46 protein-coding genes and 1 tRNA gene (1 of these 47 running past the window's edge) are annotated in these 46,128 nt (G+C 67.2%); 14 read left to right on the forward strand and 33 right to left on the reverse strand.

Annotated features, from left to right (window positions below; translation table 11 throughout):
* The 4 genes in view from glgB to VNF71_13745 are tightly spaced (each overlapping or abutting the next) and all read right to left on the reverse strand, a layout consistent with a single transcriptional unit that may run on beyond the window.
* Nucleotides 1-2,155, reverse strand: the 5' portion of a protein-coding gene (gene glgB, locus VNF71_13730; protein ID HVA75614.1) for a 1,4-alpha-glucan branching protein GlgB. It extends 50 nt beyond the left edge of the window; 2,155 of the gene's 2,205 nt are visible here — the first part of the coding sequence; its start codon is at nucleotides 2,153-2,155; its stop codon lies beyond the left edge, outside the window.
* A complete protein-coding gene (locus VNF71_13735; GenBank protein ID HVA75615.1) occupies nucleotides 2,148-3,500 on the reverse strand; it encodes a phosphotransferase in 1,353 nt (450 codons plus the stop codon). The genes glgB and VNF71_13735 overlap by 8 nt, the downstream gene beginning before the upstream one ends.
* Nucleotides 3,497-5,203 (reverse strand): maltose alpha-D-glucosyltransferase, encoded by a 1,707-nt coding sequence (gene treS, locus VNF71_13740; GenBank protein HVA75616.1) that lies wholly within the window; start codon nucleotides 5,201-5,203, stop codon nucleotides 3,497-3,499. The genes VNF71_13735 and treS overlap by 4 nt, the downstream gene beginning before the upstream one ends.
* Nucleotides 5,200-6,972 (reverse strand): maltotransferase domain-containing protein, encoded by a 1,773-nt coding sequence (locus VNF71_13745; GenBank protein ID HVA75617.1) that lies wholly within the window; start codon nucleotides 6,970-6,972, stop codon nucleotides 5,200-5,202. The genes treS and VNF71_13745 overlap by 4 nt, the downstream gene beginning before the upstream one ends.
* Before the next feature lie 115 nt (nucleotides 6,973-7,087).
* On the opposite strand from VNF71_13745, the gene glgP reads away from it, so the two are divergent.
* Nucleotides 7,088-9,637 carry an alpha-glucan family phosphorylase gene (gene glgP / locus VNF71_13750; GenBank protein ID HVA75618.1) on the forward strand — a complete coding sequence of 850 codons (2,550 nt, stop codon included), beginning with the start codon at nucleotides 7,088-7,090 and terminating at the stop codon, nucleotides 9,635-9,637.
* 28 nt (nucleotides 9,638-9,665) lie between these two features.
* On the opposite strand, the gene meaB is transcribed toward glgP, so the two are convergent.
* Nucleotides 9,666-10,676: a methylmalonyl Co-A mutase-associated GTPase MeaB gene (meaB, locus tag VNF71_13755; protein HVA75619.1), complete on the reverse strand. Its 1,011-nt coding sequence runs from the start codon at nucleotides 10,674-10,676 to the stop codon at nucleotides 9,666-9,668.
* Between the two features lie 80 nt (nucleotides 10,677-10,756).
* Here meaB and VNF71_13760 point away from each other — a divergent pair, with 80 nt between their 5' ends.
* Entirely contained in the window at nucleotides 10,757-11,926 is a 1,170-nt protein-coding gene (locus tag VNF71_13760) for a M20 family metallopeptidase (GenBank protein ID HVA75620.1), read from the forward strand.
* A 38-nt stretch (nucleotides 11,927-11,964) separates the two neighbouring features.
* Here the strand turns inward: VNF71_13760 and VNF71_13765 are convergent, their stop codons facing one another.
* The 4 genes from VNF71_13765 to VNF71_13780 all read right to left on the reverse strand — a co-directional run bounded on the left by VNF71_13765 (nucleotide 11,965) and on the right by VNF71_13780 (nucleotide 17,073).
* Nucleotides 11,965-12,543, reverse strand: coding sequence for an alpha/beta family hydrolase (locus VNF71_13765; protein HVA75621.1), 579 nt, complete (start codon nucleotides 12,541-12,543; stop codon nucleotides 11,965-11,967).
* Between the two features lie 4 nt (nucleotides 12,544-12,547).
* Nucleotides 12,548-13,777 (reverse strand): hypothetical protein, encoded by a 1,230-nt coding sequence (locus VNF71_13770; protein HVA75622.1) that lies wholly within the window; start codon nucleotides 13,775-13,777, stop codon nucleotides 12,548-12,550.
* Nucleotides 13,778-13,786: 9 nt separating this feature from the next.
* A complete protein-coding gene (locus VNF71_13775) occupies nucleotides 13,787-15,319 on the reverse strand; it encodes an NAD(P)/FAD-dependent oxidoreductase (protein ID HVA75623.1) in 1,533 nt (510 codons plus the stop codon).
* Nucleotides 15,320-15,444: 125 nt separating this feature from the next.
* Nucleotides 15,445-17,073 carry a glycosyltransferase family 39 protein gene (locus VNF71_13780; protein ID HVA75624.1) on the reverse strand — a complete coding sequence of 543 codons (1,629 nt, stop codon included), beginning with the start codon at nucleotides 17,071-17,073 and terminating at the stop codon, nucleotides 15,445-15,447.
* Between the two features lie 141 nt (nucleotides 17,074-17,214).
* On the opposite strand from VNF71_13780, the gene glpX reads away from it, so the two are divergent.
* Nucleotides 17,215-18,222 carry a class II fructose-bisphosphatase gene (gene glpX / locus VNF71_13785; protein HVA75625.1) on the forward strand — a complete coding sequence of 336 codons (1,008 nt, stop codon included), beginning with the start codon at nucleotides 17,215-17,217 and terminating at the stop codon, nucleotides 18,220-18,222.
* Here glpX and VNF71_13790 read toward each other — a convergent pair.
* Nucleotides 18,219-19,229, reverse strand: a complete 1,011-nt coding sequence (locus VNF71_13790; protein HVA75626.1) for a GNAT family N-acetyltransferase — start codon at nucleotides 19,227-19,229, stop codon at nucleotides 18,219-18,221. The two genes, glpX and VNF71_13790, sit on opposite strands and share 4 nt — an antisense overlap.
* 56 nt (nucleotides 19,230-19,285) lie before the next feature.
* On the opposite strand from VNF71_13790, the gene glyA reads away from it, so the two are divergent.
* Complete coding sequence (gene glyA, locus VNF71_13795) at nucleotides 19,286-20,533, forward strand: serine hydroxymethyltransferase (GenBank protein HVA75627.1); 1,248 nt, start codon at nucleotides 19,286-19,288, stop codon at nucleotides 20,531-20,533.
* Between the two features lie 67 nt (nucleotides 20,534-20,600).
* Entirely contained in the window at nucleotides 20,601-21,668 is a 1,068-nt protein-coding gene (locus VNF71_13800; GenBank protein HVA75628.1) for an MraY family glycosyltransferase, read from the forward strand.
* 37 nt (nucleotides 21,669-21,705) lie between these two features.
* On the opposite strand, the gene atpC is transcribed toward VNF71_13800, so the two are convergent.
* The 13 genes from atpC to prfA all read right to left on the reverse strand — a co-directional run bounded on the left by atpC (nucleotide 21,706) and on the right by prfA (nucleotide 32,165).
* Nucleotides 21,706-22,140 carry an ATP synthase F1 subunit epsilon gene (atpC, locus tag VNF71_13805; protein HVA75629.1) on the reverse strand — a complete coding sequence of 145 codons (435 nt, stop codon included), beginning with the start codon at nucleotides 22,138-22,140 and terminating at the stop codon, nucleotides 21,706-21,708.
* A 7-nt stretch (nucleotides 22,141-22,147) separates the two neighbouring features.
* The gene (gene atpD / locus VNF71_13810; GenBank protein ID HVA75630.1) at nucleotides 22,148-23,590 is read right to left on the reverse strand and encodes a F0F1 ATP synthase subunit beta; all 1,443 of its coding nucleotides are present in this window, start codon (nucleotides 23,588-23,590) and stop codon (nucleotides 22,148-22,150) included.
* A 15-nt stretch (nucleotides 23,591-23,605) separates the two neighbouring features.
* Nucleotides 23,606-24,562 (reverse strand): F0F1 ATP synthase subunit gamma, encoded by a 957-nt coding sequence (locus VNF71_13815; protein HVA75631.1) that lies wholly within the window; start codon nucleotides 24,560-24,562, stop codon nucleotides 23,606-23,608.
* Nucleotides 24,563-24,583: 21 nt separating this feature from the next.
* Nucleotides 24,584-26,113 (reverse strand): F0F1 ATP synthase subunit alpha, encoded by a 1,530-nt coding sequence (gene atpA, locus VNF71_13820; protein ID HVA75632.1) that lies wholly within the window; start codon nucleotides 26,111-26,113, stop codon nucleotides 24,584-24,586.
* Complete coding sequence (locus VNF71_13825) at nucleotides 26,113-27,048, reverse strand: F0F1 ATP synthase subunit delta (protein HVA75633.1); 936 nt, start codon at nucleotides 27,046-27,048, stop codon at nucleotides 26,113-26,115. The genes atpA and VNF71_13825 overlap by 1 nt, the downstream gene beginning before the upstream one ends.
* Complete coding sequence (gene atpF, locus VNF71_13830; GenBank protein ID HVA75634.1) at nucleotides 27,049-27,573, reverse strand: F0F1 ATP synthase subunit B; 525 nt, start codon at nucleotides 27,571-27,573, stop codon at nucleotides 27,049-27,051.
* A gap of 5 nt (nucleotides 27,574-27,578) precedes the next feature.
* Nucleotides 27,579-27,839 (reverse strand): ATP synthase F0 subunit C, encoded by a 261-nt coding sequence (gene atpE, locus VNF71_13835; protein ID HVA75635.1) that lies wholly within the window; start codon nucleotides 27,837-27,839, stop codon nucleotides 27,579-27,581.
* Between the two features lie 64 nt (nucleotides 27,840-27,903).
* Nucleotides 27,904-28,653: a F0F1 ATP synthase subunit A gene (gene atpB, locus VNF71_13840; protein HVA75636.1), complete on the reverse strand. Its 750-nt coding sequence runs from the start codon at nucleotides 28,651-28,653 to the stop codon at nucleotides 27,904-27,906.
* Nucleotides 28,646-29,071: a hypothetical protein gene (locus VNF71_13845; GenBank protein ID HVA75637.1), complete on the reverse strand. Its 426-nt coding sequence runs from the start codon at nucleotides 29,069-29,071 to the stop codon at nucleotides 28,646-28,648. The genes atpB and VNF71_13845 overlap by 8 nt, the downstream gene beginning before the upstream one ends.
* A 127-nt stretch (nucleotides 29,072-29,198) precedes the next feature.
* On the reverse strand, nucleotides 29,199-29,399 hold the full coding sequence (locus VNF71_13850; protein HVA75638.1) for a hypothetical protein: 201 nt from the start codon (nucleotides 29,397-29,399) through the stop codon (nucleotides 29,199-29,201).
* A gap of 167 nt (nucleotides 29,400-29,566) precedes the next feature.
* The gene (locus VNF71_13855) at nucleotides 29,567-30,193 is read right to left on the reverse strand and encodes an L-threonylcarbamoyladenylate synthase (protein ID HVA75639.1); all 627 of its coding nucleotides are present in this window, start codon (nucleotides 30,191-30,193) and stop codon (nucleotides 29,567-29,569) included.
* Nucleotides 30,190-31,089, reverse strand: coding sequence for a peptide chain release factor N(5)-glutamine methyltransferase (gene prmC / locus VNF71_13860; GenBank protein HVA75640.1), 900 nt, complete (start codon nucleotides 31,087-31,089; stop codon nucleotides 30,190-30,192). Before prmC ends, VNF71_13855 begins: the two co-directional genes overlap by 4 nt.
* A complete protein-coding gene (prfA, locus tag VNF71_13865) occupies nucleotides 31,086-32,165 on the reverse strand; it encodes a peptide chain release factor 1 (protein ID HVA75641.1) in 1,080 nt (359 codons plus the stop codon). The genes prmC and prfA overlap by 4 nt, the downstream gene beginning before the upstream one ends.
* A 136-nt stretch (nucleotides 32,166-32,301) precedes the next feature.
* Here prfA and VNF71_13870 point away from each other — a divergent pair, with 136 nt between their 5' ends.
* Both VNF71_13870 and VNF71_13875 read left to right on the forward strand, forming a co-directional pair.
* Nucleotides 32,302-32,544: a hypothetical protein gene (locus tag VNF71_13870; GenBank protein HVA75642.1), complete on the forward strand. Its 243-nt coding sequence runs from the start codon at nucleotides 32,302-32,304 to the stop codon at nucleotides 32,542-32,544.
* An 86-nt stretch (nucleotides 32,545-32,630) separates the two neighbouring features.
* Nucleotides 32,631-33,050 carry a lasso peptide biosynthesis B2 protein gene (locus VNF71_13875; GenBank protein ID HVA75643.1) on the forward strand — a complete coding sequence of 140 codons (420 nt, stop codon included), beginning with the start codon at nucleotides 32,631-32,633 and terminating at the stop codon, nucleotides 33,048-33,050.
* 16 nt (nucleotides 33,051-33,066) lie between these two features.
* Here the strand turns inward: VNF71_13875 and VNF71_13880 are convergent, their stop codons facing one another.
* Nucleotides 33,067-33,207 carry a lasso RiPP family leader peptide-containing protein gene (locus tag VNF71_13880; protein ID HVA75644.1) on the reverse strand — a complete coding sequence of 47 codons (141 nt, stop codon included), beginning with the start codon at nucleotides 33,205-33,207 and terminating at the stop codon, nucleotides 33,067-33,069.
* Nucleotides 33,208-33,373: 166 nt separating this feature from the next.
* Between VNF71_13880 and VNF71_13885 the strand changes: the two genes are divergently transcribed.
* Nucleotides 33,374-33,655: a PqqD family peptide modification chaperone gene (locus VNF71_13885; GenBank protein ID HVA75645.1), complete on the forward strand. Its 282-nt coding sequence runs from the start codon at nucleotides 33,374-33,376 to the stop codon at nucleotides 33,653-33,655.
* 44 nt (nucleotides 33,656-33,699) lie between these two features.
* Complete coding sequence (locus VNF71_13890; GenBank protein HVA75646.1) at nucleotides 33,700-34,569, forward strand: hypothetical protein; 870 nt, start codon at nucleotides 33,700-33,702, stop codon at nucleotides 34,567-34,569.
* On the opposite strand, the gene VNF71_13895 is transcribed toward VNF71_13890, so the two are convergent.
* Nucleotides 34,495-35,727, reverse strand: coding sequence for a nucleotidyltransferase family protein (locus tag VNF71_13895; GenBank protein HVA75647.1), 1,233 nt, complete (start codon nucleotides 35,725-35,727; stop codon nucleotides 34,495-34,497). The genes VNF71_13890 and VNF71_13895 overlap by 75 nt on opposite strands.
* 48 nt (nucleotides 35,728-35,775) lie before the next feature.
* Here VNF71_13895 and VNF71_13900 point away from each other — a divergent pair, with 48 nt between their 5' ends.
* A complete protein-coding gene (locus VNF71_13900; GenBank protein HVA75648.1) occupies nucleotides 35,776-36,618 on the forward strand; it encodes a class I SAM-dependent methyltransferase in 843 nt (280 codons plus the stop codon).
* Here VNF71_13900 and VNF71_13905 read toward each other — a convergent pair.
* From VNF71_13905 to VNF71_13935, 7 genes are all read right to left on the reverse strand, one after another.
* Nucleotides 36,575-37,498 carry a hypothetical protein gene (locus VNF71_13905; protein HVA75649.1) on the reverse strand — a complete coding sequence of 308 codons (924 nt, stop codon included), beginning with the start codon at nucleotides 37,496-37,498 and terminating at the stop codon, nucleotides 36,575-36,577. The genes VNF71_13900 and VNF71_13905 overlap by 44 nt on opposite strands.
* A 92-nt stretch (nucleotides 37,499-37,590) precedes the next feature.
* Nucleotides 37,591-37,803 (reverse strand): 50S ribosomal protein L31, encoded by a 213-nt coding sequence (gene rpmE / locus VNF71_13910; protein ID HVA75650.1) that lies wholly within the window; start codon nucleotides 37,801-37,803, stop codon nucleotides 37,591-37,593.
* Nucleotides 37,804-37,813: 10 nt separating this feature from the next.
* Nucleotides 37,814-39,475, reverse strand: a complete 1,662-nt coding sequence (gene rho, locus VNF71_13915; protein HVA75651.1) for a transcription termination factor Rho — start codon at nucleotides 39,473-39,475, stop codon at nucleotides 37,814-37,816.
* Between the two features lie 247 nt (nucleotides 39,476-39,722).
* The gene (thrC, locus tag VNF71_13920; protein ID HVA75652.1) at nucleotides 39,723-40,766 is read right to left on the reverse strand and encodes a threonine synthase; all 1,044 of its coding nucleotides are present in this window, start codon (nucleotides 40,764-40,766) and stop codon (nucleotides 39,723-39,725) included.
* A gap of 13 nt (nucleotides 40,767-40,779) precedes the next feature.
* Nucleotides 40,780-42,162, reverse strand: a complete 1,383-nt coding sequence (locus VNF71_13925; GenBank protein ID HVA75653.1) for a homoserine dehydrogenase — start codon at nucleotides 42,160-42,162, stop codon at nucleotides 40,780-40,782.
* Between the two features lie 34 nt (nucleotides 42,163-42,196).
* Nucleotides 42,197-43,540 (reverse strand): diaminopimelate decarboxylase, encoded by a 1,344-nt coding sequence (gene lysA / locus VNF71_13930; GenBank protein HVA75654.1) that lies wholly within the window; start codon nucleotides 43,538-43,540, stop codon nucleotides 42,197-42,199.
* Nucleotides 43,541-43,936 carry a response regulator gene (locus VNF71_13935; protein HVA75655.1) on the reverse strand — a complete coding sequence of 132 codons (396 nt, stop codon included), beginning with the start codon at nucleotides 43,934-43,936 and terminating at the stop codon, nucleotides 43,541-43,543.
* Nucleotides 43,937-44,027: 91 nt separating this feature from the next.
* Between VNF71_13935 and VNF71_13940 the strand changes: the two genes are divergently transcribed.
* The 3 genes from VNF71_13940 (at nucleotide 44,028) to VNF71_13950 (ending at nucleotide 44,867) form a co-directional block, all read left to right on the forward strand.
* Nucleotides 44,028-44,099, forward strand: a tRNA-Arg gene (locus VNF71_13940).
* A gap of 199 nt (nucleotides 44,100-44,298) precedes the next feature.
* Entirely contained in the window at nucleotides 44,299-44,613 is a 315-nt protein-coding gene (locus tag VNF71_13945; GenBank protein ID HVA75656.1) for a hypothetical protein, read from the forward strand.
* Nucleotides 44,610-44,867, forward strand: a complete 258-nt coding sequence (locus tag VNF71_13950) for a hypothetical protein (GenBank protein HVA75657.1) — start codon at nucleotides 44,610-44,612, stop codon at nucleotides 44,865-44,867. The genes VNF71_13945 and VNF71_13950 overlap by 4 nt, the downstream gene beginning before the upstream one ends.
* Before the next feature lie 286 nt (nucleotides 44,868-45,153).
* Here VNF71_13950 and VNF71_13955 read toward each other — a convergent pair whose 3' ends face one another.
* Nucleotides 45,154-45,342: a helix-turn-helix domain-containing protein gene (locus VNF71_13955; protein ID HVA75658.1), complete on the reverse strand. Its 189-nt coding sequence runs from the start codon at nucleotides 45,340-45,342 to the stop codon at nucleotides 45,154-45,156.
* A gap of 582 nt (nucleotides 45,343-45,924) precedes the next feature.
* Here VNF71_13955 and VNF71_13960 point away from each other — a divergent pair.
* The coding region (locus tag VNF71_13960; protein ID HVA75659.1) for a relaxase domain-containing protein at nucleotides 45,925-46,128 on the forward strand (204 nt) is incomplete at its 3' end.

A 46,128-nucleotide genomic window follows, 5' to 3' on the forward strand; every position in this document is an offset into this window, starting at 1 on the left:
GGGTCATTGTCGCCGACCACTGCTGGCCGTGCCACGGCAACGGTTCGGCTACCACGGATCCGTAGTTGCCCTGGCCGCTGCCTCCCCATTCGAGGGCGTCGGTGTTGAGCAGTTCCCCCCAGCTCCCCGGTGCTGGAAGGCCGACCCGGTACCCGTGGCGAGGAACGGGCGTGAAGTTGCCTACGCATGCGATCTCGCCGCCTGGTTCCCCCCCACGCCGGCGCCGGAAGAAGGACACCACGCTCTGCTCCGCATCGTTGGCGTCGATCCACGCGAAGCCGTCTGCGCTGAAGTCCTCCTCGTAGAACGCGGGGCTGTCGCGGTAGATCCGGTTGAGCTCTTGGACCATCGATTGGAGCCGCCGGTGATCACCCCAGCTGTCGGGGATCCACCAGTCGATCTCCGATTCGAAGTCCCATTCGCGTTCCTGCGCGAACTCGCCGCCCATGAACAGGAGCTGCTTGCCGGGGTGAGCCCACATCCACCCGAAGAGCGCACGCAGGTTGGCAAGCTGCTGCCATCGATCGCCGGGCATCTTCGAGAGGAGCGAGCCCTTCCCGTGCACCACCTCGTCGTGCGACAGCGGCAGGACGAAGTTCTCGCTCCACGCGTAGATGAGCCCGAAGGTCAGCTCACCGTGGTGGTAGCGGCGGTGCACCCCCTGGTGGTGAAAGTAATCGAGGGTGTCGTGCATCCAGCCCATGTTCCACTTGAACCCGAATCCGAGCCCCCCGAGATACGTGGGCCGCGAGACGCTCGGCCAGGCCGTGGACTCCTCCGCGATCACCGTCGCTCCCGGGTGGAGCCCGAACACCGTCTCGTTGAGCTCCTTTACAAACGAGACCGCCTCCAGGTTCTCTCGCCCCCCAAAGCGGTTGGGCACCCACTGGCCGGGCTCGCGGGAGTAATCGAGGTAGAGCAGCGAGGCCACCGCATCGACCCGCAAGGCGTCGATGTGGAACTGCTCGATCCAGTAGAGCGCGTTGGCGATGAGGAAGTTGCGCACCTCGTTGCGGCCGAAGTTGAAGACGAGCGTGCCCCAATCCGGATGCTCGCCCTGGCGTGGATCGGCGTGCTCGTACAGTGCGGTGCCGTCGAAGTGTGCAAGGGCGAAAGCGTCCTTCGGGAAGTGCGCCGGCACCCAGTCGAGCATGACTCCGATGCCATGCTGATGCAGCGCGTCGACGAGGCAACGGAAGTCGTCAGGGCCGCCGAAGCGCGACGTCGGGGCGTAGTAGCCCGAAACCTGGTATCCCCAGGAGCCGCTGAACGGGTGCTCGGCCACCGGCATGAGCTCCACGTGGGTGAAGCCCATCCTCTCGACGTACTCGGGCAGCCGCTCGGCGAGCTCCCTGTAGGTGAGCGGCCTCTTGGGCCCCTCACCGGTGTCGGCGTGCATCCAGGACCCGAGATGCAGCTCGTACACGGACATGGGTGACCGCAAGAGGTCTCGCGACCCCCGATCGGTAAGCCATTGCCCGTCTCCCCATTCGAACTCGCTCGGTCCCACCACCACGCTGGCGGTCGCCGGCGGCACCTCCATCAAGAAGGCCATCGGATCCGTCTTGAGAATCAGCCGTCCGTCACTCGTGACGATTTCGTACTTGTAGCGGGCACCGGGATCGACACCGGGAATGAACAGCTCCCACACGCCCGACGAGCCGAGCGACCGCATCGGGTGGACCCTGCCGTCCCAGAAGTTCCAGTCGCCCACCACTCGCACCGCCCGCGCGTTCGGCGCCCACACAGCGAAGGAAACCCCGCTCATGCCGTCGTGCTCACGGGGGTGCGCTCCGAGGACCTCCCAGAGCCGGTGGTGCCTGCCCTCACCGAACAGATGCAGGTCGAGCTCGCCGATGGTCGGCCACGCCCGGTACGGGTCGGCGAACCGGTAGGTCGAAAGACCGTCCCCGTTGGGGTAGTCGGCCTCCAGCTCGTAGGTCTTCACGGTCTTGCCGATCGGGCCCTCGAAGACGCCGCTTCCGCCAAGGCACTCCATCTCCGTGGCCTTGGGCCGGCCCGAGACCCCTGTTACCAGCCTCATGGCGACGGCACCGGGGCGGTAGGCGCGCACCACCGTGCCGTGACGGCCCAGGTAGCGGTGGGGGTCGCCGTGGTGCCCCGCCGTGATGAGCTCGAGCTCCTTGTCAGCCAACCTGATCTCCTCCATGCAAGAGGCGGTCGAGTGCGTCGAGAGGGATAGATACCCACTCCGGGCGGTGGGCTCGCTCGTAGTCGAGCTCGTACAGCGCCTTGTCCAGCTCGTACCCGATGAGGACCGCAGGGGATTCCTCGGGTGGCGGCAGCAGGTCGTCGATTCCGGGCGTCCGGCGGTAGCCATCCAAGAAGGCCTGCCTGTTGTGGGTGTCCCAAGCCAGCGCGAGAGGTTCGAGCTGCTCGGCGTCCGCCGCGGGTTGCTCGCCGAGCGCGTGCCTCGTGGCGTAGTGGAAGGAACGAAGCATCGAGCTCACGTCTTTGAACGGCGACGAGTACCCGGTGCGCTCGGAGAGGTCCCTGGCCGGCTCGCCCTCGAAGTCGAGGACGTACCAACCCGTGTCTGTACGCATCACCTGGCCGAGGTGGTAGTCACCGTGCACTCTGAGGAACGGCCCGGCGTCCGATACCGAAGAAAGTCGGTCGAGCATGGGTGCGGCCGCGCCGGCCAGGTCCCGACCGGCGACGTCTCCCGCCGCCTGGATGCGCCGCTCCATCCCGCTGACGAGAGCGTGCCAGCTGTCGGTTGCCCGTTCCCCCGTGGTGACCCCGAAGCCCGTGGCGAGGGCGAGATGCATCTCGGCTGTCATGCGACCGAGGCGCTCTGCTTCCGCGCTGAAGTCGCCACCCGCCTCGCCGGGCCCTTGGGCAGGGGACTTGTACAGGTCGCGCAACGAGGTGAGTGCGAGCGCCCAGCCCTCCGACCCCCCAACCAGGTACTGCTGGCCGAACGCGAGGTCGAAGTCCTGCTCCCGCCAGGTCACCAGCGGGGCCGCGACGTGGGTGAACCCGGCGGCAGCCAGCGCTGTGGTCACCTCCACGTCGGGGTTGTGCCCCCGGTGCAAGCGGCGGAACAGCTTGAGGATGAGCCGGTCGTCGAACACGAGCGACGTGTTGGACTGTTCCGCCTGTACCGGCCGCGCCAGCTCGGCCGACTCCTTGCCGTCGCTGGCCACGCGGAGCAGCACCTTGTCCATGTCGGCGTCGAGCGTGGCGTCGTAGAAGTACGACTGCCCGAGCGTCGCGATCGTCGCGCCTTCCCGGCCGTGAAGGAAGTCGGCGGGCTCGCCGGCAGGCCGCTCTCCGACCACGAGCTGGTAGAGGTCGCCGCCGGCCTCGACGATGGCGTGCCAGAGGGAGTGCCCGGTTCCGTCGCTCCACAGGAGCCGGCCCGATTCGACGTCGACGTGCTCGAGCGGCGGGCCCGAGTGGCCGGCGTACCAGCGCTGCGCCATCAAGTGGGCGGGGAGCAATTCCTGGAGCCCGGCAGGTAGCTCGACTGTCAAGGCGCACCTCCCGGGGAGTCGACCAGTTCGAACCAGTAGAAGCCGTACGGTGCAAGGGTCACGAAGTACGGCAGCTCGCCGATCCGCGGGAAAGGGACCCGGCCGAGCAACTCGATCGGCGTCTTACCCTCGAAGCGTATGAGCGGAAGCTCCGCGGGTTGGGCGAACCTCGACAGGTTGCAGACGCACAGGACTATGTCCTGCTGGCCGCTCACGGGGCTGTCCGGGTCCAGGGTTGCGTCTTCCGGTGTGCAGCGGACGTAGGCGAGGACCGACGGGTTGTCCACCGAGACCACCTCGAAGGTGCCCGTACCGAAGACCGGGTGCTGTTTGCGGACCTCGAGCATCCGCTTCATCCAGTGCAGTTGTGAGCTGGGATCACGCACGTTGGCTTCGACGTTGACCGCCTGGTACCCGTACACGGGGTCCATCAACGGCGGCAGGTACAGCCGCGCGAAGTCACCCTGGCTGAAGCCGGCGTTGCGGTCCGGGGACCACTGCATGGGGGTACGGACCCCGTCTCTGTCTCCGAGGTAGATGTTGTCCCCCATGCCGATCTCGTCCCCGTAATAGAGGACCGGCGAGCCGGGGAAGCTGAATAGGAGAGAGTGGAGTAGCTCGGCGACCCGCCGGTCGTTGTCGACCAGGGGAGCCAGCCGGCGACCGATGCCGATGTTGCGCTTCATGCGCGGGTCCTTGGCGTACTCCGCCCACATGTAGTCGCGCTCTTCATCGGTGACCATCTCGAGCGTGAGCTCGTCGTGGTTGCGGAGGAAGATGCCCCACTGCGCTCCGGGCGGTATCTCTGGGGTACGGGCGAGGATCTCGGTGATCGGATGGCGCTGCTCGCGGCGCACGGCCATGAACATGCGCGGCATCAGGGGGAAGTGGAAACACATGTGGCACTCGTCGCTGCTCCCGAAGTACTCGACGACGTCCTCAGGCCATTGGTTCGCCTCCGCCAACAGGACGCGGCCGGGAAACAGCGAGTCCACTTCCTTGCGCACCCGCCGGAGGTACTCGTGAGTCTCGGGCAGGTTCTCACAGTTGGTGCCCTCGCGTTCGAACAGGTAGGGGACAGCGTCGAGCCTGAAGCCGTCGAGTCCTATGTCCAACCAGTACCGGCAGACGTCGATCATCGCTTCGGCGACCTCGGGGTTGTCGTAGTTGAGGTCCGGCTGGTGGGCGAAGAAGCGGTGCCAGTAGTACTGACCGCGCTGCGCATCGTGAGTCCAATTCGATTTCTCGGTGTCGACGAAGATGACCCGTGCATCGCGGTACGCCGAGTCGTCGTCGCGCCAGACATACCAGTCCGCCTTTGGGTTGGTCCGGCTTTCGCGGGACTCGACGAACCACGGGTGCTGGTCGGAGGTGTGGTTCATGACGAGGTCGGCTATGACCCGGATGCCCCGCTTGTGGGATTCCTCCACCAGCTCCACCGCGTCGGCAAGGTCTCCGTACTCCGGAAGGATCGTCCAGAAGTCGCTGATGTCGTATCCGCCGTCGCGCAGGGGCGACTGGTAGAAGGGCAGCAACCACAGGCAATCGACTCCCAGCCACTGGAGATAGTCCAGCTTCGCGGTGATCCCGGCGAGGTCGCCGGTGCCGTCACCATTGCTGTCGTAGAAGCCCCGTACGAGTATCTCGTAGAAGACGGCGTGCTGGTACCAGCGCTGCTGCGGCGCAGCAAAGGGGCTGATCATCCCGCTGCTGCAGTGCCGCCGCTATCGAGCGCTTCCGCCGCGCCGGTCGCCGGGCTCAGGTCGAACACGTGGGCGACGCGGTACATCGGGTCGAGCCTGATGTACGGCTTCGTCCCCGACCACTGGTACCTGTCGCCCGAGAGTACGTCTGTCACTTGGTAGGGCTCCCCATTCGGCAGGTCCAGTTGCCATAGGTCGAGCGTGGCCTCCTGCGCCCAGTACGGGTCGAGGTTCACAACCGTCAGCACGATGTCGTCGCCGTCGTCGGACACCTTGGAGTAGGCGATGATGTTCGCGTCGGTGCTGTCGTGGAACCGGATCGAGCGCAGGCGTTGCAGCGCCGGGTGCTCGCGGCGTATGTGGTTGAGGGACTTCATCAACGGAGCCAGCGTCCCCGGGTGGCCGAAATCCCTGTGCTTGATCTCGTACTTCTCCGAGTTCAGGTACTCCTCGTTGGTGTCCGAGGCCGGCGCGTTCTCGTAGACCTCGTAGCCGCTGTACACCCCGTACGACGGCGACATCGTCGCTGCCAGCACCAGGCGAAGCGCGAACGCGGCGGGAGGCCCGTTGCGGAGCGGGCCCGACAGGATGTCCGGCGTGTTCGGCCAGAAGTTCGGTCGCATGTAATCGGCCACGGGTCCGTGGGCTATCTCCTCGAGGTACGCCCAGAGCCCTTCGGGGCCGTGCTGCTGGGTTCGCCACGTGAAGTACGTGTAACTCTGGCTGAAGCCGACCTCGGCCAGCTTGGCCATGACCTTCGGCCGTGTGAACGCCTCCGAGAGGAAGATGATGTCGGGATTCACGGCCCTTATCTCGGAGATGACCCATTCCCAGAACGCGACCGGCTTGGTGTGGGGGTTGTCGACACGAAAGGTGCGCACTCCGCGGGCGATCCAGTGTTCGAGGATGCCCTTGCACGCGTTCCACATCGCCACCCGGTCGGTCTCCTTCTCGGGCCAGAAGTTGAGCGGGTAGATGTCCTGGTAGATCTTCGGAGGGTTCTCCGCGCACGCAATCGTTCCGTCCGGCCGGTGGTGAAACCATTCAGGATGCTCCTCGACCCAGGGATGGTCGGGCGAGCACTGAAGGGCGTAGTCGAGGGCTATCTCCATTCCGCATCTGCAGGCGGCCTCCACCAGATGGGCGAAGTCGTCCTCCGTCCCGAGGTCCGGGTCGATAGAGGTGTGGCCGCCTTCTGGCCCGCCGATGGCCCACGGGCTGCCCGGGTCTCCGGAGCCGGCGGTAAGGGTGTTGTTGGGTCCCTTGCGCGCGGTCCTGCCGATCGGGTGGATCGGGGGCAGGTACAGAATGTCGAATCCCATCTCCGCGATGGCCGGGAGCCGGTTCGCCGTGCCGGCGAAACCGCCGAACGAGCGCGGGAACAGCTCGTACCACGCCCCCACGAGGGCGCGCTCGCGGTCGACCCAGATCGGGCAAGGGTCGGAGGACGTGAGATCCACGGCATCCTCGGGGTCCACCGGGCCGCCGCGCTCCGACCAGCCCTGCACCACCACGTGGTGCAACCCTACGCGGTCGGGTGTGACGTACGCCTCCCACTCGTCGTTGCCGATGCTGCGCATCTCCGCTTCGGCTTGCGGCTTCGGCTCGCCGTCGGCGGTCAGCAGGACCCTCGCGGCGAGAGGATCGTGCCCGTCCTTGAAGATGGTGGCGGTCACCCGGACCCTTTCCCCGACGACCGCCTTCGCGGGACGGGAATTGGGGGCCCTGGGCCGGATGTCGTCGACGACGAGACGTCGCAGCACGGGCATCAACCTATGTTGCGGCACAGGGCACGCGTTACCCAATTGGCGCGGTCCTTGACATCGGAGGCCGAAACCCGTCGCTGTGCGGGGGCCGCCGGGAGATTCGGTACCGTTGCCTGTCATGAGGGCTCTTCGAAGCTTCACAGTCCGGGCCCGCCTCCCTGAGGCCCTTGCGCCGCTTCAGGAGCTTGCTTTCAACCTCCGCTGGTCCTGGGACGACCGCACCCGTGACCTGTTCCGCTGGGTCGACCCCCAGATCTGGGAGCTGACGTTCCACGACCCGGTCCGGCTCTTGAGCCTCGTCGGCCGTTCACGCCTCGACCAGCTGGCAGCTGACCCCGGGTTCATGGGGCTGCTCGGCGAGATGCACGCTGATCTGCGTCGATATCTCGAAGCTCCGAGGTGGTTCCAGAACCGCTCGGTCAGCCCGTTGCGGAGCGTCGCCTACTTCTCGCCGGAGTTCGGCATCGCGGAGGCGTTGCCGCAGTACTCCGGCGGCCTGGGGGTGCTGGCCGGCGACCACCTCAAAGCTGCGAGCAGCCTCGGCCTTCCTCTAACCGGCGTCGGCATCATGTACCGGTTGGGCTACTTCCGCCAGCATCTCAACAGCGACGGCTGGCAGGAGGAGCGATACCCGGTCCTCGACCCGCACAGCATGGCGCTGGAGCTGGTGGACGGCGTGAGTGTGGAGGTGGACCTCGCGGGCTCGGTCCTGGCCGCGCAGGTTTGGCTGGCGAAGGTCGGCAGGGTGAAGCTCTACCTCCTCGACGCGGACGTCGAGTCCAACGACGACGAGCTGCGCGCGGTGACCGACCGCCTCTACGGAGGCGGGTCTGAGCACCGGGTGCGGCAGGAGATCCTCCTCGGTATCGGTGGTGTCAGAGCCCTCGAAGCCCTCGGGGTCGAGCCGCAGGTGTTCCACACCAACGAGGGTCACGCCGGCTTCCTCGGCCTCGAGCGGATCCGCAAGCTCATCACCGAGCACGGGCTCAAATGGCACGAGGCAATCGAGGCTGTCCGCGCCGGCACGGTCTTCACGACGCACACCCCAGTGTCGGCCGGGATCGACCGCTTCCCTCGGGAGCTGATGGAGCGTTACTTCTCGTCGTGGGCGGAGGAATGCGGGGTCACCATCGACACGCTCATGGCGCTCGGCCACTTCCCGGGCGAGCTGCCGACGGAGCCGTTCAACATGGCGGTCATGGGCCTGCGCCTAGCGGGCAGGTCCAACGGTGTCGCCAAGCTTCACGGCCGGACGAGCCGGGAGATGTTCCAGGGCCTGTGGCCCCCCGTTCCGGTGGAGGAGACACCCATCGGGTCGGTGACCAACGGTGTCCACGGCCGCACCTGGGTGTCGTCGCAGATGGGCGACCTGTACTCGAAGTACGTCTCCCCTGCATGGGACGACGCCGGGCCCGACGAGTGGGACCGGATCGACGACGCCCGAGACGACGAGCTGTGGAGGGTTCGCGAGCAGGGCCGTGAGGCGCTGGTCAGTTTCGTGAGGGACCGTTTGCGCAAGTCGCTGTACGACCGCGGTGTGTCGGTGACCGACGCCGAGTGGGTCGACGAGGTGCTCGATCCCCGCTACCTGATCGTCGGGTTCTCCCGGCGCTTTGCGACCTACAAGCGCGCGACCCTGCTGCTGTCGCAGCCCGAACGCCTCCGCCGGCTACTGCTCGATGAGCACCGGCCTCTGCAGCTCGTCTTCGCCGGCAAGGCGCACCCGGCGGACGACCTCGGCAAGGACATGATTGCCCAGATCGTGAGGTTCTCCCGCGACCCCGCTGTGCGCCATCGCATCACGTTCATCGAGGATTACGACATAGCGGTCGCCCGCATGCTCTACCAAGGAAGCGATGTCTGGCTCAACACACCCCGGCGACCCATGGAGGCCAGCGGCACGAGCGGCGAGAAGGCAGCCCTCAACGGGGCGCTGAACTGCTCGATCCTCGACGGCTGGTGGGACGAGATGTTCGACGGGACGAACGGGTGGGCGATCTCATCCGCCGAGAGCATCACCGACCTGGCGCACCGCGACGAGACCGAGGCCAACAGCCTCTTCGAGATCCTCGAACGCCAGATCATTTCGCTCTTCTACGACAGGGCGGGCGCCCGCTTCCCACGTGGGTGGGTGACCCGCGTGAAGGCTTCAATCCGCTCCCTCGGCCCGAAGGTGATGGCATCGAGGATGGTGCGGGATTACCTGACCGATCTTTACGAGCCGACGGCGCGACAGAGCGACCTCTTGGCCGACGACGGTTACGCCCGGGCCAGGTCGCTCGCCGACTGGAAGAAGCACGTGCTGGCAGCTTGGCAAGAGGTGAAGGTCGTCGATGTCGACGCGGACGTAGCGGGCACCGCCGTCGACCTCGGCGGCGAACGCCAGGTGACCGTCGAGGTGAGTCTCGGATCCTTGAGCACCGGCGATGTGGCAGTCGAGCTCCTTCACGGCCCGGTCGCTCCGGGAGACGAGATCAGCGAACCGCAGGTGGTCCGATTGCAGCAGGAGGACCTGTCCGGCGCGGGCAGTCCGCGATCTGGGCTGGTGCGCTACCGCGGCGGTTTCCGCTGCGACACGGCAGGACGTCACGGCTACACCGTCCGCATCGTTCCCCATCACCCCGACCTGGTCGCGCCGGTCGAGCTCGGCTGCGTCGCGTGGGCCTGAAGCGACCCGGAGGCGACGACCCTTTCGGCTAGAGCCCCGCCAGGCCCATCAGCTGCTCGGCCGCCTCGTAGGGATCGACCTGCCGGCGGAGGAGCGCCTCACGCACCGGTTCCGCACGCCCGGCATATGCCAGGTCGTGCACCCGGATGCTGAGGTTCGACCTGATGACCCGTTCGAGCTCTGCGAGCAGGCGGCGCTCGCGGCGACGCAGTAGCTCGCCGCTCTCGTCCAGAAACCGTTTGTGATCGAGCACCGCCGACCACAGCGTGCGCAAACCCTGCTCCGAGTCCTCGCCGGCGGATGACGCGGCAGTCAGGATCACGGGGGGACGCCACTCGCCCATCACCGTGTTCATGTCGAGCATGTTCTCGAGATCGCGCCGTGTCTCCGCGGCCCCCGGGCGGTCGGCCTTGTTGACCACGAACACGTCGGCGACCTCGAGCAGGCCCGCCTTGCTTGCCTGAACAGCGTCGCCCCAACCGGGGTTCACCACGACCAGCGTCGTGTCCGCCTCGCCGGCGATCTCGACTTCCACCTGTCCGACGCCGACGGTCTCGACGATGACGGTCTGCATCCCGATCGCGGAGAGGACCCGGATCGCCTCGGGGGCCGCCAGGGCCAGACCTCCCTGGTGGCCCCTCGACGCCATCGAACGGATGAACACACCTTCGTCGAGCGCGTGGCTCTGCATCCGTATGCGATCGCCGAGGATGGCACCTCCCGAAAAGGGCGACGACGGGTCCACGGCGAGGACACCCACCTTCGCTCCTCCTTCGCGCGCCAGCGTGATGAGACGGTCGGTGATGGTCGACTTGCCGGCTCCCGGAGCTCCAGTGATGCCCACGACATGCCCAGGATCTGACCCGGAAGGGAACGTGATCCGCCCCACCTCCCGCGCGACCGGCCCTCCGCGCTCGACGAGCGAGAGCAGGCGACCGGTCGCCACCCTGTCGCCGCGTCGCGCGGCGTCGAAGAGCGCAGCCGGGTCTCGCAGCCGGGAATCATGTTGCGCGCCGGCTCTCGCCGGGGTCGTGTCCATGGAGCCTCAAGTATTGCCGCCGCGCGCCTTCCTGCCCGTGCCCGTTCCGCGGCGGCGCACGAGACCGTAGGCTTCATACGGTGAGAGCCCACGTGGACCGCGATCGGGTGGTCGAGTTGACCAGGCTCCTCGTATCGGTCGACACGCGCAACCCGCCCGGCCACGAAGGGCCCATCGAGGACACGGTCCGCGAAGCGCTCGAGCGGTGGCACCCCGAGTGGACCCGACTCGAGCCGACGTCAGGCCGCCTGTCGCTGGTCGCCCGCATCCCGCACAAGCGGGGACCCGGCGGCGACCGCCCCTGCCTCATCGTCAACGGGCATCTCGATGTGGTACCTGTCAACGAATCCGCCTGGTCCACCGACCCGTTCGACCCGCAGGTGAGTGACGGCCGCCTGTACGGCCGTGGCACTGCCGACATGAAAGGCGGTATCGCCGCGGCGATCTGCGCTCTGGAGACCCTGGACGTCGCCGGCGTCGAGCCCGCCTGCGACATCATCTTCCACCTCGTCGCCGACGAGGAGCGCGGTGGCGCCTTGGGAACCAAGATCCTCTTGGATGAAGGCCTGATCAGCGCCGACGCGTGCCTGATCCCCGAGCCCACCGACATGCAGTTGTGCATCGCCGAGCGCGGCCTGCTGCAAGCGCTCATCTCGGTCGAAGGCCGCCCAGGCCACGGCAGCCGGCCGCGTGAGGGGATCTCGGCGATAGAGAACGCCGCGCGCCTGGTTCTGGCGCTGCACGCCGCCGACTACGGCGACGAGGAGCACCCGCTGCTCGGGCGGCCGACCGCCAACGTGGGCACGATCTCCGGCGGGACCACCTTCAACACCGTCGCCGAAGCATGCGTGATCGGCCTCGACAGGCGGATACTTCCCGGCGCCACGCAGGAGAGCACCGAGAAGGAGATCCGGCGCCTGATCGACACCGCCGGCGTCGAGGGTCTTCGCTACCGCCTCGATGTGGACACCTTCGGCGAGGCGAGCGAGATGCCCCACGACGATCCGTGGGTGCGCGTCGTTGGCGATTCGGTCGCTCGCGCGATCGGGTCCAGGCCCGAAACGATCGGGATGAGCTTCACCACCGACGCGAGGTTCGTGAGGAACCAGGCAGGGATCCCGGTGGTCGTCTGCGGGCCCGGCGCCGTCGAGCAGGCGCACGGCAACGACGAGTACGTCACCGTCGACCGCCTCGTCGACGCCACGGCCGCCTTCGCGGAGCTGTACGCCGCCTTCCGTCACAAGGCCTGATCGCCGCTGGGCGGACTATCTGGATTCGCCGGCGGTGCTCACAGCAGTCTCTGGCGGCGCAACCAGGCAACGACGATGTCCGCCACCGCGGAGTCGGTACCGCGCATCGCGTGGTCTTTTCCCTCGATCCATTCGAAGGTGACAGGCCCGGGGATGGCCGAGGCGGCGTCCTCGAGCTCGGAGACTGTTCCAAAGGCGTCCCGGGTTCCCGAAAGGAACAGGCAGGGCACCTTCAAGGCCGGAAAATGCTCGATCCTCGACCTGTCCGGACGCCCCGGAGGATGCAGCGGGTAGCTGAGCAGCACCAGCCCTTCGGCCTCCAAGCCATCCGCGGCCGCCATGGAGCACATTCGTCCACCCATGGAACGCCCTCCGAGCACCAGCCGTGTCGTGCGTTGCCGGAGCGCGGCTGCCTCCTCGTTGACCGCCCGCACGAGCACCGGGGCCTTGTCCGGCGCGCGCCTGCCGGCCTTGCGGTAAGGAAAGTCCATGCGGACCACATCGCCGCCGGCGGCGGTGACAGCACTGTCGATGGACACGAGGGCACTCTGGTTGCGGTCGGCTCCAGCGCCCGGAGCGAGCAGCAGCCCCGTCCTGGCTATGGCCTTCTCCGCCATCGCGTCACACGACGGTACGCAACAGGGCGTGCAGGTCCGACGCCATCCCTGCGATCGCGTCTGGATCCTCTCCTGATCGGATCGCCTCGCACAGGGAACGGGACTTGTTGATGATCCGAAGCCAGTGCACTTCGTCCATCCCGACCGGTGCCGGCCCGTCCACTTCCGAAGCCCAGCCCTCCAGGTCGTCCTGGCGCTGCTCGTCCTCGGGCTCCGACGCGAGCCTTCCGGACGCGTTGAAGAGCTCCTCGATGGCCCGATAGCGAACCTCGTCGTCTTCTTCGTCGTCGTCGTAGCCGACGACCGCCGAAGAGTGCGTCGTTCCCACGAGATCGAACAACGCCTCTGCCTGGTCTTCGTGCGCCGACGAGACGACGAGATCGTCACCGTCCCATTCGTGGGGTATCCGGTGATCGTCGAGCAGCATGCTCAGATGGCTCCGCTGTTCGGGGAGCCACTCGGGCAGCTCGTACACCGTCCCCACCCCGACCGGCCCGTGCGGCTCCGCACCGGAAGCAGTGCCAGTGGTCGCTCCCGGTACGTCGGCCAGGAGCTTCGAGAGGATCGAGGCCTGGAGGCGGATCTCGTCCTCCATCGCCTCCTCCGCGCCGAGCGCCGCCAGCAGCCGGCGTGTGACCCTGCCCACCGCCGCCCAGGTCTCGGCGTCGGTGCCGTAGAACTCGTCCTCCATGAACACACCCGCGGACGCCTCCGCCACGTCGGCGTCCGCGTGCATGTCGGTCGGATCAGCTGTCAGCCGGCGTGCCGCGTCAGCGAGGAGACGTACCGGTTCTGTGTCCGGCAATCCGGAGGGCGCGATTCCCTCAGCGGCTGAGTCAAGGCCGTCGGAGTCATCGTCGAACATCGCTTCGGCGCCGGCGTCGTGATCTGAGGCGTCCGTGTCCCGGGACGAGGGCTCACCCTCGGCCCCGCCCGCCGCGGCGGTCAGCGACAGTTCTTCGAGGAGATCGTCGACGCGCTCCTCATCGTCCGCGGCCACGACAAGTTCCTCTTCTTCGAACCGGTGCGAGATCTGCAGGGTGTTGAGGTAATCGATGAGGCGGCCGCGATCACGATCTGCCCACCAGCCGATCCGGTAGCCGACCTCTTCGTCCTCGTCGCCGGGTTCGAGCTCGGGAAGGTCGGACGGGATCAGTCTCTCCCGGCACGAGTGGCAGCGCCCCCGGCTGCCCACCTCGTAACCGCAGTTGACGCAGTACCAGACCTTGCCCACGCCAGCTGATCAGCCGGTCGGCTGCTTCTTGGGGAGGATCGGCGCGTCCCTGCCGGTGCCGTGTCGTCCGGGGGACAACGACGGTGCTGATCGCGTGTTGATCTCGTGGTACTCGTCCTCGACGTTCACAGACCAGACGTCGTTGTCGGCGCCCAAGAGGTTCTCGACGGTCAACATAGCGGTGTACATCGAGTGGTCCTGGTTGTTGTAGCGGTGCATGCCGTTGCGCCCTACAGGGAACACGTTGCTTGCGTTCGCTCCAATCCAGTCGCGGATGATCTGGACGTTGTCGGCGTAGTCGGTGTCGTAATACGGGTACGCCTTCGGCATACGCACCACGTAACCGGCTTCGACCTGCGACGGATCGAGCAGCCCGAGCCGTCCCAGTTCCTCGGCTCCCTGCTCGATCAACTTCTCGTCAGGAGCGCCCCACGACTCGTCGCCCTCCTCGACGGTGTACTCGAGCCCCAGAACGTTGCGGCCCTCCTTGACAAGGAACGGGGACCACGAGCCGAAATTCTGAATGCGCATCGTCTTCACGCTCGGGTCGTGGATGTAGATCCAGTTGTCGTCCCATGGGACCGCGTCTTCAGGCACGACCAGCGCGACCGTGAGGAAATCCCGGTAATAGAGGTCGTCGGCGGCTCGGCGCACCTTCTCGGGCACCGGTGGGTCGAAGACGTGGACGAGCGACGCGATCGGCATCGACGAGATCACCGCGGTCGCCGGGTACTCGGTGACGGCGCCGCCGTGATCGGCCACAACCGAGGTGGCCACACCACCATGATGGTTGATGCGTTCCACACGAGCGCCCATGATGACCTTGGTACCCGCGTCCTCGACGAGGTCACGGCAGCGTTCCCACATCATCCCCGGACCGAGGCGCGGATACTGGAACTCTTCGATGAGGGAGGTGATGTCCTTCTGGTTGCGCCTGGGCAGGAGCGCGTTGATCACCGCTGAGGCGAGGGAGAGGTTCTTTACTCGTTGCGCCGCCCAGTCGGCGGGCATCTCCGATGGCGGGTGCCCCCATACCTTCTGCGTGTACGTCTTGAAGAAGTGGTTGTAGAGCCTCCAGCCGAATCGGGCGGCCAACCATCCCTCGTACATGTGCTGATTCTTCGGGGGTCGGATCCTCGCCCACGCATACGACAGGACGCAGCGGACGGCCTCGATGATGCCGAGGTTGCCCAGCGCGTTCGACGCCCGAAGCGGGTAGTCGTAGAACTTCCCGCGGTAGTAGATGCGGCTCTTGCGCGGCCGGAGCATGAACTCCTCGTCGGGGAGGATCTCGTGCCACAACTCCTCGACCGGCCGGACCTTGGTGAAGAACCTGTGGCCACCGATGTCGAAGCGCCAGCCGTCGCGTTCCACCGTGCGGCTGATGCCCCCAACCACATCGTCGGACTCCAGCACAGTCGACCGCCGTCCCGCCTTGGCGAGCTGGTAGGCGGCTGTCAACCCCGCGGGGCCGGCACCGATGATCACGACCTCGTCGGCCAGGCCGCCGGCATCGGGCGTAGCGGCCGTTGTATCACTCACGCGTTGAATCCCTCCGGGGCATCAGGAGTGGGGCGCGGCCAGGTATTGAATAGACCCGGACCGGGACAAAAACGCCACCACCCATTATGGCCGACCCCCTCCGCGGCTTACCAGGCGGCAGCATGTCAGCCGCCGTAGCGGACCAGGTTCTCGTACTCGTAGTAGACAGAGCCGTTCTGGTGCACCACCGTCGGGCCGGGGGTGTGCAGCAGGTCGAGCCAGCTCTTGAGGTAGCCGCAGGCCCCACCGAGACCGGGGTAGCCGTCCCGCCACACCAGCCACAGAGTGTGCCCGGCGCCGACACGGGCCAGCACCTCTTGGGCGAAGGTCTCGACATCGGTGTGGGCGATCACCTTCCGGTAGTCGACCCAGTTGACCCTCTGGGGACCGATCGCCCGCGGGAACGTCAGTTCGACTACGCCGCGGACGGTGAGCAACCGATCGACCGCAGGACCCAGCTGATCCGGGCAATACGCCACGACGTCCCCACTTTGTGCCTGCGCGTTGAGGACCGCGGCGACCTTGACCGCCTGGGTGCGTTGCTGCTTGTTCTCCCCGTAACCGGTGAGCAACCCCGCGAGGCACAGCACGGCGATGCACCCGGCCCGGAAACGACGCCCCGGGATGACCGCTATCCCCGCCGCCACCACCATCAGGAACAGCGGCAGCACCACGGCCGTGTACCGCGCCACGAAAGCGGCATTGGCTACAGCCCCCAGCACGACCGCCACCACGAGTGTCCCGAGTGCCACGACGACCAATGGCGCCATCCCCGGACGGGGGCGCAGCTCGATCACGACCGCTGGCCCGCACTCGGTCTCGTGGGTGGAACCGTCGGGTTCTGTGGTCCGCACCACCGTGCCCGGAACCGCCGTGCGCCCGAAGACGCCGACCATGAACAGGGTGAAGCTGGCGAACATCAGCAGCATGCCCCACGAACCCGGACCGGAGTAGTCGCCGAAGAGGGCCAGGAGGTCACCGGGGCTGGCCGCGGACGTCCACGGAGTGCCGGTGTGCAGGGCCTGGTAGGCGAAGACGGGGAACCACGGCAACCACAACAGCGTGCCGAAACCCATGGCACGCAGGATGGGCCGGCCGGTACCCGTCCGGCGGGCGCGCCAGCCGAGCCAGAGCGCCGTGACGAGGACGAGGTAGAGGCCCCAGTAGTGGGTGTAGAGCAGCGCAGCGGTGATGGCCGACACCGCCACCAGCCGCCCCCGAGTGGGCTGTTCGACCGCTCGCTGGAGCGCCAGGAACCCCAGCACGGAGAACAGGATCATGAACGAGTACATGCGTGTCGCCGTCGCGTAGTTGATGGCGAACGGTGATGTGAGACCCAAGAAGAACGTCACCCACGCAACAGTCCGTCCTCCTACACGCCTCCCGGCCAGCCACAACAGCGGGAGTGTGCCGACAGAGACGATCCCCGAGAGCGCGCGCACCGCGAAGTCACTTTGCCCAAAAGCCGCCATCCAGAAGTGGAGGATCACGTAGTAGAGCGGCGGGGCTCCGTCGTGGCTGAGCGCTCTCGGGATCTGGGACACGGGCAGCTTCGAGATGTTGACGCTGATCGCTTCGTCGAGCCACAGGGGGCTCGGTGCCCAGAACCGCAGTGCCACGCCCGCGACGACGGCGACGACCCCGGCCACCACGAGGAGTCGCGGCACCTCGATGTCGACGCCGAAAAGGGTCTCGTGAAGGCGGCCGTGAGCCCGGTCGCCCGGTTGTGGCGGGCTGTCTACGGTCGCGGCCACGGCTCAACAGGGTACCCAGCGCAGTCACGGCCCTACACGTCAGCCGCCAGACACACCTCCAAACACACCTCCATTGGACGGCTGCGTAGCCGGATGTGCACGACAGGACCGGCGCCGGAGACCGAACGCTACATTCGGAGTGTGCCATCAAGAGACGATCATCGACCGCAGGCCCCCGACCGGAACCTGGCGATGGAACTAGCCCGGGTCACCGAAGCGGCGGCCATGGCGGCCGCCCGGTGGATGGGTAGAGGCGACAAGGAGGGTGCCGACGGCGCGGCGGTGGACGCCATGCGCGTCGTGCTCGGTGGCGTCCCCATGGACGGCGTCGTCGTGATAGGCGAGGGGGAGAAGGACGAGGCGCCGATGCTGTACAACGGCGAGCGAATCGGTGACGGCACGCCTCCCGAGGCAGATATCGCGGTCGACCCGATCGACGGTACGACCCCCACGGCGCTCGGGCGCGGAGGCGCGCTCTCGGTGATCGCCGTCAGCGACCGGGGGACCATGTTCAACCCCGGGCCGTGCGTCTACATGGAGAAGCTTGCCGTCGGCCCGGAAGCGGCGGGCAAGGTGAGCCTCGAGCAGTCCGCCGCCGACAACATCCGTGCCGTGGCCGAGGCGAAGGGCGAATCCGTGCGCGACGTCACCGCCGTGATACTCGACAGGCCGCGCCACGCCGACCTGATCGAGGAGGTCCGGTCCATAGGTGCTCGGATCCGGCTCATCACCGACGGCGACGTAGCAGGAGCCATTGCGACGGCGTGGTCGGATTCCGGCGCCGACATCCTGCTCGGCATCGGCGGTACCCCGGAAGGGGTGATTGCGGCGGCCGCGCTCAAGTGCATGGGCGGCGAGCTACAGGGGCGACTGTGGCCACGCAACGACGTCGAGCACAAGGCGGCGGTCGAAGCTGGTTATGAGATCGAGCGGGTGCTCGGTCACGACGACCTGTGCCAGGGCGACAACTGCTTCTTCGCGGCGACGGGGATCACCGACGGTGAGCTGTTGAGGGGCGTGCGCTACGACTCCCGCGGCGCGACCACCGAGTCCCTCGTGATGCGCTCGAAGTCCGGGACGGTGCGCAGGATCGTCGCCAACCACCGTCTGAACAAGCTGGCCCGTTACTCGGCGGTCGAGTTCTACTAAAGAGGCTCGTACCACTGGGGGTGCCCGGTTCGACCGACTGGTCGCACCCAGGAGCCGCGCGACTCGTAGAAGCTGGCAGGACCCTCGGCTCCGACGACAGGGAACTCCCAGCCGGTCCTTCGCGCCGACGACTCCAGGTGCGCGAGGAGGTGGCTGCCGACGCCCTGCCGCCTGCATCCCTCGACGACGAAGACGCCGGCGTGCGGTCCCGACCCGTCCACCCAGGCGACGGCGACACCGGCGAATCCCTCCTCGGTTCGAGCGGTCAGCACGATGGGTTGGGAAAAGACGACCCGGCGCGCGTCCGAGGTCGTCCCGGAGGCTTGCACGAGCGGAACGTCGGCGCCGGCCTCGGCGATGGCGGCTCGGGCATCAGGGTCGACGACCCGGCCGCTCGTGATCGTGAGCGCGATCCCGCCGGTCCCTATCACGGCAGGCGCCTCGAGGCAGGCGTCCGCTATCGGCACCCAGAAGCGGCCCCGCCTCTCCTCGAGAAGGACCACGCGGTCGAAGGTGGCAACGGACGCGTAGTCCTGTAGCGCGGCCATGGCCGACTGGATCCGCTCGTCGGCGATTCCGTCCCCGAGAGTCACGTGGGGCACCCATGGCCATGTGAGCGACCTGGCGAGGGGCTGTTCGAACACGTCGTCGCGGAGCTGTCTCAGCCGTTCGATGTCGCCGCCGACGCCGAGATACAGGACGGGATTGTCCGGCAGGAACGTGCAGGGCGGCCCCAGGGTCGCGGTCAGGGGGGCGGTCTGCAGGGCTGCGGCCGACCGGATCCTGGCGACCGCAGCCGGCAGGTCCCTCGAGTGGACGTTGACGGGCGGGACGAGCGTCAGATGGGGTTCCATCCGGCCGAGGGACGGGTCTCCCACCGCCCTGCGGAGGCCCTCCACCTCGGACCGAACGGGCTCGTCAAGAAGCAGCGCCACACCCAGCCGGTGCCGGCTTGAAGAGGTCCGCAGAATCGCCTGAGAAGAAGGCGCGATCCTCTTCGATGGCATATCGCAGTGTGCCAGGTGGAGGGGTTCGGAAGGTCCCCGGCCGCTAGGATCAGAGCGTGAACGAGGACCTGGAGCTCTTCGACATCGTCCGCCGGGAGGAGGAGCGGCAGAACACCACTCTGCAGCTCATCGCCTCCGAGAACTTCGCCTCGCGGGCGGTGATGGCAGCCACCGGCTCGGTCCTCACCAACAAGTACTCCGAGGGCTACCCCGGCAAGCGCTACTACGGCGGCAATCAGGTGATCGACGAGGTGGAAGACCTTGCGCGCCGGCGGGTCTGCGCACTCTTGGGGTCCCACCTTCCAGAGGGTGGCGTGCACGCCAACGTGCAACCACACTCGGGAGCCAACGCCAACCTCGCCGCGTACCTGGCGGTCCTGGAGGCGGGCGACACCGTGCTCGGCATGCGGCTCGACCAGGGGGGCCACCTCACCCATGGTTCACCGGTCAACGTGAGCGGGCGGTTCTACAAGTTCGTGTCCTACGGCGTCACGCAGAGCGACGAGAGGCTGGACCTGGACCAGCTGGCGTCGTTGGCGCAGGAAAACCAACCAAAGCTGATCGTTGCCGGTGCGACGGCCTACCCGCGGCTGATCGACCCCGTGCCGATCCGCGAGATCGCCGACAGTGTCGGAGCGCTGTTCCTGTTCGACGCGGCTCACGTGGCGGGGCTCATCGCAGGCGGGGTACATCCGAATCCCGTCGGCATCGCGGACATCGTCACCTTCACCACTCACAAGACCCTCCGTGGGCCCCGAGGGGGTGCGATCCTGTGCCGGCCGGAGCTGGCGACGGCTATCGACAAGGCGGTGTTCCCCGGCCTGCAGGGCGGCCCGCTGGAACACGTGGTCGCAGCCAAAGCGGTCGCTTTCTGGGAGGCGTCGCAACCGCAGTTCCGTGATTACGCCGCCCAGATCATCCGCAATGCGAGGGCCCTCGCCGGGGCTCTCGCGGCGGAGGGATTCCGGATTGTCTCCGGGGGCACCGACAACCACCTGATGCTGGTGGACCTGCGAACATTCGACCCTGACCTGACCGGCAAGGTGGCTCAGGAGTCGCTCGACCGCGCGGGCATCACTCTCAACAAGAACACCATCCCGGACGATCCCCGCTCTCCCTTCGTGACCTCCGGCCTTCGCATCGGCACGCCGGCGGTGACGACTGCCGGGATGCGGGAGCCCGAGATGGCAGAGATCGCCGGCCTCATCGGAAGGGTGCTGCGCAAGCCTGACGACCCAACCGAGATAGCCGCCGTGCGCGACGAGGTGGCTGTGATGTGCTCGAAGTTCACGCCCTACCCGTAGGGAGACCCGGATCACCGGTTACAACGACTACCTGATCGTCGGGGCCGTAGCCGCTGTCACCACGTGGGTGGCGACGTTCGTGGTGCGCCGTCTCGCCGCCAGGTTCTCGATCATCGTCCTGCCGGACGAGCGCAGGGTTCACGAGCGGCCGACTCCGACGGTCGGCGGCGCTGCCATGTTCTTCGGCCTGCTCGTGGCGATGATCGTGGCGTCGCAGATCCCCGGATTGAACCCGCTGTTCCGTGGTAGCTCGGACCCGATCGGGTTGGTGCTCGCCGCCGCCGTGATCTTCACGGTCGGGATGGTCGACGACCTGCGTGAGATGTCGCCTCCCGCCAAGCTGTCCGGTCAGATCGTCGCGGGGACGGTTCTGTACCTGTTCGGCGTCAGCATGCTTTACTTCCGCCTTCCCTTCGCTCAGACGACCCTGGTCCTGTCCGCCGACCTGGTCCCGGTCATGACGGTGCTGTGGGTCGTAGGGATGGCCAACGCTGTGAACCTGGTGGACGGATTGGACGGCTTGGCAGCCGGCATCGTCGGGATCGCCTCTGTCTCGTTCTTCCTCTACTCGCACCAGCTCGTCCACGCCGGCACGATCGCGCCCGAGACATCCGGGCAGCTGCTGTCCGTGATCGTGCTGGGCATATGCGTCGGCTTTCTCCCGCACAACTTCCATCCCGCCAAGATCTTCATGGGTGACGCCGGCGCGATGCTCCTCGGCCTGCTGATGGCAGCGTCAACCATGTCGGTCGTGGGCCAGACCGATCAGGACTTCAGCGGGCGGACGTACTTCTTCTTCGCCCCCGTCGTGATCCCGTTCTTCATCTTGGGCATTCCGATGCTCGACACCGCCTTCGCGATCGTCCGGCGGGCGGGCCGCCGCACCAATCCCGCCGTTGCCGACAAGAACCATCTGCATCACCGGTTGATGCGGCTCGGTCACGGGCAGACCCGATCGGTCCTCATCTTGTGGACCTGGACTGCGCTGCTCTCGGGGCTGGTGCTCTTCCCGTCGTTTCACAGCGGGGCGTTGTCGGCGGTGCCCTTCGGAGCCGGCGCCCTGGTAGTCGCTCTGTACACGCTCTTCGGCGTGCGCGGCCGTACTGAGCAAGGGGCTGGCGGCCGGCCGGCCTGAGGCAAGACGCGGTCGGCCGGCCTGAGGCAAGACGCGGCTAGTGGATCTCCGCGCCGGTGGCGGCTTCGAGCCGGGCCTGCGCCCACCGGAGGTCCTTGTCCGCTGCGGGGTCTCCCTCGCTTCCGGCGGCTGACAGCCGCTGCTTCGCTTCCTCCTCGTCCGCGCGCGCAGCCTCCACGTCGACGTCGGAGGCGAGCTCCGCTACGTCGGCGAGCATGATCACCCGGTTGTCGCTGACCTCGACGAACCCGCCCTGCACCGCGAGGCGGATGTCCGGTTCGGTGGAACTCTCGCCGGAATCCGGTTGCGGTCCGACGATTTTCACGAGACCGGGATCGAGTGCGCCGATGTAGGCCATGTGGTTGGCGAGGAACGCGATCTCCCCGTCGACCGTCCGGCACACGATCATCTCCGCGTAGCCGGAGTAGAGGGTGCGAGTCGGGGTGACCAGCTCGAACTGGGTGGTGGCCATCCGGTGATCAGCCTTCGTGCTGGAGCGTGCGGGCCTTCTCCAGCACCGACTCGACACCGCCGACGTTGAGGAACGCCTGCTCCGGAACCTCGTCCAGGTCTCCGTTGACGAGTGCCTCGAAGGACTCGACCGTCTCCGAGACCGTCACGTACACACCCTTGATGCCCGTGAAGACCTCGGCCACGAAGAACGGCTGAGAGAGGAACCGCTGGATCTTCCGTGCCCGGGAGACGGTCACCCTGTCCTCCTCGGAGAGCTCGTCGAGACCGAGGATCGCGATGATGTCCTGCAACTCCCGGAATCGCTGCAGGATCTCCTGTACGCGGCGAGCCACGGCGTAGTGGCGGTCCCCGACGACTTCGGGAGCGAGCACCGATGACGTCGATGCCAGCGGATCCACGGCGGGGTAGATGCCCAGTGCCGCGATCTGCCGGGAGAGCTCGGTCGTCGCGTCGAGATGGGTGAAGGTGGTGAACGGAGCAGGGTCGGTGTAGTCGTCGGCCGGCACGTACACCGCCTGCAGGGAGGTGATGGAACGGCCGCGGGTCGAGGTGATCCGTTCCTGCAGCTCGCCCATCTCGTCAGCGAGAGTCGGCTGGTAGCCCACCGCCGAGGGCATGCGGCCGAGAAGCGTCGACACCTCCGAGCCCGCCTGGACGAAACGGAAGATGTTGTCGATGAACAGGAGCACGTCCTGGTTCTTCACGTCTCTGAAGTATTCGGCCATCGTGAGCGCCGAAAGGGCGACGCGCAAGCGCACGCCGGGCGGCTCGTCCATCTGGCCGTAGACCAGGGCGGTCTTCTCTATGACGCCCGATTCGGTCATCTCCAGCCAGAGGTCGTTGCCCTCGCGGGTCCGCTCGCCGACGCCGGCGAAGACGGATACGCCGCCGTGCTGGTCGGCGACCCTGCGGATCATCTCCTGGATGAGGACCGTCTTGCCCACACCCGCACCGCCGAATAGGCCGATCTTGCCGCCCTGCACGTAAGGCTCGAGCAGGTCGATGACCTTGATGCCGGTCTCGAACATCTGGGCCTTGGGCTCCAGGGCGTCGAAGGCAGGAGCCGGGCGGTGGATCTCCCAGCGGTCGTCGGGCGTTCCGATCTCGGCGACGTCCAGCGGGTCACCGGTGACGTTGAAGACATGTCCGAGAACCGCGTCGCCGACGGGGACCGTGATCCCACGTCCGGTGCTGATGACGGCGGTGCCGCGACGGAGGCCGTCGGTCGGCCTTAGGCAGACGCAGCGGACACGGCCCTCACCGATCTGCTGCGCCACTTCGGCCATGATCTTCTGGCGCTCCCCGTCGACCTCGATCTCCATCTCGACGGCGAAGTTGATCTCGGGCAGCGCTCCTGGTGGGAACTCCACGTCCACAACCGGGCCGGCGATGGCCACGACCCTGCCCTCGGTGTGCTCGGTGCTCACTTCCTCGGCGATGATGCTCATGTGCTGCTCCTGCGGTCAGGCCGACTCGGCGGCGATGTCGAATGTCTCGTTGTACGATCCGGAGCCGTCTTCGACGCCAACTTGGCGTAGGGCTTCCGCACCGCCCACTATCTCCATGATCTCGGTGGTGATCGAATCCTGGCGCGCGCGGTTCATGACCCTGCGAAGGTTCTTGATCAGCTCGTCGGCGTTGTCCGTTGCCGCCTTCATCGCACGCTGGCGGGCGGCGTGCTCGGAGGCCGAAGACTCGAGCATGGCCGCGAGAACCTCCGCCTCGAGCCAGCTCGGAAGCAGCCGGTCGAGGATCTCCGATGGCTCGGGTTCGAACTCGTAGTCGATCCTGTGGCCGGAGGCGGCTTCAGCACCGGTCCCGGTCTTTTCGCCCGCGGCGAGCGGGACAAGCTGCTTGACAGTGACGGTCTGCGTGCCCATGGAGACGAAGCGGGTGTATACGAGCTCGATCTGGTCCAGGTCGCCCATCTCGAACGGTGGCATGACCGCGGCCACCACACGGCGCGCGTCCTCGTAGCTCGGGCGATCGGCGATGCCTGTGAACGCCGCGAGGATCGGCTGGCGGCGGTAGCGGAAGTAGTTGACGCCCTTTCTCCCCAACGGCACCAGTTGCACGTCGCGCCCCGAAGCACGATGTTCACGCATCATGCGCTCGACGGTACGGATGATCGACGAGTTGTAGCCGCCCGCGAGCCCCCGGTCGGCCGTGATGAGCACGATCGCCACCTTCTGGACGCCCTCGATGTCGCGGAACAGCGGGTGGCTGGACGCATCAGGAGTGCCGGCAAGGTGCTCCACCACCTCGCCCATCTTCTGGACGTACGGGCGGGCCGCGGCGATGGCCTGCTGGGCGCGCACGATCCGTGACCCGGCGATGAGTTCCATCGCGCGCGTGATCTTCTTCGTCGACTCGACGCTGCGGATCCTTCGCCTGAGTACGCGTTCCTGGCCACCGGCCATCGTCTTTTCCTCGGACCCCTTCTATGCCGCGGTCGGGCCACTCGGAGCGAACAGCCTCTTGAACGACTCGATCGCCTCGTTGAGCTTGGCCGTGTCAGGAAGCACCTTCGTCTCGCGGATCTCCTCCAGCAGGCTGGCATGGCTCGACCTGGTGAACGCGATCAGCTCCGATTCGAAGCGGCGCACGTCCACGACCGGGATGTCGTCGACGAAACCGTTCGTCGCCGCATAGATGGCGAGAACCTGCTCCTCGACGGGAACCGGCTGGTTCTGCGGCTGCTTCAGGACCTCGGTGAGGCGGTAGCCCCGATCGAGCTGAGCCTGCGAGACCTTGTCCAGCTCCGAACCGAACGCGGCGAACGCCTCCAGGTCACGAAACTGTGCGAGGTCGGTCTTGAGGGTCCCGGCGACGGACCGCATCGCCTTGATCTGCGCGGCGCCACCGACCCGGGACACAGAGTTGCCCACGTTGATGGCAGGCCGGACGCCGGAATAGAAGAGGTCGGACTCGAGGAACACCTGGCCGTCGGTGATAGAGATGACGTTCGTCGGGATGTACGCGGAGATGTCGCCGGCCTTGGTCTCGATCACCGGCAACGCGGTGAGCGAGCCACCGCCACGCTCGTCCGACAGCTTGGCAGCACGCTCGAGGAGCCGGCTGTGAAGGTAGAACACGTCACCCGGGTAGGCCTCGCGGCCAGGCGGGCGCCGCAGGAGCAGTGAGAGCTGCCGGTACGCTTCGGCCTGCTTGGACAGGTCGTCGTAGATCACCAGGGCGTGCTCGCCGTTCTCCATCCAGTGCTGGCCGATCGCCGACCCGGCGTACGGCGCCAGGTACTTGAACGGCGCAGGCTCTGAGGCCGGCGCGTTCACCACGACCGTGTACTCCATGGCGCCGCGCTCGCGCAGGGTGTTCACAGTCTGGGCGACGGTGGAACCCTTCTGGCCGACGGCGACGTAGATGCACTTCACACCGAGGCCGCGCTGGTTGATGATCGTGTCGATGGCGACGGTCGTCTTGCCGGTCTTCCGGTCGCCGATGATCAGCTCGCGCTGCCCGCGGCCGATCGGAGTCATCGCATCGATCGCCTTGATCCCGGTTTGCAGGGGCTCCTTCACCGGCTGGCGGTCGATGATCCCGGGCGCCTGAACCTCGAGGCGCCGGTTGAGATCGGTGACGATCGGTCCCTGCCCGTCGAGCGGCTCGCCGAGAGGGTTCACCACCCTGCCGAGAAGCGCGTCCCCGACGGGAACGGACAGGATCCGGCCGGTAGCCCGGACCGTCTGACCCTCTTGGAGCTCGTCGACCTCCCCGAGCACCACGGCGCCGATCGAGTCCTCGTCGAGGTTGAGGGCCAGGCCGAGTTGGCCGCCTTCGAACTCGAGAAGCTCGTTGACCGCCGCGTTCGGCAGCCCGGAGATGCGCGCGATGCCGTCGTAGACCTCCAGCACGCGACCGACTTGCTCGGTGGACACGCCGGCGGTGAAACCCTCGACGTTCTTCTTCAGTGCCGCGCCGATCTCGGCCGCGTCGATGGTCAGTTCAGCCATCAAAAGTCTCCTGTGGTGAGGGTGGCCTCGGGAAGTGCGAGGCGCTCTTTCAGAATCTCGAGTCGGTGGCGGGCGCTGCCGTCGACGACGGTGTCGCCGATCGTCGCTACGAACCCACCGAGGACGGCGCGGTCGACGGTCACTCGTACGTCGACGCTGCGGCCGATGAGCCTGGAGAGCGCTTCGGCGAGGTGGCCGCGCTGCGATTCATCCAGCTCGACGGGGGCGCGCACGTCGGCGAGCCGCCGGTTGTTCTCGAACGCGACACGGTCGACCAGAAATGCGAGGAGGGGCTCGTAATCCCGGGGACGCCCGACGTGCGTCGCGTAGGTGGCGAGCCGGACGGTCGTATCCGTGGCTTTCCCGCGGAGGAGATCCTCGACGACCGCCTGGCGTGCGCTCTGCGGTATCGCGCGGTTCGAGAGCGCCGCCCTGAGCTCCTCGGAGGATGCGACGGTCTGCAGGAACCGGAAGAGCTCGTCCTCGATGTTGGTGAGAGCAGCCTCTCCCTCGACGGGTGCGAGGAGGGCGGTTGCGTATCCGTCGAGGCGTTCTTCGGCGGCCTTGTGGCCGAGCACCTGATCCGCTGCCGTCGGCTTCGCCTCGCGTGCCACAGCTTCCGTTCGGTTCGCCAGCCACGCGACGTTGTCGGGAAGGTCGGCGGCACGGTCCGCTTCGACCGCGAAGGCGATGAGCTGAAGGGTATGGGCACCGACGCGCGACTGGAGGAGGTCGTTGACGACCGCTCGGCGCGACGCCATCGGCACACCGCTGTCCGCGAGGACACGGCGGAGATCCTCCGACGAGTCGATCAGGCGCCTGACCGCCCGCAACTCGTCCGCGAGGACGGTGAGGTTCCCGGCGACCGCTTGCGCGCCTCCGGCTCTCGAAAGCTCGATGACCCCGTCGGCGTAGCCGCGGATGCTCTGCCTCACCTAGGAGGTCACCCCCGCGCTGGCCTGTGCGTCGACCTCGACGATGGTGCGATCGATGAGCGCCTTGTGGGACTGGCTGTCGAGTCCTTCGCCGAGAACCTTCTCGACGACGGTGATCGCCAGGTCCGCGGCACCGCGCCGGAGGTCCTCTGCGGCGCGGCGGGTCTGCGCTTCGATGTCCTCTCGCGCGCGTCCGATGATGCGCTCGTACTCCTCGTCTGCTTGCTGGCGTCGTTCGGCGCGCAACTGCTCAGCGAGCCGGCGTGCCTCGTCAGTGACAGCGCGCGCCTGTGCCTGGGCTTCGTTCACGCGCCGCTTGTATTCCTCCTCGGCCTCCACCGAGCGGCGCTTGGCCTCCTCGGCGTCGGCGAGAGCCTGGCGGATGGTCGCCTGGCGCTCGTCCATTGTCTTGTTGATCACCGGCAGCACCCACTTGGCCAGCGCGCCCAGGACGAGCAAGAACGCGACCAACTCGACGCCGAACGTGGCGTTGGGGACCAGGAAGTTGGATGAAGCCACCTGCACGGGGATCAGCCCTTGGCGAGGACGAACACGAACAGAGCGGCGAAGGCGAGGTTGATGAAGTACATGGCCTCGACCAGACCGACGATCAGGAACATGGTGGTGTACAGGCGGCCCTGAACCTCCGGCTGCCGTGCGATACCCGCGATCGTCTGGCTGCCGGCCAGGCCGTCACCGATGGCGGCGCCGATGGCCCCGCCTCCGAGAGCCAGACCACCGCCGGCGAAGGCGCCGGCCAGCTCGATGGCCTTCTGGGTGGTTGCTGCCATTTGTGGGTTTCTCCTATCTGGGGTTACTCGGAGCTGGTGGACTCTTGGCCAAAGCGCGACACGGTCAGTGCCCGCCCTCTTCGACGGCGAATTGGTAGTAGAGGATGGTCAACAGGGCGAAAATGAACGCCTGGATCACGCCGATGAACATGTCGAACAACTTCCAGGCGGGCGTGAAGACAAGACTCGCTGCGGCGAACTTCAAGGGGAAGCTGATCAGCAGGGCGATCATGATTCCCCCGGAGAACAGGTTGCCGAAGAGCCGCAGCGCGAGCGTGAGGGGTTTGGCGAGCTCTTCGAGGATGTGGAGGGGCGTCATCACCCTCGGTTTGCGGAAGAAGTACTTGATGTAACCGCCGAAGCCCTTGGCCCGGATGCTGGCGGCGTTGGTGAGGATGAAGACCAGGAAGCCCAGCGCGTAGGTGAGGTTGACGTCGGCGGTCGGCGCGGGGCTGTAGTCGGTGTTGTGGTACAGGCCCGGCAGGATCTCGAGCCAGTCGGCCACGAGCACGAGCATGAAGATGGACACGGCCAGGGGCACGACATGGCGGTACTTGGGCCCGAGGCTCTGCTCCACCTGATCCCCGACCCAGCCGACGATGAGCTCCCAGAAGATCTGGAGCTTGCCGGGCACACCGGCGATCGCCTTGTGGCGTAGGTAGAACCCCATCCCCAGGACGATCGCTCCGGCGGCGAACGTCGTCCAGATCGTGTCGAGGTTGAAGGTGATCCCGCCGATCTTCCGGGTGACGTGGTCACCGACCGGGATGTTCACCGCGAGTGTGCGGGTGACGATGTGGGCGGCTTCATGCATCGCCGGCACCCGCTTCGCCGATCTCGCGCCGCTGGTACTGGAGAAGCGCCACGAGCGCGTTGGCCAACATCAGGGCCTGGAACACCGCGAGGCCCCCGATCACGCCCCAACCCATCGGTCGCTCGACGATCATCAAGCCGATCGCTACGGCGGTGCAGGCGCCGAGGCGCAGCGCCACCGACCCGGCGAACGGCTTGCGGTTCACGACCCCCTCGGGTGTGGTGAACCTGAGAGCCGAGGACTGGAATACCCGATGGTTGGCGACTGCGAGTGCCAAGCCGACGGCTATGCCAGGAGCGACGTAGGGCTGGCCGAGCAGCACAGAAACCGCCGCGCCGACTATGCCGACGATGATGGCGGCGATGACGGTACGTCGCATGATGCGGTCGATCTCGGTGAGTGGGAATGCGGTGATCAAAGCGTTGGGCTCCGGGGGGTGGCGGGGCGGGGCTAGGCGAGAGGGCTAAGACGGCGTCGCGCCGTAGGCGGCGGCGAAGACCGCTGACTCGCAGGGGTCTTCGTCGCGGACAGTTCAGCGACGGCGTTTAGAAGTATCGCTTGAGCTCTGAGCGGGTCGCCAGCACTCCGACCACAACTCCGGCCAGCAGCCCGACCAAGAGGAAGAGCGGCAGCGTACCCAAAGCCCGGTCGACGAACCAGCCGCCGATGAGACCGGAGGCGAGGCAGATGGCATTCATCATTCCCAGCCCGGCGAACGCCATGATGCCTGGTCGCTGTTTCTCCAAGCTGACCTCGTTGGGCTATCGATCGGAGGGTCCCGCAGGGGTCCTCGCCAGGGCAGGCGACACGTCCCCCTGCTCTGGGATAGGACATCGGCACGCGCTGAATCGTCCCATGCCAGCCCTGTTCCGGGCAAGTTGACGAGCGGGCCGTTCACCACGGCTGACCGGGCTCAGGGGGCGCCGGCGGCGGCGGCGATCTGCTCCCACGCGACGGCCCCGGCGCGAAGGAGTTTGGGGATTTCGCCCGTCGAATCGACGACGGTCGACGGCTCTCCCTCGCACGGGCCTGCGTCGAGGATCAGGGCAACTCCGGGCAGCTTGCTCGCGAGGGCCTGCGCGGTGGTCAACGGTGGTTCGCCGTGCCTGTTCGCGCTCGTCGCGGCTACGGGTCCTGCTATCTCGCACAGGGCCCGCGGTACGGGGTGTGCCGGGCAGCGCACCCCGATGGTCCCATCCTCGTCTCCCAGGTCGGCGGCGACGTCCGGGCGTCGCGGCAGCACGATCGTGAGGGCGCCGGGCCAGAACCTCTCCATCAGCCGGCGGGCCGAGCTCGGAACGCAGGTGGTGAGCTCGAGGGCCTGCGCCTCGCTGGCGACGAGCACGGGGAGCTCGACGTGCCGCGGGCGTCCTTTCAGGAGGAACAACCTGTCCGCGGCACCCGAATGCCACGGATCGGCCGCCAGGCCGTAGACGGTATCGGTCGGGATGCCGACGATGTCCCCCTTGCCGAGAGCGTTGGCGGCGGCGGAGATGGCGCCCGCCGGCGGTGGATCGCCGTGGGCGCTGAGGATGCTCACGGTGCCCCCCTCGCGATGAGGACCCGGTTCCGCCCGGCGAGGTCGGGATGGACCTCAGCTTCGGCGAATCCCGCCCGGGCTGCCAGTCGTGCCGCTTCGCTCGCCTGGTGGGGAGCGATCTCGACAACTGCCGAGCCGCCGGTCCGGAGCCATCCGTTGGCGGCGCCGAGCAGTACCTCGCGGACGGCCTCCAGCCCGGTCGGTCCGGACTCCAGCGCCCCGCCCGGTTCCCAGTCCCGGACAGCCGGGTCAAGAGACGCCATCTCCGCGGAGGCGATGTAGGGCGGGTTGGACACGGCGAGGTCCAACCGGCCACGGAGATCGGCTGGCAACGCTGACCACCAGTCGCCGGGCATCAGGCGCACGCGGGTGGCGGGCCGGCCACCGAGTCCTGCGAGGTTCGCGGCTGCGACTCGCAGAGCGGCCGGTGACGCGTCCGTGGCGAACACGTGGACGCGCGCTCGTTCGACCGCTATGGAAAGCGCTATCGCGCCCGATCCTGTCCCGAGGTCCACGACTGTCTGCGGTTGGCCGGCGCGAGTGCCTGCGAGGTTGTCGAGTTCGCGCAACGCCAGCTCGACCACGTACTCCGTCTCGGGTCGGGGGATGAGCACGCGCTCGTCGACCATCAGATCCAAGGTCCTGAACTGCCAGCGGCCGAGGACGTACTGGACCGGCTCGCCGGCGAGGCGGCGCCGGAGCATCGCTTCGAGGCGGGACCTGGAACGCTCGCTTACCGGTCCTCCGGCGGCTGACGCCGCGCTCAGCTCCGCCCAGCTGTAGCCGGAAACCTCCTCGACGAGCCACCGCGCTTCTGTCTCGTTGCCGAGCTGCTCAGCTGTCTCGGCCAGCACCTCTCTCCACGTGACCACCGACCGCGACGGTGCCGCCGTCATGCGCCCTCCTCGGATGCCCCGCCGGCGAGCTGGCGTGCCCGCTCGTCCGCCATAAGGGCGTCGACGATCTCGTCGAGCTCTCCCAACATGATCTTGTCCAGCTTGTAGAGCGTCAGCCCGATGCGGTGATCGGTTACGCGGTTCTCCTTGTAGTTGTAGGTGCGGATCTTCTCGGAGCGGCCACCCCCGCCGATCTGGCTCCTGCGAGCGGTGGAGAGTTCGGCCGACTGGCGGTCCTGTTCCGCCTTCAGGAGCCTCGCTCGCAGCACCTGCATCGCCTTGGCGCGGTTCTGTATTTGGCTCTTCTCGTCCTGCATCGCGACGACGATCCCGGTCGGAAGATGCGTTATCCGCACCGCCGAGTCGGTCGTGTTCACGGATTGACCCCCCGGGCCAGTCGAGCGGTAGACGTCGACCTTGAGGTCCTTGTCCTCGACGTGTACGTCGACCTCCTCGGCCTCTGGCAGGACGGTCACGGTCGCCGACGAGGTGTGAACCCGGCCCTGGGACTCGGTGACAGGGACCCGCTGGACTCGGTGAGGTCCCCCCTCATTTTTCATATGGGACCAGGCCGCGCCACCCTTGACCATGAAGGTCACTTGGTTGAAGCCGCCCATGTCGGACGGATCGGTCGAGAGGAGCTCGAGCCCGAACCCCTTTCGCTCGGCGTAGCGTGAGTACATCTCGAACAGGTCCCTCGCAAATAGGTTCGCTTCCTCGCCGCCTTCGGCGCCGCGTATCTCCACGATGACGTTCTTGCCGTCGTTGGGATCCTTGGGGAGGAGTAGGACCTTGAGCCGTTCCTCGAGGGCCGCTATGCGCTCGTCGGACTCGGTGATCTCGGATCGGAGAATGTCGCGATCGGCCGCATCGGCGTCGACAAGCATCTCGCGCGCGACCTCGAGGTCCTCGCCGGCGGACCGGTAGTCGCGGAAGGCCTCGATCACCGGCTCGAGCTCCTTGTAGCGCTTCGACACTTGGCGAAGCTTGCCCTGGTCGGCGATCACGTCAGGGTCGGACAGCTGGATCAGAACCGCTTCGTACTCGCGTTCCAGGCTTTCGAGGCGGTCGAGCACGGTGTTCCAGCGTACCGGCGCCCGCGCTGGGGGCGGCCGGCTCAGTCGCGGCTAGAAGGGCGTCGCGACGCAGGATCGCGGCACGCCGGCCGGACCCACCACGATGTCCTGCCCGTTGATGCCAACGGCCAGAGACTTGGGTGTCACCGTCACGCACACGCTCAGCAGTGGACCGCTGGAAGACGTTGATGCAGAAGAGGACGACGTGGACGGCGACGATGACGTGGACGGGGCTGTAGCGGCGCTAGCCGGGATCATGACGGCAGGCAGGGCGGTCAGTCCCATCAGGGCTGTTCCAGCCAAGATGATTCGGGCCTTGCTCATTCACCCTCCTAGGGATGAACAGGAGAGATGCTGGGATGGGTTTGTATCGGTCTAGTATTCGCCAACCGCACAAAAGGTACCTTCTCTGCCCCGAACTCGACGGGGGAGGCACCGCGAGAGAACCTCGCTAGCCTTGCGGCAGTGTCGCAGCCCCGGCCCCCGTGGTGGCTCCTCGTCGTGGCGACCCTGGCGGTTGCGGTCTCGAAGTTGCTGCTGGCGAGGTTCCGCACCACGACAGTCCTGACCGTTCTCGCCGGTTGCCGACCATCCCGCCACCGGCAGCTCTTGGATGCAGACCTGGCGGCAAGGTCCGTGGCCTCGGCGAGCAGGTTGCTGCGCGCCGACTGCCTGCCGCAGGCGGTGGCGCTGGCGGTACTACTCCAGCGCGGTGGAGCCGAGCCTACGGTCGTGCTCGGCTGCCGGTTCTACGGTCCGAGCCGCTGGGGCGCGCATGCCTGGGTGGAGGTGGACGGGAAACGCTTCGATCCGCTCGCCCAGGAGAAACACGCCGAACTGGGGCGTCTCACAGCCGATGAATGCTGGGGCGTCCGGGCCGGCTAGGAAAGTGCAGTGCGGGTCAGATGACGATGCTGACCGCGATCCCGCCGAGCACGCCCAAGGTCCACTCCTCGATGGTGCCGAACCTGGTGAGCTTCGGAGGCTCGTACGGCGCTGCTTGCTGCTCTGCTGACTTGTCGCTATTGCTCTGGACGGCCATGTCGCCTCGCATACGATGCCCCGGTTGCCGAAACTCCTGACCACCTAGCCCGGGTCCACGAGCCCGATTAGGCAGTTCAACTGTACCATTCGGGGCAAAGGTATCAATGTCCTGCCTGCAGTCTCGGAAATCGACCACGGGCCCTGATCGAGGTTTGAATCGTGCAATGACCTTCCGGACCGCGCCCGACGACGAGGTGCTCTACCACGAGGAGGCCGGCGAGGCCTTCCTCCTGCACGTCCCGAGCGGCGAGTACTTCGGTCTCAACCCGCCCGGGGTCGTCGTGTGGAAGGCAGTACGCGACGGGCTCGACCCGGTGGAGGAGTTGGCCCGGCGCTGGCCGGGCGTCGCGACGGATTCCCTGAAAGACGACGCCGTCAGGCTGCTCGGGATGCTTCGGGACGCGGGCCTCGTCATCGAGTCGGACGACACGCCGGGCGGTACGTGAGCGAGCGCGAATCAGCCCCATGGCCCGGCTGCCACGGGGTGCGGGTGCGAGGCAACGACGCGACCCGGTTCGGCCACTGCCGCGGCGAACCGCTCGCCGCAGTCGAGGTCGACCCCGGGATACCAGCGCGGCCAGGAGCGGTGGAGCTCTGGTCGCAACCGTTGCCGACCGGAGATCTCCAGCGCCTGAGCACCGGCCCCAACGGCGACGTGGTCCTCGAGCTGGGCAGCGACCGGAGAGTGTCGCTATCCCCCCAGTCGGGCGTCGTGACCGTGGGCGAACCATTCGACTGGGTCGGACTGCAGCTCGTCGCGTCGTACATCCTCCCCTTCCTCGTCGCGGGCGACAGAACGCTCGTGCTGCACGCCGCCGCGGCGTGTCGCTCCGGGCGGGCCGTACTCATCGCCGGTCCCGGCGGCACCGGCAAATCGAGCTCGTTGGTCGGCCTCGCGGAGGCAGGCTGGACCCCGTTGAGCGAGGACGTGTGCGTGATCGACCTCGCAGGACCCGAACCCGTCGTGTGGCCTGGCCCGCCCTGGGTCCGGCGGCGCCACGGCGAAGCGGGCCCGGCCGGCGCTGAGGTCCTGTTCGAGAGCAGCGAGAAGACCGCTTGGGATCTGGGACCGCTGAGGCAAGCGCCCGGTCCGACGCCGGTCGCCGGGCTGGTCGTCCTCGAACGTCCGGTGCCGGGCGCCTACCCGGTCCGGCGGATCCTGCAGGCGGGCGAGGCGATCGGCGCGCTGGCGCCTCACGCGGTGTGGCTCGGGGACCGGGAGGAGACCGGCCGCCGGCTGTTCGGTCCGGTCTCCGAGGCGGTGGCGAGGATACCAGTGTCGGTCCTACGGCTCCCCGTCCGCGACGACTGGATCGACCTGCTGGTCTCCATCCTCGACGAACCAGTCGTGCCGGCGTGAACCCGGCGTGGTCCTACGCACCCGCCAGATCCGGCGGACGAGTCGCAGGACCAGGACCGTTCCGCGAAGCGGTGCGCCCACGACGCCGCCGACTGTCGTCTGGTACAGCAGCCGCCTGACCCTCAACCACGGGTCGTCGATCACCGCGTAGGTGAGGCGCAGTCTCTCCGCCTCGCCCAACCGCGCGAGGGGCCACCTCGTGGAGAGCGGCGCCTCCAGAGCCCACCGGCGGGTCCTGCCTGTGTCCATCTGCCGCAGCGACGGCGGCGATGCCGCGCCCAGCCGCTCAGCCTGACCCAGGAGGACGGCCAGGGCCGACCGGGCGCCGGCCCGCTCGGCGATCTCCCCGACCCCACCCCAGTCGATCGGCGCCCCGGCCGAACCGGCCGCGAGAACGATGACCGCCGCGTCGACGGCCCAGAGCAGGCGATCGAAGTTGTGAAATGGCTTGCCGGCGTGGGTCGCGATGAGGACCAGCTCCATCTCCGGCGGCAGAGCGAGTGCCGGTGCTCCGAAGAGCGTTACCGGACGCGCTACCTCCCAGAGGTCCGCGGCAGTAAGGCGGAACACCTGGTCCGCTCGCACGGCGAGCTCCTTGTGCAGGTCCACCGGCAAGCCGGGCATCCCCGGGTGCGACAGCCCCAGTGAGTAGAGCGGCCCCTGCCGTCGCGTGGTCTCCCAGCCTGCTCGCCGGAGGGCTTCTGCAGCGTCACGATGCATTTCCGGCGGCACGAGAAGGTCGACGTCGTCCATGGGCCGGAGGCCCGGACCGGGGTAACGCTCGGCCACGGCCGCGCCCTTGATCACCAGCGGCTGAACACCGGCCGCCGCAAGCGGTTCGAGCAGCAACGACCGGACCCGCGGCCGCACAAGCAACGCCTGAGCCTTACAGCGCTGGGCGTCGTCACGCAGAGATGCCGACCAACCGTCGGCCGGCGAAGCCCACCGCTGCGCCACCTGCCACAACAGGGGTGACAGCCGCTGGGCGACCGCCACTCGCGAAGCAAAGGCGAGGTCGGCGCCGCGGGCCAGCGCAGCTTCGCTCGCCGCTTCGTCGGGAGCCGGCCGGCAAGCGGACCACAGCAGCGTTGCCGTCGCCTCGGGCGAGGAACACGGCACCCCGGCGCCGTCCGGTTTTCGCTCTGCTGAGATCTTCACGTCCTCCATCTCAATACTCTTTTGCCCCACCGGTAGGCTCGACCTCTAATGACGGGGGAACAAGCCGGTTGGTTCGACGCCAACCGCCGGATGTGGGACGAGCGTGTAGGCATCCACGTTGCGTCGGACTTCTACGACGTGGAGGGCTTCAAGGCGGGCAAGCCAGCTGTCGAACCGTTCGAGATCGATGAGCTCGGCCCCCTCGGCGGGCTGCGACTCGCCCACCTCCAATGTCATTTCGGCCTGGACACGCTGGATCTCGTCAGGATGCACCCCGGACTCGAAGCCGTGGGACTCGACTTCTCCCAACCGGCGATCGATGCCGCGACCCGGCTCGCCGCCGAACTGGACCTGGGGAAAAGAGCGACCTTCGTGCAGGCGGATGTCCGCGATGCCGCCGAGACGCTCGGCGCCGGCGGCTTCGACGTCGTCTATACAGGCAAGGGCGCCCTCATCTGGCTTCCTGACCTCGAGCCCTGGGCTGCCGAATGCTCCAAGCTCGTGAAGCCGGGAGGCTGGCTTTACCTGTGCGAGTACCACCCGATCGCCTGGTGCTTCGATCAGTCGAGCCCGACCGTTAGGTACGACTACTTCGGGACCGAGCCGTACGTCGGCGAAACGCCTGGGACGTACGCCGACCGGAGCGCGCAGACGGTCAACAACCTTTCTTACGAGTGGTGCCACCCGCTGTCGAAGGTCGTGGAAGCGGTCATCGGCGCGGGCTTCGAGTTGCGTTTTCTCCATGAATGGGACTTCTGCCACTCGAGCATCGGTGACTGGATGGTCAAGGGCGACGACGGCCGCTACCGCTGGCCGGCCCCCGGGAGGCTGCCGCTGATGTACTCGCTCAAGGCTCGGCGGAAAGACTCTCCCACTCCCGGGACACCGTAACCACGGCCGCCGGCGAAGCCAGCATCGCGGCGAGGCGGCGGGTTACCGGCACGTCGTCGCCGGAAGGCATCACCAGCAGGAGAGGCCCATCGGACGCATGACCGTACAGCAGGCGGCAATCGGCGGCGGTCGGCACGAGGTCCAGGTCGACACCCACGGAGCAGACGACGACGACCTCGGTGCCCGAGGCGTCGGCGCCGACGCACGGCGCGGAGCCGGCTTCGGGCAGGTCGAACCACGGAAGTGGCGGAGGGACAGGGTGCAAGGACTCCAGCGCCACCACCGAGGGCCGGGCGCACACGATCGATCGCAACCACCGGGAGCGCGCCAGCGTGTTGGCCGGATGGCGAGCGGCGCCAGGACGGCGCCACCGCCTGACCGCGTCCACCGCCGAATCCAGCGCCGCATCGGGGTCCTCACCGGGGCGCATCTCGGAGCGGGCATTGCGATCGTGGCGCCCCACCCCCACCATCAGCCGGCCCCCTACGACTCGAGCGACCTCCAGCCCCTGGAACTCGCCGCGCAGCACGCCGTGCTCGAAAACCGGATCCACACCGTGGTTGGTCAACAGCTCTACCAACTCCGGGTCGGGCGCACCCTCGGGCATGTTCACCGGCGGCGCCTGATCGGCTCGCGCCAGGGAGCGGCCGGTCACCGTCCACACGTCGGTGTCGTTGGCAAAGGCAGCTGCGCGCCGTGCAATCACGCCCGCCGCCCCGGGAACGGTCTCCTCCACCAGCACGTGCACGAGCGACCCGGCTCCCGCCTGAAGGCACAACGCCAGCGCCGGCCCGAAGCGTGCGACCTCCCCGTCATCGATGAGGACCCACGCCTCGCCCGCGGCCCGGTCAACGAGCGCGGCCCCGCCGCGCAACAGCAACGGCGAGCAACCCTCAGCTGCGTCTTTTCCCCAACGATCGCCTACAAGCGCCGCCAGCTTCGCTGCCCGCAGGCGGTCGAGCCGGTGGCCGCTTAGGACTTCTTGCCCCGCTTGCCGTAGCGTCGCTCGAAGCGCTCCACCCGCCCGCCCGTGTCGACCAGCTTCTGCTTACCGGTGTAGAACGGGTGGCACTCGTTGCACAGTTCGGTGTGCAAGTCGGCCTTCGTCGAGCGAGTGGTGAAGGTGTTGCCGCACGAACAGGTCACCGTCGCGGTCACGTAGTCGGGATGCGTTTCGGTCTTCATGGTCCCTCTCTCACATCGCCGGGGTGGGATTCTTGGCCACCTCGGCAAGGAATTCGTCGTTGGTCTTGGTCGCCTTCAGGCGGTCGAGTAGCAGCTCCAGTCCGGGGGCGGCGCTGCCCTCGCTCGCCAACGCGTTCAGCACCCGCCGAAGCTTCCACACCTGTTGCAGCTGCGTCCGGTCGAACAGAAGCTCCTCATGGCGGGTGGACGAGCCGTTGACGTCGATCGCAGGGTAGATGCGCCTCTCCGCGAGGCGGCGGTCGAGTCGCAGCTCCATGTTGCCGGTGCCCTTGAACTCCTCGAATATCACTTCGTCCATCCTGCTGCCGGTCTCCACCAGCGCGGTCGCCAGGATTGTCAACGACCCGCCCTCCTCGATATTCCGCGCCGCGCCGAAGAACTTCTTGGGCGGGTACAGAGCGCCGGTGTCGATCCCTCCCGACATGATTCGCCCGGTCGGTGGTTGAGCCAGGTTGTAGGCGCGGGCGAGCCGCGTGATCCCGTCGAGCACGATCACGACGTCGCGGCCCATTTCGACCATGCGCTTCGCCCGCTCGATCGCGAGCTCGGCGACGTGGGTGTGTTCGTCCGCGGGTCGGTCGAACGTGGAGGCGATCACCTCACCCTTGATCGAGCGGCGCATGTCGGTGACTTCCTCAGGGCGCTCGTCGACGAGGAGGACCATGAGATGGACGTCCGGGTTGTTGGTCTCGATGGAGTGGGCGATCTGCTTGAGGATCGTGGTCTTACCCGCCTTCGGCGGCGAGACGATGAGGCCGCGCTGGCCCTTTCCGATCGGCGAGATCAGGTCCACGATGCGGGCGGTGACATTGGACGGATCGCCGGGGATCTCCAGCCGAAGCTTGGTATCGGGGAACAGTGGGGTTAGCGCATCGAAGCGGGGTCTTTCTCGGGCCTCCTCCGGGGTCAGACCGGAGACGGTGTCGATCCGTAGGAGGGCGGGATACTTCTCGTTGCCACCCGCGGGGCGCGCCGCCCCTTGGAGGTAATCGCCCTTCCGCAGCGCGAAACGGCGAACCTGGCTGATCGACACGTACACATCCCCGGGACCGGAGAGGAAGCCGTCGGTCCGCAGGAACCCGTAGCCCTCGTCGCGCATGTCGAGGTAGCCCTTAACCGGAATCGGTTCGCCGCCGTAGTTCGATTCCTGCGACTGGCCCGGCAGGTCCCGCTCGCCACGATCGAAACGGTCCCGGCCGCGGCGCCGGCGATTCCTACGGTTGCCCGGCTCGGTGTCGAAGTGGCGCTGCGCGCCCTCCTGGCTCGGCCCCTCATGAGATACAGGGCTGCTCTGTTGCTGGGGCGCGCTCTCGGGGGGAGGCGCTGGCTCCGACCCGTTGACGCCTTCCGGCGCGCCGGCCGACATGGCCGGGAGCGGTTCCGTCCGAGCGGCAGCGGCGGCCTCTCCACCGTCCGTCTCGGCCGGGGTGCTCTCTGCCGTGCCCGCGGCCGCCTTCTTCGGGCGTCCGCGCCGAGGCTTTGCCTCCTGCGCGGCCTCCGCTTCGACCCCGGTGGCCCGCAGGATCTGCGACACCAGGTCCGCCTTCTTCGCTCGAGCAGTGGGCTTGGTACCCAGGGCGTCGGCGATGGCGAAGAGCTCCTCGCGCTCCTTGGCCTCGAGGACCGAGCGTTCGAGCTGCGTTCCGCTCATGCAAAACCTCGTTCGTTGTGGATGCTGATCAAGCAGTGGTTGGGAAAAGAGGGGAGGTGTCGACCAGTCCGGGCTCTCGTTGATGCGAGCGTCGGTGGTGGCTCGAGCGGTCACACCGCACTCCAGGCGGCGGGGGGTGCGAACCGGCACTATCACCCGTAGACGACCCCTCCATGGTACTGATGCAGGTCGGGTCGCGGCAACCGGGCGCCCGAGTACCGCCTGGGAAGAGGCAGAGCGCCGCCGGCTAGAGGCCCAGCTCCGCCCTGACGGCCCGCACGTCGGCGTCGACCGCTGTGGGGACAGCGATTTGTCCTATCGCGATGTCGGGGTCTTTCAGCCCGTGACCGGTGAGGACGCAGACCACCGTCGACCCCGGTTCGACCTTGGACTTGAGCAGCCCGGCAACAGAAGCAGCCGACGCGGGTTCGCAGAAGACCGACTCCTCCTGGGCCAGGTACCTGTAGGCGGCGAGGATCTCCTCGTCCGTGACCGCGGCGATGGATCCACCCGACTCTGACGCAGCCGCCGTGGCCCCGTACCAGGACGCCGGCTTGCCGATGCGGATCGCCGTCGCCACGGTCTCCGGGTTGTCTATCGGGTGCCCCTCGACTAGCGGAGCCGCGCCGGCGGCCTGGAACCCGAGCATCCGCGGGAGCGTTGTGACCCTTCCTGCGTCCTGGTATTCGCGGTAGCCCTTCCAGTAGGCCGTGATGTTCCCCGCGTTGCCGACGGGGATGCAGTGGTAGTCGGGCGCATCACCGAGAACATCGACTATCTCGAACGCGCCGGTCTTCTGGCCCTCGATCCTGTGAGGGTTGATGGAGTTCACCACGGTCACCGGAGCGGAGTCGCCGAGCTGGCGAACGATCTCCAGCGCCACGTCGAAGTTGGCGCGGATCTGCAACACCCTGGCGCCATGGATGAGCGCCTGCGCGAGCTTGCCGAGCGCGATGTAGCCTTCCGGAATAAGGACCGCGCACGTCATGCCGGCGCGGGCCGCGTAGGCAGCTGCTGACGCAGAAGTGTTGCCTGTGGACCCGCACACGACGGCCTTGGCACCACCCTCGAGCGCCTTCGAGATCGCCACAGTCATGCCGCGGTCCTTGAACGATCCCGTCGGGTTGGCACCCTCGAACTTCAGGTAGACGCTGGCTCCGACGCGTTCTGAGAGTCTCGGGGCCGGCAACAGCGGGGTACCGCCTTCTTGGAGAGTGACGACCGGCGTCTCGGAGCTGACCGGCAGAAAGGAGCGGTACTCCTCGATCACACCCCGCCAACCCGGGTTCACGGCGCGCGCATCCTCACGGGCCGATCACGCGCAGCAGGCCGCCGATGCGGTCGACCACGTCGAGGTGGCGTAGCTCGTGCAGGCACTCCTGGACATCCCGCTCGTAGGCGGGGTGCGTCACGAACACGAGCCTGGCGACCGCCTCCCCCTCGCCTGGTAGGCCCGCCTCCGTGAAGCTCGCCGGGCCGTCGCCGGCCGGGGTGGACTGGCTCTCGCCGGACGATGAAACGAGCGATTCCTGCTCCATGAGACGGATCGAGACGTGATGGCGGCCTAGAACACCAGACACTGCATGGAGGACTCCGGGACGGTCGAGAACCTGCAGGGTGATGTAGTACGCCGATCGGAGGTCGTCGATCGGCCGGATGTTGGTCTCGTGCAGAGCGACGCTCCGGCCTGCGCCACCAGTGGTGAGGTTGTGGGATGCGTCGAGCAGATCGCCGAGCACCGCGCTGGCAGTGGGCATCCCGCCCGCGCCGCGACCGAGCAGCATCAGCTGTCCGACGGCGTCGCCTTCCACGAATACAGCGTTGAACGAGTCGCGCACCGATGCCAACGGGTGCGTCGAAGGGACCATCGCCGGGTGCACCCGCACTGCGATCGACTCTGGGCGATCCTCTTCGGCATCCGTGTGTTCCACCACCGCCAGCAGTTTGACGGCATAACCGAGTTGGCGGGCTACCGCTATGTCGGCAGCGGTGATGGCGCTGATGCCTTCGCGGTATACGTCTCCGGCAACCACGCGAGCGCCAAAAGCGACGTTGGCGAGGATTGCTGCCTTGGCCGCTGCGTCGAAACCTTCCACATCTGCTGTCGGGTCCCGTTCCGCGTAACCGAGACTCTGGGCCTCCGCGAGCGCGTCGTGGTAGCTCGCAGCCGACTCGCTCATCTTGGACAGGATGAAATTGGTGGTCCCGTTGACGATGCCCATGACTCGGCGGATCCGCTCCCCGGCGAGGGACTCTCGGAGGGGCCGAATCAGTGGTATGCCGCCGGCGACAGCAGCTTCGAAGAGCAGGTCCACGCCGGCCGTTGACGCTGCTTCGAACAGCTCTGCCCCGCAGTTGGCCAGCAGCTCTTTGTTCGCGGTGATGACCGGTTTGCCCGCCTTCAGCGCGGTCAGGATGAGCGTGCGGGCGGGTTCGATGCCGCCGATCACCTCCACGACGACGTCGACCTCGGGATCTGACACGACCGCGTGAGCGTCCGAGGTCAGCAGGCCACTCGGTAAGGGCGCGTCCCGTTCGCGGGATTGGCTGCGGACCGCGACACCGGCGAGCTCGAGGCGCAGCCCGGTTCGCGCGGCGATGCGTTCACCGTCGTCGACGAGCAGCTTGACGAGCGCTCCACCCACGTTGCCGCAGCCGAGCAGGCCTACCTTCACCGACGTCACCATCGTCTATGAAGGCTAGTTGGCTGCGCCTCTACGGTCAGAGGTCGAGGGCAGTGAGGTCGTCGAAGGTCTCCCGCCGCACGACCAGCCTGGCCTCGCCTTCCCGGGCGAATACGACCGGGGGGCGGGGCACCTTGTTGTAGGTCGACGCCATCGAATGGCCGTAGGCTCCCGTGACGGGCGTCGCCAGGACATCACCGACGGCAAGGTCTGCTGGCACCCGGGCGGCTTTGACTATGACATCCCCGGACTCGCAGTGCTTGCCGACAATGGTGACCCTCTTCGGCCGTGGCGCGCCGGCGTCGCGGGGAAGGAAGGCCTCGTAGCCACTGCCGTAGAGCACCGGTCTTGGGTTGTCGCTCATTCCGCCGTCGACACTTACGTAGGTGCGGATGCCGGGGATGTCCTTGATGGTGCCGACCGTGTAGCAGGTGATAGCGGCAGCGGCGACGATCGCGCGGCCTGGCTCCGCCGTGATACGCACGTCGGGCGCTATGCCGGCGGCACTCAGACCGAGCTTGGCGACGCTCGCCCATTCGGTGATGCTCGGCGCTTCCTCGTCCTCCACGTACGCCACCCCGAGCCCCCCGCCGAGGCACAGCTCCTGCAACCCCAGCGGGTTGAAGAACTCGGCGATTACCGCGGCCGCCTTCTCGAAGGACTCGAGAGCGAAGATCTGAGACCCGATGTGAACGTGGATGCCGACCAGCTCCACGGGAGAACCCTTACGGCGAAGGTGTCTCACAGCCCTGGCGGCGTCGCCAGAAGCAAGCCCGAAGCCGAACTTGGAGTCGTCCTGACCCGTCATCACGTACTCGTGGGTGTGCGCCTCTATACCAGGTGTCACACGAATCAGGATCTTTGTGCGAGCAGCCTCATCTACAGCCTCGCCGAGGATCTGCTCGATGCGGTGAATCTCGTCAAACGAGTCGACCACTATCCGCCCCACGCCCACCTCGAGAGCTCGAGCCAGCTCCGAGGTCGACTTGTTGTTGCCGTGCAGCACGAGGCGAGCTGCCGGCACACCGGCTGCAAGGGCCACGTGGAGCTCGCCCCCGGTCGAGACGTCGATGGACATCCCCTCCTCGTGCACCACGCGGGCCATCTCCTTGCAGAGGAACGCCTTGGAGGCATATGCCACCCCCGGCCCCCATGCCGCCAGAGCTTCCTTGCACCGCGCGCGAACGTGACCCTCGTCGTACACGAACACCGGGGTGCCGAACTCCTTGGCGATGTCGAGGACGTCGACGCCGGCGATCGACAGCTGACCGTCCGGCTCGATTCTCGCTCCGTCCGGAAGCAGCGAGAGCGGGATCGGTCCCGTCCCGGGCTCGTGCCGGGAAGAATCGGGAGGTTGATCGGGGTCCGGATCGGGAAGCATTCAGTCGTTGCGGCCCTGGGCGGCGCGGGACCTGACCACCAGCGCGCCCACTCGTTCGAGAAGCTCGAGCGGCTCGAACGGTTTGGTTATGTAGTCGTCTGCGACTTCGAGACCCGCCTGGATATCCGCCGCCTGCGCCTTCGCCGAGAGCATGACCACCGGTATGGACTTGGTGGCGGGGTCGTCGCGCAAACGCCGGGCGACCTCCAGCCCGTCGATGCCGGGCATCATCACGTCGAGCACGATCACGTCCGGGCTGCCCGAGCGGGCCTGCGCAAGACCTGCCTCCCCGCCGGTCGCGGTCAGCACGTCGTAGCCCTCGATCTCGAAGTTCACCTGGAGGAGGCTGACGATGATGGGATCGTCGTCGACAACCAGGACGGTGCCGCTCGGCATCCCCTCATCGTAGGGCAGCGCCGCTGCCTGGGAAGTTGTACACGCGACTATGCTCGACCGTCCTGGCCGGGGTCCCCGCACCGCAGCCGACGCCCTCGTAGCTCAGGGGATAGAGCACCGGCCTCCGGAGCCGGGTGCGTGGGTTCGAATCCCGCCGAGGGCACCGGCCCTGACCAGCACAAATACGCTGGTCAGGGCTTATTTTTTTGTACCGCTAGAAACCCCTTCCGACCGCCATTTACCCCTGTGTGGGGGAGGAGCGGGGGAGGAGGTCGACGGGCTTGAAGTTCCCTACTGAGCCTGTTGCGTAGGCTCATTGGCCATGTCGCCCAGCAACGATCGGCGAAGTCGGGTGGTCGTCCGTGGATGAGGAACTGGACCTGACGGCCCGGCGCCTGGTCGCCCGCGCCGAACTCGATGACCCGGTCGTGACCGACATCGTCCGTACCGTCGCGGCCGAGGCCGGTGGTGTGATCGTCGGCCTCGACAACCGCATCAAGGAGCTTGCGTCGGTTGACCGCAAGCTCGGTGACATGGTTGCCATCAATCCCGACCAGACCCTTGCCGATGCGGCTGCGGGGCTCTACGACGTCCTCCGGTACACCGTCGTGTCCGATCGGACGGCTACATGGCCGTTCGCGATGCGGCCCTCACTATTCTCCAGCAGCATGATGTGACGGTCGTCGAGGAACGCAACCGGTGGAGAGGGCCCGGGTACCGCGGCATCAACGTCCGGCTCGCCACCCGGGACCATCGGCGCTTCGAGATCCAGTTCCACACCCCCGAGAGCTACGCCGCGAACAAGGCGACTCGGGGGCAGTACGAAGAGCGCCGCTTGGAGACGACTTCTCCAAAGCGGAGAGACGAGCTCGACGTGGCCATCGACGCAGCCTTCGACGACGTCCCGATCCCGCCCGGAGCGGTACCCTGATCGATATATCGGTCGTGTTCTGCGCCTCCAATCAGGGGGGTCCGAGGCCGAGCGTCCTCGCCCGGTTCATCCGAGATGAGGCGCGCCTTCACGACGAGCGGTTCGACCGACGTGCTGGCCGATGGGTCCCCGATTCCCGCGTCGCCGGCTTCCTGACAGGACACGACGACTGGGCCGAACGCATCGACCGCTCCGTGGCTGAGGGAATTCTGCGCTCCTGGGGTGTCGAACCTTCCGTACTGGATGCGCCCGTAGCCGAGGTCGCGAAGGCCTGAGCTGCCTGCACTCAGCTGATCCGGCGAGTCTGTAGCCACTGCGTGATCTCGGCCTGGTCGAATCGAACGAGTCTTCCGACCTTGTAGTACGGCACCCGTTTGTCGGCGACGAGACGGCGGACGTGGCGTACGGTGATGCCGAGGCGTTGGGCGAGTTGGTCGATGTCCAAGAGCTGGGGGTGGTTGTCGATGCCGGGCATGTGTCTCCTTTCGTCGGCTCTTCACCTATGGGGTGAGGTTGGAGCCACCGGTTGTCCTCTATGAGTGAGCCGGCGTCACACACCGGCTATCTATAAGCGGGCCGCTCGCGTCACTTTCGGCCAACACCAGCGAGCGACGGGCACGGAGCCCCGCAAGACCCCGCCGCAGTTCGCACCCCCAGGACCAACGCCCTTGTGAACTGCTCACTCCGCGGCGGGCTTGTCGCCTGTGGTGTGGCCCACCGTCGGGCAGCCGTCAAGGGCGCTTCGGTCCTCGGCTCCGCTGCGCTGCGCCTCCGGTCCTCGCGTCCCCTACGGGGACGGCTTCGCCGCCCTTGACCGCTTCCCGCCAGCGGGCAGTTGGGCTTACCAGGAAGCCGATAGCACAGCTATCGGCTTCGAAGAGCCGATCATCCATGATCACAATCTTCTGGTACTCATTTACCGTTGTTGTCTTCTGTTTACCGGTCATCAAATACCGTATTTACAAGCGAAATTCAGTCTTGTAAAAGCTTTGTAAGGAAGAACACGATTGCAACGTTCCGTTGCCCGGATAGAGCGGGAACGCGGTTCGACGGGGAGGTGAAGGCTGGCGTGGCGTGGATGCGGATGATGGGCGGAGCATCAGTGGAGTACCACCGCAAGACGGTCGTCGAGCGCGGCGACGACTATCCAGGCCGGGCTCTGGCCTATTACGCGTCCAGGGGTGAGACGCCGCTGGTGTGGGGCGGGTCCGGAGCTGACGGCCTCGGCCTGGCCGGCACGGTCACCGGAGAAGAGTACGAG

The organism is Acidimicrobiales bacterium (genome assembly GCA_035533095.1).
GTDB lineage: Bacteria > Actinomycetota > Acidimicrobiia > Acidimicrobiales > Palsa-688 > DATLUM01.

Bases quoted from the DNA above. Each gene is read 5' to 3' on its own strand.
- VNF71_13815 (HVA75631.1), bottom strand. From the start codon at position 24,562: ATGGCCGGTGGCCAGGAACGCGTACTCAGGCGAAGGATCCGCAGCGTC.
- meaB (HVA75619.1), bottom strand. From the start codon at position 10,676: ATGGACACGACCCCGGCGAGAGCCGGCGCGCAACATGATTCCCGGCTG.
- atpE (HVA75635.1), bottom strand. From the start codon at position 27,839: ATGGCAGCAACCACCCAGAAGGCCATCGAGCTGGCCGGCGCCTTCGCC.
- rho (HVA75651.1), bottom strand. From the start codon at position 39,475: ATGAGCGGAACGCAGCTCGAACGCTCGGTCCTCGAGGCCAAGGAGCGC.
- VNF71_13880 (HVA75644.1), bottom strand. From the start codon at position 33,207: ATGGCCGTCCAGAGCAATAGCGACAAGTCAGCAGAGCAGCAAGCAGCG.
- prmC (HVA75640.1), bottom strand. From the start codon at position 31,089: ATGACGGCGGCACCGTCGCGGTCGGTGGTCACGTGGAGAGAGGTGCTG.
- VNF71_13745 (HVA75617.1), bottom strand. From the start codon at position 6,972: ATGCCCGTGCTGCGACGTCTCGTCGTCGACGACATCCGGCCCAGGGCC.
- VNF71_13885 (HVA75645.1), top strand. From the start codon at position 33,374: ATGACCTTCCGGACCGCGCCCGACGACGAGGTGCTCTACCACGAGGAG.
- VNF71_13900 (HVA75648.1), top strand. From the start codon at position 35,776: ATGACGGGGGAACAAGCCGGTTGGTTCGACGCCAACCGCCGGATGTGG.
- atpC (HVA75629.1), bottom strand. From the start codon at position 22,140: ATGGCCACCACCCAGTTCGAGCTGGTCACCCCGACTCGCACCCTCTAC.
- atpB (HVA75636.1), bottom strand. From the start codon at position 28,653: ATGCATGAAGCCGCCCACATCGTCACCCGCACACTCGCGGTGAACATC.
- atpA (HVA75632.1), bottom strand. From the start codon at position 26,113: ATGGCTGAACTGACCATCGACGCGGCCGAGATCGGCGCGGCACTGAAG.
- VNF71_13765 (HVA75621.1), bottom strand. From the start codon at position 12,543: ATGGCGGAGAAGGCCATAGCCAGGACGGGGCTGCTGCTCGCTCCGGGC.
- treS (HVA75616.1), bottom strand. From the start codon at position 5,203: ATGATCAGCCCCTTTGCTGCGCCGCAGCAGCGCTGGTACCAGCACGCC.
- lysA (HVA75654.1), bottom strand. From the start codon at position 43,540: ATGCTTCCCGATCCGGACCCCGATCAACCTCCCGATTCTTCCCGGCAC.
- VNF71_13925 (HVA75653.1), bottom strand. From the start codon at position 42,162: ATGGTGACGTCGGTGAAGGTAGGCCTGCTCGGCTGCGGCAACGTGGGT.
- glgP (HVA75618.1), top strand. From the start codon at position 7,088: ATGAGGGCTCTTCGAAGCTTCACAGTCCGGGCCCGCCTCCCTGAGGCC.
- VNF71_13790 (HVA75626.1), bottom strand. From the start codon at position 19,229: ATGCCATCGAAGAGGATCGCGCCTTCTTCTCAGGCGATTCTGCGGACC.
- VNF71_13935 (HVA75655.1), bottom strand. From the start codon at position 43,936: ATGCCGAGCGGCACCGTCCTGGTTGTCGACGACGATCCCATCATCGTC.
- rpmE (HVA75650.1), bottom strand. From the start codon at position 37,803: ATGAAGACCGAAACGCATCCCGACTACGTGACCGCGACGGTGACCTGT.
- atpD (HVA75630.1), bottom strand. From the start codon at position 23,590: ATGAGCATCATCGCCGAGGAAGTGAGCACCGAGCACACCGAGGGCAGG.
- VNF71_13955 (HVA75658.1), bottom strand. From the start codon at position 45,342: ATGCCCGGCATCGACAACCACCCCCAGCTCTTGGACATCGACCAACTC.